Origin of the sequence: Vibrio sp. 1F253 (assembly GCF_041439295.1) — a bacterium.
GTDB classification, from domain to species: domain Bacteria; phylum Pseudomonadota; class Gammaproteobacteria; order Enterobacterales; family Vibrionaceae; genus Vibrio; species Vibrio tasmaniensis_A.
The window spans coordinates 1-57,671 of the sequence record NZ_JBGONU010000022.1; the positions used below are offsets into that span (position 1 = coordinate 1).

The 57,671-nt window shown below is 44.7% G+C and carries 52 protein-coding genes (1 of these 52 running past the window's edge); 29 read left to right on the plus strand and 23 right to left on the minus strand.

Annotation, left to right across the window (positions count from 1 at the left end; all coding sequences use genetic code 11):
* Nucleotides 1–61 precede the first annotated feature (61 nt).
* The 3 genes from ACED28_RS12565 (at nt 62) to gltS (ending at nt 2,511) form a co-directional block, all read left to right on the plus strand.
* On the plus strand, nt 62–424 hold the full coding sequence (locus ACED28_RS12565) for an SGNH hydrolase domain-containing protein (RefSeq protein WP_371709972.1): 363 nt from the start codon (nt 62–64) through the stop codon (nt 422–424).
* A gap of 187 nt (nt 425–611) precedes the next feature.
* The gene (locus ACED28_RS12570; RefSeq protein WP_009846095.1) at nt 612–968 is read left to right on the plus strand and encodes a YibL family ribosome-associated protein; all 357 of its coding nucleotides are present in this window, start codon (nt 612–614) and stop codon (nt 966–968) included.
* A 316-nt stretch (nt 969–1,284) separates the two neighbouring features.
* Complete coding sequence (gene gltS / locus ACED28_RS12575; protein WP_017060972.1) at nt 1,285–2,511, plus strand: sodium/glutamate symporter; 1,227 nt, start codon at nt 1,285–1,287, stop codon at nt 2,509–2,511.
* 202 nt (nt 2,512–2,713) lie between these two features.
* Here gltS and norW read toward each other — a convergent pair whose 3' ends face one another.
* The 4 genes from norW to ACED28_RS12595 all read right to left on the minus strand — a co-directional run bounded on the left by norW (nt 2,714) and on the right by ACED28_RS12595 (nt 7,527).
* Complete coding sequence (norW, locus tag ACED28_RS12580; RefSeq protein ID WP_371709973.1) at nt 2,714–3,883, minus strand: NADH:flavorubredoxin reductase NorW; 1,170 nt, start codon at nt 3,881–3,883, stop codon at nt 2,714–2,716.
* A gap of 1 nt (nt 3,884) precedes the next feature.
* Nucleotides 3,885–5,384, minus strand: a complete 1,500-nt coding sequence (gene norV / locus ACED28_RS12585) for an anaerobic nitric oxide reductase flavorubredoxin (protein WP_059018002.1) — start codon at nt 5,382–5,384, stop codon at nt 3,885–3,887.
* A gap of 328 nt (nt 5,385–5,712) precedes the next feature.
* Nucleotides 5,713–6,369 (minus strand): NAD(P)H-dependent oxidoreductase, encoded by a 657-nt coding sequence (locus tag ACED28_RS12590; protein ID WP_017061511.1) that lies wholly within the window; start codon nt 6,367–6,369, stop codon nt 5,713–5,715.
* 291 nt (nt 6,370–6,660) lie between these two features.
* Nucleotides 6,661–7,527 (minus strand): glycerol kinase, encoded by an 867-nt coding sequence (locus ACED28_RS12595; protein ID WP_371709974.1) that lies wholly within the window; start codon nt 7,525–7,527, stop codon nt 6,661–6,663.
* 135 nt (nt 7,528–7,662) lie between these two features.
* Between ACED28_RS12595 and ACED28_RS12600 the strand changes: the two genes are divergently transcribed.
* Complete coding sequence (locus ACED28_RS12600) at nt 7,663–7,857, plus strand: hypothetical protein (protein WP_371709975.1); 195 nt, start codon at nt 7,663–7,665, stop codon at nt 7,855–7,857.
* Between the two features lie 46 nt (nt 7,858–7,903).
* Here ACED28_RS12600 and nagB read toward each other — a convergent pair whose 3' ends face one another.
* The gene (gene nagB, locus ACED28_RS12605; protein ID WP_012601215.1) at nt 7,904–8,704 is read right to left on the minus strand and encodes a glucosamine-6-phosphate deaminase; all 801 of its coding nucleotides are present in this window, start codon (nt 8,702–8,704) and stop codon (nt 7,904–7,906) included.
* A gap of 469 nt (nt 8,705–9,173) precedes the next feature.
* Nucleotides 9,174–9,527, minus strand: coding sequence for a DUF413 domain-containing protein (locus tag ACED28_RS12610; RefSeq protein WP_012601214.1), 354 nt, complete (start codon nt 9,525–9,527; stop codon nt 9,174–9,176).
* A gap of 156 nt (nt 9,528–9,683) precedes the next feature.
* Here ACED28_RS12610 and ACED28_RS12615 point away from each other — a divergent pair, with 156 nt between their 5' ends.
* A complete protein-coding gene (locus tag ACED28_RS12615; protein ID WP_029225450.1) occupies nt 9,684–10,574 on the plus strand; it encodes a LysR family transcriptional regulator in 891 nt (296 codons plus the stop codon).
* 178 nt (nt 10,575–10,752) lie between these two features.
* Here the strand turns inward: ACED28_RS12615 and ACED28_RS12620 are convergent, their stop codons facing one another.
* Nucleotides 10,753–10,956, minus strand: a complete 204-nt coding sequence (locus ACED28_RS12620) for a hypothetical protein (protein WP_012601212.1) — start codon at nt 10,954–10,956, stop codon at nt 10,753–10,755.
* Between the two features lie 236 nt (nt 10,957–11,192).
* Here ACED28_RS12620 and ACED28_RS12625 point away from each other — a divergent pair, with 236 nt between their 5' ends.
* From ACED28_RS12625 to ACED28_RS12635, 3 genes are all read left to right on the plus strand, one after another.
* Nucleotides 11,193–12,641, plus strand: coding sequence for an AlkA N-terminal domain-containing protein (locus tag ACED28_RS12625; RefSeq protein WP_371709976.1), 1,449 nt, complete (start codon nt 11,193–11,195; stop codon nt 12,639–12,641).
* Between the two features lie 82 nt (nt 12,642–12,723).
* On the plus strand, nt 12,724–13,206 hold the full coding sequence (locus ACED28_RS12630) for a methylated-DNA--[protein]-cysteine S-methyltransferase (RefSeq protein WP_371709977.1): 483 nt from the start codon (nt 12,724–12,726) through the stop codon (nt 13,204–13,206).
* Nucleotides 13,207–13,404: 198 nt separating this feature from the next.
* A complete protein-coding gene (locus ACED28_RS12635) occupies nt 13,405–13,794 on the plus strand; it encodes a hypothetical protein (protein ID WP_102248811.1) in 390 nt (129 codons plus the stop codon).
* Here ACED28_RS12635 and nhaD read toward each other — a convergent pair.
* Nucleotides 13,791–15,230, minus strand: a complete 1,440-nt coding sequence (gene nhaD / locus ACED28_RS12640; protein WP_371709978.1) for a sodium:proton antiporter NhaD — start codon at nt 15,228–15,230, stop codon at nt 13,791–13,793. The two genes, ACED28_RS12635 and nhaD, sit on opposite strands and share 4 nt — an antisense overlap.
* Before the next feature lie 426 nt (nt 15,231–15,656).
* Between nhaD and ACED28_RS12645 the strand changes: the two genes are divergently transcribed.
* From ACED28_RS12645 to ACED28_RS12660, 4 genes are all read left to right on the plus strand, one after another.
* Nucleotides 15,657–16,394, plus strand: a complete 738-nt coding sequence (locus ACED28_RS12645) for a nucleoside recognition domain-containing protein (RefSeq protein ID WP_009846112.1) — start codon at nt 15,657–15,659, stop codon at nt 16,392–16,394.
* The gene (locus ACED28_RS12650) at nt 16,394–16,861 is read left to right on the plus strand and encodes a YjiG family protein (protein WP_004737023.1); all 468 of its coding nucleotides are present in this window, start codon (nt 16,394–16,396) and stop codon (nt 16,859–16,861) included. The genes ACED28_RS12645 and ACED28_RS12650 overlap by 1 nt, the downstream gene beginning before the upstream one ends.
* Before the next feature lie 646 nt (nt 16,862–17,507).
* Nucleotides 17,508–17,894 (plus strand): MAPEG family protein, encoded by a 387-nt coding sequence (locus ACED28_RS12655; RefSeq protein ID WP_009846114.1) that lies wholly within the window; start codon nt 17,508–17,510, stop codon nt 17,892–17,894.
* 8 nt (nt 17,895–17,902) lie between these two features.
* Entirely contained in the window at nt 17,903–18,433 is a 531-nt protein-coding gene (locus tag ACED28_RS12660) for a hypothetical protein (protein ID WP_009846115.1), read from the plus strand.
* A gap of 67 nt (nt 18,434–18,500) precedes the next feature.
* Here ACED28_RS12660 and ACED28_RS12665 read toward each other — a convergent pair whose 3' ends face one another.
* Both ACED28_RS12665 and ACED28_RS12670 read right to left on the minus strand, forming a co-directional pair.
* Entirely contained in the window at nt 18,501–19,136 is a 636-nt protein-coding gene (locus ACED28_RS12665) for an START domain-containing protein (RefSeq protein WP_371709979.1), read from the minus strand.
* Nucleotides 19,137–19,380: 244 nt separating this feature from the next.
* Nucleotides 19,381–19,857, minus strand: coding sequence for a YHS domain-containing (seleno)protein (locus ACED28_RS12670; protein ID WP_009846117.1), 477 nt, complete (start codon nt 19,855–19,857; stop codon nt 19,381–19,383).
* Between the two features lie 110 nt (nt 19,858–19,967).
* Here ACED28_RS12670 and ACED28_RS12675 point away from each other — a divergent pair, with 110 nt between their 5' ends.
* The gene (locus ACED28_RS12675; RefSeq protein ID WP_012601206.1) at nt 19,968–20,807 is read left to right on the plus strand and encodes an AraC family transcriptional regulator; all 840 of its coding nucleotides are present in this window, start codon (nt 19,968–19,970) and stop codon (nt 20,805–20,807) included.
* Between the two features lie 158 nt (nt 20,808–20,965).
* On the opposite strand, the gene ACED28_RS12680 is transcribed toward ACED28_RS12675, so the two are convergent.
* Both ACED28_RS12680 and ACED28_RS12685 read right to left on the minus strand, forming a co-directional pair.
* On the minus strand, nt 20,966–22,006 hold the full coding sequence (locus tag ACED28_RS12680; protein ID WP_371709980.1) for an acyltransferase: 1,041 nt from the start codon (nt 22,004–22,006) through the stop codon (nt 20,966–20,968).
* Between the two features lie 123 nt (nt 22,007–22,129).
* Nucleotides 22,130–23,086 (minus strand): AEC family transporter, encoded by a 957-nt coding sequence (locus ACED28_RS12685; protein ID WP_009846120.1) that lies wholly within the window; start codon nt 23,084–23,086, stop codon nt 22,130–22,132.
* Nucleotides 23,087–23,248: 162 nt separating this feature from the next.
* On the opposite strand from ACED28_RS12685, the gene ACED28_RS12690 reads away from it, so the two are divergent.
* Both ACED28_RS12690 and ACED28_RS12695 read left to right on the plus strand, forming a co-directional pair.
* Nucleotides 23,249–23,842 carry a TetR/AcrR family transcriptional regulator gene (locus ACED28_RS12690; protein ID WP_004732750.1) on the plus strand — a complete coding sequence of 198 codons (594 nt, stop codon included), beginning with the start codon at nt 23,249–23,251 and terminating at the stop codon, nt 23,840–23,842.
* Nucleotides 23,843–24,081: 239 nt separating this feature from the next.
* On the plus strand, nt 24,082–24,930 hold the full coding sequence (locus tag ACED28_RS12695; protein WP_371707002.1) for an alpha/beta hydrolase: 849 nt from the start codon (nt 24,082–24,084) through the stop codon (nt 24,928–24,930).
* 137 nt (nt 24,931–25,067) lie between these two features.
* On the opposite strand, the gene ACED28_RS12700 is transcribed toward ACED28_RS12695, so the two are convergent.
* Nucleotides 25,068–27,602 (minus strand): glycosyl hydrolase family 18 protein, encoded by a 2,535-nt coding sequence (locus ACED28_RS12700; RefSeq protein ID WP_371709981.1) that lies wholly within the window; start codon nt 27,600–27,602, stop codon nt 25,068–25,070.
* 400 nt (nt 27,603–28,002) lie between these two features.
* Nucleotides 28,003–28,467: a DUF2850 domain-containing protein gene (locus ACED28_RS12705; RefSeq protein WP_065679371.1), complete on the minus strand. Its 465-nt coding sequence runs from the start codon at nt 28,465–28,467 to the stop codon at nt 28,003–28,005.
* A gap of 383 nt (nt 28,468–28,850) precedes the next feature.
* On the opposite strand from ACED28_RS12705, the gene ACED28_RS12710 reads away from it, so the two are divergent.
* A complete protein-coding gene (locus ACED28_RS12710; protein ID WP_009846125.1) occupies nt 28,851–29,132 on the plus strand; it encodes a pyrimidine/purine nucleoside phosphorylase in 282 nt (93 codons plus the stop codon).
* A gap of 200 nt (nt 29,133–29,332) precedes the next feature.
* Here ACED28_RS12710 and ACED28_RS12715 read toward each other — a convergent pair whose 3' ends face one another.
* Nucleotides 29,333–30,205, minus strand: a complete 873-nt coding sequence (locus ACED28_RS12715) for a pirin family protein (protein WP_371709982.1) — start codon at nt 30,203–30,205, stop codon at nt 29,333–29,335.
* 158 nt (nt 30,206–30,363) lie between these two features.
* Here ACED28_RS12715 and ACED28_RS12720 point away from each other — a divergent pair, with 158 nt between their 5' ends.
* Nucleotides 30,364–30,645 (plus strand): hypothetical protein, encoded by a 282-nt coding sequence (locus ACED28_RS12720; RefSeq protein ID WP_009846127.1) that lies wholly within the window; start codon nt 30,364–30,366, stop codon nt 30,643–30,645.
* Here ACED28_RS12720 and ACED28_RS12725 read toward each other — a convergent pair.
* On the minus strand, nt 30,642–31,832 hold the full coding sequence (locus ACED28_RS12725; RefSeq protein WP_032499235.1) for a GGDEF domain-containing protein: 1,191 nt from the start codon (nt 31,830–31,832) through the stop codon (nt 30,642–30,644). The genes ACED28_RS12720 and ACED28_RS12725 overlap by 4 nt on opposite strands.
* A 334-nt stretch (nt 31,833–32,166) precedes the next feature.
* Between ACED28_RS12725 and ACED28_RS12730 the strand changes: the two genes are divergently transcribed.
* The 7 genes from ACED28_RS12730 to manA all read left to right on the plus strand — a co-directional run bounded on the left by ACED28_RS12730 (nt 32,167) and on the right by manA (nt 42,424).
* The gene (locus ACED28_RS12730) at nt 32,167–32,505 is read left to right on the plus strand and encodes a DUF1840 domain-containing protein (RefSeq protein WP_139683568.1); all 339 of its coding nucleotides are present in this window, start codon (nt 32,167–32,169) and stop codon (nt 32,503–32,505) included.
* Between the two features lie 113 nt (nt 32,506–32,618).
* The gene (locus tag ACED28_RS12735) at nt 32,619–35,534 is read left to right on the plus strand and encodes an alkaline phosphatase family protein (RefSeq protein ID WP_371709983.1); all 2,916 of its coding nucleotides are present in this window, start codon (nt 32,619–32,621) and stop codon (nt 35,532–35,534) included.
* A 366-nt stretch (nt 35,535–35,900) separates the two neighbouring features.
* On the plus strand, nt 35,901–37,295 hold the full coding sequence (gene uhpT, locus ACED28_RS12740; RefSeq protein WP_009846131.1) for a hexose-6-phosphate:phosphate antiporter: 1,395 nt from the start codon (nt 35,901–35,903) through the stop codon (nt 37,293–37,295).
* Between the two features lie 202 nt (nt 37,296–37,497).
* Complete coding sequence (gene uhpA / locus ACED28_RS12745; protein ID WP_371709984.1) at nt 37,498–38,106, plus strand: transcriptional regulator UhpA; 609 nt, start codon at nt 37,498–37,500, stop codon at nt 38,104–38,106.
* Nucleotides 38,106–39,602, plus strand: coding sequence for a signal transduction histidine-protein kinase/phosphatase UhpB (gene uhpB, locus ACED28_RS12750; RefSeq protein WP_032499231.1), 1,497 nt, complete (start codon nt 38,106–38,108; stop codon nt 39,600–39,602). The genes uhpA and uhpB overlap by 1 nt, the downstream gene beginning before the upstream one ends.
* 8 nt (nt 39,603–39,610) lie before the next feature.
* Nucleotides 39,611–40,951 carry an MFS transporter gene (locus tag ACED28_RS12755; RefSeq protein ID WP_017097783.1) on the plus strand — a complete coding sequence of 447 codons (1,341 nt, stop codon included), beginning with the start codon at nt 39,611–39,613 and terminating at the stop codon, nt 40,949–40,951.
* Nucleotides 40,952–41,218: 267 nt separating this feature from the next.
* Nucleotides 41,219–42,424: a mannose-6-phosphate isomerase, class I gene (gene manA, locus ACED28_RS12760; RefSeq protein ID WP_371709985.1), complete on the plus strand. Its 1,206-nt coding sequence runs from the start codon at nt 41,219–41,221 to the stop codon at nt 42,422–42,424.
* 11 nt (nt 42,425–42,435) lie between these two features.
* Here manA and ACED28_RS12765 read toward each other — a convergent pair whose 3' ends face one another.
* The 4 genes from ACED28_RS12765 to ACED28_RS12780 all read right to left on the minus strand — a co-directional run bounded on the left by ACED28_RS12765 (nt 42,436) and on the right by ACED28_RS12780 (nt 46,216).
* Nucleotides 42,436–42,945, minus strand: a complete 510-nt coding sequence (locus ACED28_RS12765) for a GNAT family N-acetyltransferase (protein WP_371709986.1) — start codon at nt 42,943–42,945, stop codon at nt 42,436–42,438.
* Between the two features lie 96 nt (nt 42,946–43,041).
* Nucleotides 43,042–43,299: a YdcH family protein gene (locus ACED28_RS12770; RefSeq protein WP_009846137.1), complete on the minus strand. Its 258-nt coding sequence runs from the start codon at nt 43,297–43,299 to the stop codon at nt 43,042–43,044.
* 467 nt (nt 43,300–43,766) lie between these two features.
* Nucleotides 43,767–44,756 carry a rhodanese-related sulfurtransferase gene (locus ACED28_RS12775; protein WP_135381938.1) on the minus strand — a complete coding sequence of 330 codons (990 nt, stop codon included), beginning with the start codon at nt 44,754–44,756 and terminating at the stop codon, nt 43,767–43,769.
* Nucleotides 44,757–45,067: 311 nt separating this feature from the next.
* Nucleotides 45,068–46,216: a PLP-dependent aminotransferase family protein gene (locus tag ACED28_RS12780; RefSeq protein WP_371709987.1), complete on the minus strand. Its 1,149-nt coding sequence runs from the start codon at nt 46,214–46,216 to the stop codon at nt 45,068–45,070.
* A gap of 115 nt (nt 46,217–46,331) precedes the next feature.
* Here ACED28_RS12780 and ACED28_RS12785 point away from each other — a divergent pair, with 115 nt between their 5' ends.
* A complete protein-coding gene (locus tag ACED28_RS12785) occupies nt 46,332–47,201 on the plus strand; it encodes a GyrI-like domain-containing protein (RefSeq protein WP_371709988.1) in 870 nt (289 codons plus the stop codon).
* Nucleotides 47,202–47,224: 23 nt separating this feature from the next.
* Nucleotides 47,225–47,467, plus strand: a complete 243-nt coding sequence (locus ACED28_RS12790) for a hypothetical protein (protein ID WP_012601190.1) — start codon at nt 47,225–47,227, stop codon at nt 47,465–47,467.
* Between the two features lie 140 nt (nt 47,468–47,607).
* Here ACED28_RS12790 and ACED28_RS12795 read toward each other — a convergent pair whose 3' ends face one another.
* The 3 genes from ACED28_RS12795 to ACED28_RS12805 form a co-directional block, all read right to left on the minus strand.
* Nucleotides 47,608–50,463 carry an FAD-binding and (Fe-S)-binding domain-containing protein gene (locus ACED28_RS12795; protein ID WP_371709989.1) on the minus strand — a complete coding sequence of 952 codons (2,856 nt, stop codon included), beginning with the start codon at nt 50,461–50,463 and terminating at the stop codon, nt 47,608–47,610.
* Between the two features lie 429 nt (nt 50,464–50,892).
* Nucleotides 50,893–52,032, minus strand: a complete 1,140-nt coding sequence (lldD, locus tag ACED28_RS12800; protein ID WP_017083007.1) for an FMN-dependent L-lactate dehydrogenase LldD — start codon at nt 52,030–52,032, stop codon at nt 50,893–50,895.
* A 248-nt stretch (nt 52,033–52,280) separates the two neighbouring features.
* Nucleotides 52,281–53,987: an L-lactate permease gene (locus tag ACED28_RS12805; protein WP_371709990.1), complete on the minus strand. Its 1,707-nt coding sequence runs from the start codon at nt 53,985–53,987 to the stop codon at nt 52,281–52,283.
* A 247-nt stretch (nt 53,988–54,234) separates the two neighbouring features.
* Between ACED28_RS12805 and ACED28_RS12810 the strand changes: the two genes are divergently transcribed.
* The 3 genes from ACED28_RS12810 to ACED28_RS12820 form a co-directional block, all read left to right on the plus strand.
* Complete coding sequence (locus tag ACED28_RS12810) at nt 54,235–55,152, plus strand: LysR family transcriptional regulator (protein ID WP_017061562.1); 918 nt, start codon at nt 54,235–54,237, stop codon at nt 55,150–55,152.
* A gap of 11 nt (nt 55,153–55,163) precedes the next feature.
* Nucleotides 55,164–57,224: a prolyl oligopeptidase family protein gene (locus ACED28_RS12815; RefSeq protein ID WP_371709991.1), complete on the plus strand. Its 2,061-nt coding sequence runs from the start codon at nt 55,164–55,166 to the stop codon at nt 57,222–57,224.
* A gap of 374 nt (nt 57,225–57,598) precedes the next feature.
* On the plus strand, nt 57,599–57,671 hold the start of the coding sequence (locus ACED28_RS12820) for a carbohydrate porin (protein WP_371709992.1). It continues 1,268 nt past the right edge of the window; the window shows 73 of its 1,341 coding nt (coding positions 1–73); the start codon lies at nt 57,599–57,601; its stop codon lies off the right edge, out of view.

A 57,671-nucleotide genomic window follows, 5' to 3' on the forward strand; every position in this document is an offset into this window, starting at 1 on the left:
CTCATTAGTGATTGTACTCACTTAACTCAGTGTCCAAAACTGCTGGTGCGGATCAAAGACCATGTGCGAGCTTAGTCAATCTAACCCTGTTTATTTGGTCAAGCCAATCCCTGAGCTTAAGAAAGATGTACCTAAAACTATGTATAAGTATTCGATTTTAAATCAATCTGATATTTCGGTTTCTATTCCTCTTGAAGAGTACCGACAAAGAACCGCATTGATTACGAAATCTTATGAAAAAATCAGCCAAAACTGTCGAGTTACTCTTATAGACCCTGAACCGATATTTTGTGATGATCAGCAGTGCCTAGGGGATATCAACAATCACCCAACATACGTTGATGACGATCACCTGAATGAATTTGGTGCTGGCCAACTTATTCCTCAATTTCGCGAAAAAATATGGGGTCAATCAGCTCCGTAGGAAATGCTCATTCGCCCTTATTGTTTACACGAAAGAATAAGGGCGTTTCTGTGTTTGGAGCTATTGTGTTGGTCTTAAATGATTCGTTTAGGTAGCGATGTTTAAGATAAATTTCGGTTCAAGTGAACCATTGTGCTATACTCCGCGCCCCAATCCGAATTGGCTTGTTAAATCTTAGGAAATTATTATGAGTGTTAAAAACGAACTTCAACAAATTAACAACCGTCTAGACAAGTGTCGCAACAAGTTAGCGGCTGCTAAAACTCGTAATGATCGTCCTGTTGTTCGTCAATTTGAAGATGAGATTAAGAAGCTAACCAAGAAAATCGCTCAGCTGAAACATAAAGAAAGCTACGATGTAAACCAAGAGCGTAAGTCTCTGGTTGATATGCCATTTAAGCGTGAGATTACTAAGGCTGAACAAGCGGATATGGGTAAACTTAAAAAGTCTGTTAAAGGATTAGTAATTGTTCACCCAATGACCAAGATCGGTAAAGAGCTTCGCATTGAAGTTATGACGGGTTACGCACCGAAAAAATTCTAATTACCAGTGATGGTGATGAAAGAGGAGCTAGCAATAGCTCCTTTTTGCTTTTTTAGGTATTAAAAAAGCAGAGTCAGCGGCATAGATACTCACGCCGTTTTCAACTTTTAGGAGGTGATTGTTGTCACAAATCCGTTTATCTCCTATAAAAGTTAACGTGCTACTAACATGGCACTAAGCGATCGCAGTAATGTGTTCGCTTTTCGAATCCCCACTTTCTCTCCAGTTTGTATAAATATAGGTAGAGCTGCACAAATAATTACAGATAAAACTAGACTCATTAGGGAAGATGAGAACGTAAAAAAATAGAGGTTATATGAATCAATTAATTTCAATTGGACCATTAGAATCCTTCCTAATCGCGATTAGTGTTTTGTTTCTAGGTCATTTCGTCAATGCAAAGCTTCCGATTCTCAAAAAGTACAACATTCCAGAGCCCATTGTCGGCGGCTTGATTGTCGCTTTTGCTATTACAGCCCTGCACTTTAACGGCCTTGATCTTGAGTTTTCCTTGCCCTTGCAGAACACGTTTATGTTGATGTTCTTTGCAACGGTCGGTCTTGCGGCGAACTACACACAGCTGATAAAAGGTGGTGCTAAGGTATTCCTATTCTTAGGGGTAGCGTCGGTTTACATCATTATCCAAAACGGTGTAGGCGTAACCTTAGCAACGGCACTAGGCCTTGAACCCTTGATGGGTTTGATTGCTGGCTCTATCACCCTTTCGGGTGGTCACGGCACAGGCGCGGCTTGGTCTCAAACTTTTGCAGACACGTTTGGCATTGCCAATACGCTAGAAATCGCGATGGCTTCAGCGACCTTTGGTTTGATCATCGGTGGTATTATCGGTAGCCCAGTGGCGCAAAAGCTGATTGATAAAAACCAGCTTGAATCTGAGTACGGCACTGGCACGCAAACGCATGAACGCTTCCCTGAACTTGTTACTTACAACGAGTATGAAGAAGACAAAGTGACGGCGAAGAAGGTGATTGAAGTGTTGTTCATCCTTCTTATCTGTATCACGGGTGCGAAGTACCTAGAGCAGTGGGTGGCGACTTTTGAAATTTCTTGGTTGATGATTCCTGACTTCGTTTACGCGTTGTTTATCGGTGTGTTCATCACTAACGTGTTTGAAGTGACTAAGCTGCATAAGACTGACAGCGAAACGGTCGATATTCTTGGTACGGTGTCATTGTCACTGTTCCTAGCAATGGCGCTAATGAGCCTTAAGCTTTGGAACATCTTTGACCTTGCGATTCCGTTCTTGGTTATCCTTGCGGTTCAGGCGGTTGTACTGGGTATTTTCTCTTACTTTGTGACGTTTAAAGTAATGGGTTCTAACTACGACGCAGCGGTTATGGCAGGTGGTCACTGTGGTTTCGGCCTAGGTGCAACACCAACAGCGGTAATGAACATGGGCTCTTTGGTGAACCGTTTTGGTCCATCGCCACAAGCCTTCATGGTGGTGCCAATTGTTGGTGCCTTCTTTATCGATATCGTTAACCTGATTATCCTTCAAGGTTACATCTCGTTTATCGGTTAATGTTCGATTTTGCTTAAACGCGATGAGCTCATCGCACTAAGATGAACACAAGAAAGCCAGTCTGTTGACTGGCTTTTTTATTGCTTGCTTATACTCGAGTTGCTCTAGTATAAGCATCAAATTTTCCCGAATTTGATGTGCATTTTTGTGTTGAATACAGCCGAACATATGTAATGAGTCGACTGCTTTTACACCTTTGTACTTATGATGGTGAACTGATTTGCAACTCCTTTAGTAAAGGAAATGCAGCCTTGATGTGCTCTCCCGTGACAATGAATCCAACCAACTGGTTATCTTCATTGAAGCCTTTGGCGACAATGCCTTTAGGATCGAATCGAGTTTCCCAGCTCTGAACTGTGTGAATATCGCGCCCTGCCAGCTGAATCGGGTAACTCGGTGTTTTCACCTTGGTGATCATATGAGGCAAGCTGAGCTTTGCTTCGCCCACTTTGATGTCGCCTTTATCCATAGTCAGCTGCTTCGCCAACACGTTTGCCGACAAGATTGCTGGCTGCAGATAAGCCATCACACGCCCTTCAATTTCAGCGCAATCACCAATCGCATACACATTGTTGACACTGGTTTTCAGGGTGTCATCGACCACAATGCCTCTGTTGACGTCTATTCCCGCTTGCGTGGCTAAAGCCGTATTTGGCCATAACCCTGCTGCGGCAATCACGATATCTGCTCGTATTAATCGAGAGGCGGTAGTTTGTAGCCTGACTCCATCGTGGAGGTAAGTCGCTCGAAAAATCGCAGAGTCGGTTTCGACGGTAACCCCTGCTTTTGCCAGCTCCCGTTCCAACTCAAGTGAAACGAAAGGCGGCACAAGGCTGTTCAATAGATAACTTGCGGGTTCGATAATCGTGACATCTTTGCCCGCAGCTTGAAGGTCGAATGCGAGCTCTACCCCAATCAAGCCTCCACCAATCAAAGTGATACGTTGAGCTTCATCGATCTGAGCTTTGTGTTTCTCGAACTCTTCCAAGCTATTTAACGTAATGGTCGCGTTGCGTTTAAGCCCTTCCGCTGTTGGTATGAAAGGCGTTGCGCCCGTTGCTAATACCAACTTCGAATAGTGGATGGTTTGCCCGTCAACATGAACACACTGCTGCTTGGTATCGATTTCACTGACGAAAGCCTTGGTTTTGATGACCACGTTGTACTGCTCAGCCAATTGCTGAGCGTTATTAACGGCTAACGCTTGTGGTGTTTGAGCCTGGCTGAATACGTGTGAAAGATTCGGCTTACTGTACTCAGCTCCTGCATCTGCCGTGATCATGGTAATCGCGACATCTTGGTCAATTTTACGTACCATCTTTATGGTTTGTAGGGCGGCGAAACCACCGCCCACAATCACAATGTTCGACATGTTACTTCTCCACAAACACTTCTTTACCTAAATGGCATTCAGGGCAAAGGAAATCATCTGGTACTTGTGCCCATGGTGTTCCTGGTTCAACGCCTTGGTAGGGTTCACCCAGTTGTGGGTCGTACACCCATTCACACACAGTACAGCGCCAGCAAGTGCAATCTGCGCTATGTACAGGCTTATCTTGCGCTTCTTCTGACTTCTGCTCTGCCGTGTCTTTTAGCTCTGTTGGGGTGCTTGTCGGTGCTGATTCAATACGTTGAACGTTGCGCTCAACTTGTTTAGGCTCACTAACCTCGTCCGCATCGGTGCGCCAAACCTCGGCCAGTGTCATCCCGTAATCGATACATTGACGAAGTGCGTCTGTATCTGGTTTCCAGTGGATGTGTTGAGGTGCGCTCACCTCGAAGTTGGCTTCACGTAAGCGAGCATCGATGCGTTTTACTGCGCCGCCAGTCCAACCTGAAGAACCAAATGCTGCGGCTCTTTTTCCTGCAAAGCGCAGGCCGTGTATTTCTTCAAGTAGCGCGGCGATTTGCGGCATCATCACGTTGTTCATGGTCGATGACCCAACAAGCACACCCTTTGAGCGGAAGACATTGGCAAGGATGTCATTCTTGTCGTGCTTAGAAATATTGAACACCTTGATTGCCGTTTCTGGGCTGCCTTTTCGGATACCCTTAGCGATAGCATCAGCCATCATGCGAGTGTTGTTTGACATGGTGTCGTAGACAATCGTGATACGATCTTCTTTATAGGCTTTCGACCATTCGTAATATTGCTCAATGATTTGAGTCGCGTTGTCGCGCCAAATACAGCCGTGAGAGGTTGCAATGACATCGATCGGCACGCCTAAGCTCAGCACTTCTTCAATCTTCGCTTTTACTAGAGGTGCAAACGGCGTCAGGATGTTCGAGAAGTAACGCAGACACTGTTCATGCAACTCAACTTGGTCTAGCTGGTCATTGAATAGGTTTTCGTCGCAGTAGTGTTGGCCGAAAGCGTCGTTACTAAACAGGACTTCATCACCGGTTAAGTAAGTCGCCATTGAGTCTGGCCAGTGCAGCATTTTCATCTCAACGAAGATAAGTTGCTTTCCGTTACCGACATCAAGGGTGTCACCGGTTTTGACGGTTCTGAAATTCCAGTCTGGTTGGTGGTGGTGACCAACAATGGAGGTCACTCCAGCTTCAGTACAATAAACCGGCGTGTTGGGAATTTTAGCAAGCAGCGCAGAGAGAGCGCCTGAGTGGTCTTCTTCAGCGTGCTGGCAAATGATGTAGTCGATCTCATTGATATCGATTTCCATCTCTAGGTTTGCAAGGAATTGCTCAGTAAAGCGATGATCGACAGTATCGACAAGCACTGTCTTCTCTTCACGGATCAGGTATGAGTTATAGCTCGTGCCTTTGTTCATGTGGTATTCCTTACCGTGGAAGTGCTCGGTTTCCCAGTCGTGGACGCCGACCCAATGAACATTTGATTTAACGTGAATAGTCATAATGATAATACCTTATTGAAATATCTAAGGCTCTCATTGCACTAGTCGTGCCATGTTTTTAAGTGTTTGTTTTTATGTTGTTTGTTTGGTTTTTAATCGCCATAATGTGTCTTTATGATATTGTATTTTTTGTAGTCAAAATAAACACAGTGTGTCTTTATGACTAAGTGGTTGGTAATTGGTAGTTGCTTGGATAAATAACAGATACAAAAAAGGCCAGACGAGAGTCTGGCCAAATAAGGCAGTGTGATTTAACTGTAAAGCTATTAGCTTTATTAAAATTAACTAGACCTATTAGTGCTTTGAAGCCACTAATAAATACGAGCTATTAGAGCGTAGTAACCACTTCATCAAGCGCTAGGCGCGCTTTTGGTTTGCCGTAGTTGTAGTCTTCGCCGTCTTTGTGGTAGCCGATAGCTAGCGCTACATCAACAACGTGACCTTCTAGTTCGTCAGCAAACTCTTCGCTGATCATAGCTGCATCTACACCTTCCATAGGTGTTGAAGCGATACCTAGACGAGCTAGTGTGTGCAGTGTGTTACCTAGTGCGATGTAAACTTGAGACTTAGTCCAGTTGCCGTTGAAACCTGTTTCGTCTGTGTTCATTTCTGCGAATGCGTATGCACCTAGGAATTGCTCGTACATTTCAGCTGGTAGGTGACCAGAGCTTACTTCTGTATCAGCACGCTTCGCGAATTTCTCTTTAGTGTACTTAGGATCGTGAGCAAACAGGATCGTGTGTGATGCTTCTTTCGCATGTGGTTGGTTAAACTGGAACATGTTTTCGAAAGTATTGTGGAAGCGTTGTTTTGCTGCGTCACTCTCAATGATGATGAATTTCCAAGGCTGAGAGTTGATAGAAGAAGCTGACAAGCGAAGTGCTTCTTTGATTACTTCCATGTCTTCCGCAGAGATGCGTTTTTCTGCATCGTATTTTTTAGCTGTGTAACGAGTGTTTAAATCAGTAATGATTGGATGAGTCATGTTGAATCCTAATATCTATCAATAATAAATGTTGTAGGGTTTTATGTTCAGTCACGTCAACAATAAACGGATAACGAATTTAAACGAATCTCTATAGATTGAACGTCTAAATAGTTATCGAACATGCCCCAATAAATCGAGTATCTGCGGTAGCTCAAGTCGATGGGTGTAAGATAATAGAAGAATGACTCGGGAAAAATAGCGAACATATCAAATCACTATGGTTAATAATGTCCATAATGATTCGATAAATGTGATCTTAATGGAGGTGGAATCTCTAGATTCAGTAGTTTAGTAAGCCTTGATACCATATTGGCGCAATAATGGCGGAAGTACGCTGTCTAGGTTGGGGATTTCTTCTGGCGTGATTTCGATTAAACCAAAACCATGCTCTTCATAGACTTTTCTCGTCGTTTCACGTTTATCTTCGGCGATGGGTGCAGAATCGGTTCCCCAGAACTGGATGTATACTTTGCCACTTGGTAGATAAAAATCGCTGATCACTTCTTTTGATATCGGAAGCGGACGCTCGTACGCATGAACCACTCCTGCCATATAAAGCCAGTTATCGATGATCAGCTCTCCCTTTGATCGAACATAATGCCCATCTAAGCTTCGGTGCTTCGCCTCGAATTTCTGACGAAAACTGGAGAATGACACATCGGTTGAGTGGCTTTCAGCATCATGCCCCAGGAATTCAACAACAGACTGCTTTAAACGTTTATTGCGAACCAGTGAGTCGTGCCATACCACGAATAAGTTTTGAGTCGCTTTGTCTTCCCTTTGTTCACCTCCGGCTTTTAGGCCTGTAGAGGTAACATGCCAGCCGTCTTCTTCTTTTGTTATCCAACCAAGCTCGTTGAGCAGTAAGTTGATTTTCTTTGCGCTGAGTTGAAAGGCGCTACCAAGCTGGGTGGCGGTGAGAGTTTTCCCTGAGAATGACTCCAAATCGATAAGCAGTTTCTCTGGCCAGACAATAAAGACACCAAACTTCTTGTGTTCGACATATTCCCCACCAAAGCTTTCTCCCCGCTCAGTGAGAATCCAACGCTCTTGTGAACGCACAATATAGCCCGCTGTTTTTAGATCGCTAAATAAAGCTTTAGCTTCTATGCCTTTTTGTTTAGCGAGTGCGGATGTGGAAATTTTGTCTGACATAGTCTTTTCTCAAATAGCGGAGTGATCAGCTGATGGGTGTTGGAGATATATATGATGCGATAGCGTTGGTAAATACCATATCACATCTATCAATGCTAACTGCAGTTCAGTGGTCTATGTTTTTAGTAGAAAGCCATGTCTGGTTTTGATTTTGTGGGAGGTGGGGCTTTAGTTGCATCTAAACAGCTTGCACTAAATACCTTATCGCTTGGTAACCGGATAGCTAGGCGAGATCTGCAAAATATTTATGACGGTATAGAGTTATTCCGCGTATCAAAAAGAAAAATAGCAGGCACAGAAAAGCCACATTTAAGTGGCTTTTCTACTTAAGGCAGCTTTCTATTACAAGACGCCTTTCTCATTCAAGAACTAAGAATTATAGGTCTTTAATGTTCTCAGCTTCTAACTCAGAGAAGTACTTAACTGTTTTCACTTTAAGTTCTTGAGTTGCCGGCTCGTCACAAACAATCACTGATTTAGGGTGAAGTTGCAGAGCTGATACCGTCCATAGGTGGTTAACAGAACCTTCAACCGCTGCTTCTAGAGCAAGCGCTTTGTTGTGGCCTGTTACTAGGACCATGATTTCTTCAGAATCAAGTAGAGTACCAACACCGATTGTTAGTGCGTACTTAGGAACTTGGTTGATGTCGCCATCGAAGAAACGAGAGTTCGCGATACGAGTGTCTTCAGTCAACGTTTTGATACGAGTTCGTGAAGATAGAGAAGAAGCTGGCTCGTTGAAAGCGATGTGACCGTCGTTGCCTACGCCACCCATGAATAGGTTGATTTTGCCGTAAGACTTGATTTTGTCTTCGTAACGTTTGCACTCAACTTCGTTGTTTTCCGCGTTGCCATCTAGAAGGTTAATGTTCTCTTCTTGAATGTCGATGTGGTTGAAGAAGTTAGTGTACATGAATGTACGGTATGATTCTGGGTGATCAGCAGGGATGCCAATGTACTCATCCATGTTAAATGTAACTACGTTTTTGAAGCTAACTTCACCAGCTTTATGTAGCTCGATAAGTGCTTTGTAAGTAGCTAGTGGCGTACCACCAGTTGGTAGACCAAGTACAAAAGGACGCTCTGCAGTTGGTTTAAAATCGTTAATGCGTTTAACGATGTGTGCTGCTGCCCATTTACCTACTTGTGCTGCTTGATTTAACGGGATAAGTCTCATTAATTTGCCCCTAGATATTAGAATTTATAGTGTTCTTAAACATTAATTCGCATTATAAAATAAGTTATCAACTTGCGCTATTGTTTTAGGTCAAGTTTTTGCTTTTTCGTCATATCTGTGATTATAACACTCAAAATTGCACAATTATTGTATGGATATTTGGTGAAGTTAAACAAGATTAATACGTTTGTCACATACCGAGATATTGATTTTATGCAGAGCCAAGTGTCAAAAGAAAAAGGTAGGCTGAGGAGTGATGAATTCAATTGGGATTAAGATCCATAGAACGGATTGAAATTGTGTGGCTATCACGCTATCGATATGAATTTTATATAAATATTGGTGTTTTTGTGTAGGTTAGCTACACTTGATTATGACGAAGAAGGAGCATGTTTGTTTTAAGTTCCCGTTAATCCGAGGTGAACAAAAAAAAGCTCAAAGTGATGAGGTATCACTTTGAGCAGTTTTACTAATCTTCTAACACTAACTCTCTTTCGTATTCTTCCCGAGAAACTTCGCTGCGTTTGCAGCCGTTTAGGGTATGAAAGCGACGGCGTCCACGAGCCAGTTGAATGTACTTCAACCAAACACGCTCTAACTTGGACTTCGCCTTATGAGGGTGAGACAACACTTTGATGAAGTGTTTTTCTTCTGAGTTGCTTGGCGAAAGTTCGCCAGTCTCAAGTGCAAACATGGTGTCACCAAACAAGGTTAGGATTTCCTCTTCTGAAAGAGTAAAATCACCCGACTTAGCAAACCCTCGTGGGAATTTAATGGTGTCATAAAAACGTTTTTTTCCGTGTCGGAATTCGGTCTCAGACATATCAGCCTCAGTAATGTGGTTAGATAGAAATTAGTGTTTATTGCTCACGCGAAAATATTGTTAAAAGGCTAAAATAGGAAGCAAAACGTTTTTGCCTTTACGATAAACAATCCTAGATCGGCTAGTTAGCAGATTTATTACAGAGATGTATTTTTGATGGATGTGAAAGTATTTAGAACCTTTCTTGAGGTTGCAAGGGTGCGACATTTTGGGCGCGCAGCTGAAAACTTGTATTTAACACAAGCGGCAGTAAGTGCACGGATCAAACAGCTTGAAGGCTACTTTGATACTCAGCTCTTCATTCGTGACCGCAATAACATCAAGCTGACCTCTTCTGGTGAGCGTTTGATTGGTTATGCTGAAGTGATGGTATCCACCTTACAACAAGCCAAATTTGAGCTGTCGTTAGAAAGTGGAAAAGCGTTGCAGTTAACACTGGGTGGCACACCGAATATCTGGGATGCGTATCTACAAAACTGCTTAAGTGTGGTGACCGACTCTTTCGGTGGCTACGGCTTTATGGCCGAGGTGATGGGGCGCGAGCAACTGAACCGTAATTTGTTAGAACGAACCTTAGATATGGCTTTCGCTTTTGATCAGATCAAAGCGGAAGAGCTGAACTGTAAAAAAGTCGCTGATTTGGTTTTGGTGTTGGTATCAACACAACAAGATGATCTGGAATCTGTATTCCAACATAAATACGTTTATGTCGATTGGGGAACGCGTTTCGGTTCTGAACATGCCGAGCGTCACCCTAAAGTTCCAGCACCGTATCTACGTACCTCTACAGCACGTATTGCGCTCGATTTTATTTTAGAGAAAGGTGGCAGTGCGTATTTACCTGTTTCTATGGTTGAACCTTTTATCGAGTCGGGTCAATTGCACAAGGTCAAAGGGGTTGAAGACTGGTATCGCCCAATTTACCTGAGCTACCGTAAAAGCAGTACTTCGGTTGATGCTATTATTCAGGTTGAGAAGTTGGTTAATGAAATTGACCCTTCGACTGCCTACACGTTGCAACAAGCCGCTGAACAAACACCAGAGTAACAGCTGTTTCTGTAACCAATATGCTTTGTTGATTAAATAAAAATGGCTCCTAACTAGTTATATAGTTGGGAGCCATTTTTGTTTTTAAACCAGAAATGTACTTCTTTTCGGAACTAGAGATCGTTTCTAATTCCATAAATATCGTTTAAGCCTGGTATGTGTAGCCTTTTTTAAAGGCCTATAGGTTCATTAGATTCTCGATAGACTCTTCAAGAGAGTGTGACATGTAAGAATGGATTTGATTGCCATCCGTTGCGTCAATCTCAATCTTAGAAATCCCCTTATCCGCTTCGTCTTCAAGAAAGCTGAGAGACTGCTCGACTGATTGACTGGTGAGAACCTGTTGGTTTGATAAAACAATACGACACGTGTGAAGAACCATAGCCTTTTCCTTTTTATATTCGACAGATCTCTGCATCTTAGTGTGCTAAGTACCTATCGTTGACGTTGTGAGAAGAGTTTCTTCTCAAGGTTAAATTTAGTCGAATTGCGTAAAAAGAAAACCCTTTTTTGTGATTTATCTAACCTTCAGTTCCGAAAGTGGCTAGCGACAATGACAGTTCACGGTAAACTTTTAGGTATCGGAGTAAAAATTATGGCAAATGGGAAGAGCACAGCATGTCGAGAAGTATTCATCACAACAGTACGTTAACGAGTGAGCAGTGTCATTTAGCTCGATACGCGCGAGATGCTCGCTTTGATGGGATGTTTTTTACGGCGGTAAAAACAACCGGAATTTTTTGTCGTCCGATTTGCCCAGCAAGCCCGCCCAAAGAAGAAAATGTCGAGTATTTTTCTCATCAAGCTCAAGCCTTGAAGGCTGGGTATCGCCCATGCTTACGTTGCCGGCCAGACAGCGCGCCTTTTTCTCCGGCTTGGAAAGGTGTTGAAACGACTTTCTTGCGTGCTTTACAGTTGATTGAACATGGTGCGCTGAACTCAGGGTCAATCGTCGACCTTGCCACTCGATTAGGTATTTCAGACCGCTATTTACGAACCTTATTCGATAATTACATCGGCGTATCACCAAAGCAATATAGCCTTTATAGCCAATTGATGTTTGCCAAGCAGTTACTTCACACCAGTAGCATGAGCATTACCGATGTCGGCTTTGCGAGTGGCTTTAATAGCACGCGCCGCTTCAATGATGCCTTTCAAAAAGAGCTGCAGCTCTCGCCAAGTCAAATCCGAAGAGCTAAGCCAAGTAACAATCTAAGTAATCATATCCAACTCAGTTTCCATGGCCCGTTGGACTGGGATCATTTGCTGGGCTTTTATCGACGACGAATGATCGAAGGCTTAGAAGAGGTGGGCGACGGTTATTACCAACGCACAGTGAACGTGAACGGCTCGAAGGGCTGGTTCAAGGCCACTTTAGCCAAAGAGAGCAGCTTGGATATTGAGTTTGAGTTGGATGATATGAGCCAATTAAGAAGTTTGATCGCCAATATTCGACGTATGTTCGACCTTGATGTTGATATCAGCAAAGTTGAAGATTTCTTTAGCACCATTGATCCCAACTTGGTGGCTAAGAGTGGTATTCGTATCCCTGGTGTGTGGAGTGCTTGGGAAGCCGGAGTAAGAGCGATTCTCGGGCAGCAAGTCTCGGTAACAGCGGCCATTGGTCAGCTTAACTTGTTGGTGCGAGAGCTCTCTGGTTCATATCAGGTTTCTGATTTACAAGAGCAAGCTAATTCACAAGATTGCTCTGACTTACAACAAATAGCTGATGCATCAGAGAAAGCGTATTTCCCTACACCTAAACAAATAGCTGATGCTGATGTGAGCTTTCTAAGAATGCCTGGAAGTCGTAAGGAAACCTTAAAGCGTTTTGCCCAATACATGGTCGATAACGAAGCTGAGCATCCTTCTAAGTGGATTGATCTCAAAGGTATTGGTCCTTGGACGATTCAATATGCGCTGCTGCGCGGGCTCAGTGAACCTAACCACTTGCTAGTAGGCGATTTGGTGGTGAAGAAATTCATCGAGCATCGCCCTACCATTAATACAGAGAGTGTTTCGCCTTGGGGAAGTTACGCCACGTTCCATTGTTGGAATCAGTCTTAAACGATGTTTCAAGTGGAATAGAGATACCTCTCTGATATAGAAGCAATGAATAAACATCGGAATTACCAAGCTAGGAGAGATTATGACTAACCGTTTTACTTACTACGAGAGCCCTCTGGGCACCGTGACTTTACAGGCGAGCGATGAGGGGCTGTTAGGCCTTTGGTTTGAAACTCACACTACCAAGCCTGAACAGTTAGGTGTTCAAGATGATAGATTTCCGATCTTTGCGTTGGCTATCAAACAGCTCAATCGTTATTTTGCTGGTGAAGCTATCCAGTTTTCTGTGCCTATCGCAGCCAAGGGCACTCCGTTTCAGCAGTCGGTTTGGCAAGCGCTGATGACCATTCCTTATGGAGAAACATGGAGCTATGCTCAATTAGCTGATGCGATTGGTAACCCAAAAGCGGTGCGTGCAGTGGGTTTGGCGAATGGCAAAAATCCGGTGTCTGTGATTGTGCCGTGTCATCGTGTGATAGGTAAAAATGGAAAGCTGACGGGTTATGCGGGTGGCGTAGAACGTAAACAACGCTTGTTAGTAATTGAGGGAAGAAAACAAACTTAGAAAGCTACTTAGCTAGCGACTTGAAACTCTGTTCTGTCGGTTAAGGTTGAAGGTTTGTACGACTGAGGAGGAATATTAAGAGGCCTCAAGCGTGACTCTGCAATAAAAACGTGACTTTGCAATAAATTCGCCACTTTCTGGAAAATAATGATTTGGTTGCATATTATTTAGCCATGTTTTTTAGGCAAGGATGCCCAAATGAATAACCATCATTTTCTGATAATAGCTTTCACTAGTGTGTTATTGCTGACCGGTTGTTTAACTGATACTAGTCGCCCCTTTGAAGTACCGCAGCTTGTTTTGTTCAAAGGGATGTATGAGAACGCGGACGATAACAGCTATCTACTTTTTGAGTCAGGACAAATGACCTATCAAACAATCGGTAACACGGTCACTAGAACTTATCGTATTGAAAATGATTTGATTAACATCGAGTTGAATTCAGGAAATAGCCGAGTGGATTCTGGGCTGATGATGCGTATTCAACAAGAAGGAGCAGTGTTAACCTGCAACCAGTGTCCAGCAGTGCAGTTAAGCAACGTCTGGACACGTGTTGAAAAGCCTTTAGTTGATTCCCCTTTAGACTAGAACATATCACCGTTCAGCCATAGGTGAGCGGCGATACTGACCCCATAACCAATCATGATTACTGGCATCCATTTTAAGTGGCCAAAAAAAGTGTACTTACCATGTGCAGCCCCCATTAATGCCACACCAGCGGCACTACCAATAGACAATAAGCTGCCGCCAACGCCCGCGGTTAGGGTGATCAGTAGCCAGTTGCCCATCGACATTTGGGGTTCCATGGATAACACGGCAAACATCACCGGAATGTTATCGACAATAGCCGATAAGATCCCCACCATGACGTTGGCCCAAATTGGATCCCACTGGCTATACATCACGCCCGAAGCTAATTCCAAGTAACCAAGTAGACTCAAGCCACCGACACACATTACCACGCCGTAGAAGAACAAAAGCGTGTCCCATTCGGCATGAGACACTCTTCGAAATACATCGAACGGCACAACAGAACCGAGTCGCTTCAGGGCGCCTTCATCGTTATTGGCGATCGCCACCGCTTTTTTCTTCGCGAGTGAGTTGGGTAAAGTCTTACGTAAGTAATAACCAAAGAACTGCAGATAGGCGAGTCCCATCATCATGCCCATTACTGGAGGGAAGTGGAGTACGGCATGGAAAGCAACCGCGGTCACTATTGTCATGATGAACAAGAATACGATGCGCCTCGCACCACGTTTTAATTCAACGTGTTGATGGACTGTGTCGGGTTGAGTGGTAGGTACAAAGTAAGACATGATCAACGCAGGGACGAGGTAATTCATCACCGAAGGAATAAACAAAGGAATAAACTCACTAAAACTCACATAACCAGCCTGCCACACCATGAGCGTTGTGATGTCTCCGAATGGACTGAATGCGCCGCCAGCATTGGCGGCTATCACGATATTCACGCAGGCTAGGTTGACGAATTTAGGGTTAGAACCTGCCACTTTAAGAACCACAGCGCACATCAATAGAGCTGTCGTGAGGTTGTCGGCGATAGGTGAGATAAAGAAGGCCAGAATACCGGTTATCCAGAACAAAGAGCGAAAGTTAAAGCCTTTGCCTACCATCCACGCTTGCAGCGCATCAAACAGTCTCCTCTCTTCCATGGCGCTAATGTATGTCATGGCGACGAGTAGAAAGAGTAATAGCTCGGCATATTCCAGCAGGTTGTGTTCGAGCGCTTGTTTGGCGACTTCAACAAGGTTGTGTTCTTGGTAAGTGAAACCAATGATTATCCAGATCAGGCCTGCAGCAAGCAAAACGGGTTTGGACTTTCGGAGCTTTAGGTATTCTTCCATCATCACCACGATGTAGGCGACAACGAAAATGGTCAGCGACAAGTAGCCAGCGAACGAGCTAGTTAGCTTGAGCGGTTCTCCTAACTGAGAAGTGGCAGCGCCTGCTACCGTGGAAAAAAATAACAAAGAGAGAACAGCAGAAAGCTGGATACCTAACATGGATTACGCTCCGAAGTTAATAAGTTATTAACACGGGTAAAAGCGTAGACCTAAATAACCATGTGCAGTGTGATAGATATCTTAATAATTCAATAGATTATATAGAAAACAGTAGATTGGGTGAAAACGTGAGATCACGATGAAAGATTTCTTTGAGCTTTCTATTCGAAGCCTGATTATTGTGGCGATTATGTGCGTTTTTGGTTGCGGTGTTGAAGCTAGGTTTGTTTAGTTTTGTATGAGAAATATTCTAATTTTTTTAGCGTATACCTCTACTTTAAAATTTGAATCACAGTTTTATATGTTGCTTTGGTTCTTCTATTTAAACCGATGCACTATTTGATTTTGGTCATTAACCTTTTGCTCATTAGTTTGCACTATCCATACGTGTTCTGTTCCACATAAACGAGATGTATAGAGGTCCTTATGACTAATCCAACCAAAACCGATCGTAAAGTCACGATCGGCAGCTATATCGCACTCGCGTTCGCGATTGTGTTCTTTTCAGGCTTAATGCAGTCCAATGAATGGTATGGAGTGCTCGATTTTACGACGCTCAACGGTTCATTTGGTAAGGTCGCTTACGATGTGAGTGAGTCGGCTGATGGTATCCAAGCGGCAACGACGTCACTGCGTGGTAAAGGCGGTAGTGGTGCGCGCGACGGTTTCATTTTTGCATTGACACTTATTCCGACCGTGATGTTTGCATTGGGCATGATTAACGTACTTGAGCACTACGGTGCACTGGACGCGGCTCGTAAACTACTAACTCCACTACTTCGTCCTTTAATGGGCATTCCAGGTAACTCAGGCTTGGCACTGATTGCTTCTCTGCAAAGTACCGATGCGGGTGCTGCGATGACACGTCAGCTCAAAGATGAAGGGCATTTGACTAAGCGTGAAACCGATGTGTTCACCATGTTCCAGTTTACTGCGGGTGCGGCGATCGTTAACTTTTTCTCTTCAGGTGCGGTGTTGTTCACTCTAACGGCGATGGATGGTTCTTTGGCAGTGACATCGTCAATAGGTCTTGCTGTTGCGGTGATGTTTATCTTCAAGTTTGTTGGTGCGAACTTATTCCGCCTTTACCTCAATATTACTGAAGGTAAAGAAGACAAAACAAAATCAGACAAAGAACAAAAACTGGAAGAGGAAGTAGCATAATGAGCGAAGTTAAAGCAAAGAAACCAATGGTTACTGATATTTTCGTTGAAGGTGCTAAGAAAGGCTGGGTTATTGCTACAACCTCTACAGTACCTAATGTTCTGATGGCGTTTGTGATTATTAAGGCGTTGCAGATTACTGGTGCACTGGATCTGATGGGTAGTGTGTTTGCACCTATCATGGCGGTATTTGGTTTACCGGGCGAAGCGGCAGCAGTATTGATTGGCGCGTGGATGTCGATGGGTGGTGCAGTCGGTGTGGTTATCACGCTGTTTGACCAAGGCATTCTGAACGGCAACCATATTGCTATTTTGGCGCCAGCTATCTACTTGATGGGTTCTCAGGTGCAATATATGGGACGCATCATGGGACCAATTGGTACTGAAGGTCGTTATATCCCTGTGATGATCGCGATTTCAGTATTGAATGCGTTTGGTGCTATGTTTTTGATGAACATTATTTTGTAACGTGGCTTTGAACGGTTAGCTACTATTTGAACGATCAGTTACTAATAGCTTTTCGACGTTGAAAAAAGAAACCCCGTTTGGTTTTCACCAAACGGGGTTTATTCTTTTTCGTAGCCATCCTGCTACTGACGTTGTTACTTATTTTTTAATAAGGTCACGTATGCTCCTTGCATCGTTCCTTGATTTGGCTAAATCCTTTAACCTATCCAATCCATCGCCTTCCTAGCGGTGTCCATGCTAACTCATCATCCTGACAAGTGACTCTATCCTAGAGTAAAACTTCCTTGCTGATCACTCATCCTAAGCCATCAAATCTTCATCCTGAAGATACCTAATCCGTTAGGCTTTTCCTGTTCCTGCCAACTCCCTGTCGACATGAGTATTAAACACTTTGGAGGCTTTATTCGCAATTAGCCTTAGGAAATAAATATCCTCGTTAACTAAAATAAATATGCGTGGATTCATATAAAACAAGGGGTTGGGTTTGTAATTTTACTTTTTTCTGCGAAGCTTGACTGTGATCTCTTACGTTCGGTGTGAGAGATCTCTTACAAATTTTCGGGCGCGAATATCATTCGTTGTCGAACTCATCCGTCGATAGGTGAGCGAAATACGCTCAACAAACTCAAAGTAATAGGAAAATATAATGGTTACAGCACTTTACGCAGCCTTGCTGACGGTCGTAATGATTTGGTTGGCGATAGAAGTCATTAAGCAAAGACGAATCAATCTGGTTGCTCATGCAGATGGCGGTGTTGAGTCGCTACAGATAGCACGTTCCGCACAAAGTAATGCAATGGATTACATCCCAATTACGGTTATTTTGATGGGCTTTTTGGAGATGAATGGTGCCAGTGTGTGGCTTATTCATGCCATTGGTGTTGCATTTATTCTGGGGCGTGTGATTCATGCAAAAGGTATTCTGGCAAAAAACTTAAAGGGTAGAAAAGTGGGCATGGTGTTGACGCTTATCTGCATGATCTCTTTGATTGTCCTAAACTTAGCTTACCTACCTTTTGATAAAATGTTCTAGGGAGCATTATGGCATTGCGCCTTCCTCCTGCTTGGGCGATTGTCCTTGCAGGTCTCATACTGAACGTCATGGCTATTGTCATGTCGAGCTTGGTGCTCGACAAAATTGAAGCGGAAAAATCGGAATACAACGATCGTAAATACGGCAATGTGTACTCAATACAACTGGCCTGGAATACGATCGAAACCTTAGAGCGCAAGCGTGAAGCCATTCTGATCCACCTAGATAAACCCTCAACAGAAACCGCTCAACCTGCCACCATCCTCGATGAAGCGCTGCGCGGCCAACTCCGGAGTTGGGTGAGTGAGGAGGTGCCAGCCATCTCGTTGGCTAATTTACCCAAGCTTATGATGCTGATAAACAGTGCTCAAGAAGCCCAACGAGCACGAATTGATGACTACTATTTGGATAATCTGACCTTGGTTGAATTAATCCAAAGGCTCGATGAAAAAATGGCTTTCTACAAGAATATCGCCCTGTTTCTTCAGGTGTTTGGTTTAGCACTTATCTTAGCTCGCGACCTCGCTAGAAGGCCTTAGTATTTATCTATTTACTTACTTACTTATTTACTTCGCCACCTAGTTATCTACCCATCGACTGGTATCGCTAGCGAGATTCACTTGGCAGGTTAGGGTGCTGCTGGCCTTGGTACTTCTGTAATTGTTCTTTTAGTCCTTTAAACGTGCTCAGTGCACTATCAATCGATAATTTGTTCATTAACCAATTTGGCAGGATGCCACCTGCGTTCGCGTAAGCGGTATAGGTGATATAGGTATTACCATTTGTCAGCGGTTGCAGGGTCCATAAGGCATCTACATCATAAATTCGAATGTACCCCGACTCTTTCGTCAAATAATCAGACGCATCCTTGATCGACAAGACAAACTGCCCATCCTCGATGCTGTATTTTGAGTAGGTCACCATATCGCGATCTCTGGCAGGCCAAGGCGCTTTGAACTGGGTATAGACGATATTTTCATCCTCAGATATCTGCATCAAAACACGACTTTCCGATACGTTATCTATCCAGTTTGGCACGTTCGCGCTGTCTTCCAATAACAGCAAAAAACCAGAATAAGTGGTGGGCGTTTGCATTTGTGCTCGTATTTCTACCAAGCCTTCAGTGTGAGGTCTCTTATCAATGATGATGCCATCTTCACTTTTTACGAACTGCCATGGAGCAGCGTAAGTCAGTGTTGATAAAGCATAGAGTCCGATTGCTAAAATCCTAAGTAATATCATTATTCTTCCATGAAAAGAAAAGCTTATCTTTAGGAGTATAGAATAAAAATGGTTTTGATTCGTGCTGAAATCGCACTGATTTATCTCTGATTTGAGCGTTACATCGCTGTTATCTTGGTGTTATCAATAATTGGCTGCTTATTTGTATTTGAGCCGTGAAAATCAAAACGGAAGCGTTCGGTCGCTTCCGTTTTGTTAGTGGGCAAAGGATAAACGTTGAAGGCTAGAACCTAGCTCTTAGAACTTAAAGCTTGTAGGCTTCCACGGTTTTTATAGTGGTCCAATTGCTGTTGGCGTCTTGGATGAATTCTTGCGTATTCTCCAGCCAACGCTTTTGAACTGACTTATCTAAGTTTAAGTACAGCTTCCCACCTTCTACTTTCCAAGCTAGTGGGTCCGTTTCAAATTTCTTACCCATTGCCACACCAAAGGCACAATAGCCACCATATTGAGGTGCATAAGCCGATGGGTTAGATCGGAATTCATCTCGGTTTTCACTGCTCACAAAGTTATAAATCGCATTCTTATAAGTCGCTGTGAATTCAGATGTGCCTTTAACTGGCCCCTCATTGGCAAAGTAAGCAACAGGGTCATAACCTTTAATGGCGAGATCATTGTTGTCGACACTCATATCAAGGTCTGCTGCCATTAACGAAAAGCTGGTTCCTAGTAACGCGGCCAATAGAGTGATTTTTTGACTGGTCGATTTCATGTGTGACATATCAAGTTCCTTGTCAGTGTTGGTTATCTTGTTTGAAATAATTTAGCCCACTCGTCCGGTCTATAGAGGGACAAAAGAACTAAAAACTAAGCGAATCGTTCGGAGGGTGCATGGATCTGCTGTCACAATTAATGGAACACTTCTCGATACGCACTGGCGTTTTCTATTCTGGAAACCTGTGTGGGGTGTCGTCATTTAACGCGCAACAAGGCAAAGAAGGGCACCTTCACGTATTGAGAGCGGGGGAGTTGACCTTATCTGGTGCTCATATGGAATGCAGGCAGCTTTCTCAGCCCTGTATTATTTATCTGCCGAATAGCACACCACATGTAATTGAAGGTGTGGGAGAAGGTGCTGAGCTTGTGTGTGCGAACGTGGAGTATCGTTCAGGGCAGATGAATCCTTTATTATCGGCTCTGCCCGACATGATAGTGATTCCGTTTGAAGATGCACCGAACTTAATGCCTGTGATTGAGGTGCTGTTTCGAGAGTCGGGGCAAGCATCTTCAGGACAACAATCGTCAGGGCAGCAATACCTAATGGACAAGTTGAGTGATGCGTTGATGGCGTTGATTTTTCGTCATCTCATTGAACAGCAAAAAATCGATAGCGGCGTTTTCTCTGCTCTTGCACACCCAAGGCTTGCTGCTGTGGTGACGGCTATTCACCGGTTGCCTGCTCGCCACTTTTCGGTTGCAGAAATGGCGTCATTGGCCGCGATGTCTCGAACTCAGTTTATAGAAGCGTTCAAGCGTGAGGTGGGTGAAACGCCGGGAGATTACGTGCAAAAGTGGCGTGTTTCCGTTGCTCAATCTCTGTTACTGCAAAATAAGCCCATCAACTGGGTTGCCGATGAAGTCGGTTACAACAGTTATTCAGGTTTCTCACGCGCATTTCAGCATGTATCGGGTGTGTCGCCACGTCAGTGGTTAAAAGAGAGTAACGCATAAGAGGGAAAGGGATCTTGAAGTTTAAAGTTGCCAGTGAAAGCGAGTTAGTGCTTTCACTGGCAAGACGAACCTCATTGCATAAAAGAATGTTGCATCAAGGCAAATTACAGACTGAGAGGGGTCACTAGGCCTGTAATACGTCGTTGGCTAGATGAGCACTAACGAAGTAACCAGTGGCGCAGTGGCGTTTTTTCTATACCAGCGATCAATATAAAGCTCAGGGTAAAGGTGCCGAAGAACACGGTGATGTCTTTAGCTAGCTCAGTGATGCCCAATACTCCGCAGACATTGAACAGTAAAATAATGATCAGCAGATGGCAAACGTAAATACCCAGCATACGATTCGAGATAGCGCGAACCCATGCGTAATCGCCGATGTTTGGATTAACTAAAAGCCACATGAACACACCAATCCCCCACAAAGCTGTACCAAACAAGAAATCGTGAATATTAAAGGCGATATCAAATTGGGTTAGCCATGCCGCTTCGGCAAAGTGGATGACCATGCCTAACGCCAATAACCCTAACGCTTTGGCTGAGGACACTTTCCATTGATGCTGACGAATGAGGAAACCTAAGGTCACCATTAACGTGCTGAAGAACGGACCGTTACGCGTGAAGAAAGGGGCACTAAGGTCGGTTAAGCTTGTGTAGCTGCCCGCCAATACACCATAGACGTAAAGCAGAATGGCCACCGGTAGTAGAAGCTTATCGACTTTCATCTCTACCATTAAGGCGATGATCAAAACCGCGCACACAAGGGCGGGAATGAACCATAAATGTACCAACCCACCCTCTAAGAAAGAGTTGAGTGGGGTATTCATTAAGAAACCCCAATAGCCTTCACGTTCGCCTAGATAGCCAAACTCTTCTACTTTCGCGAGATTGAATGGCATCACTAAGCAAATGATGCTCCATGCCAACCAAACTTTGAGTAGTGGTTTGGAGTAGTTGATGAAGGCTGTCCAAGGTGATGCTGTGAGCTTAGGTTGAATCAGATAGCCTGAAATAAGGAAGAACAGAGGCACGGCAAAACGAGCGGTTTGGTTGAGCACATAACCGATCCAAGGCACTTCATCTATTTGCCAATAAGTGAGTGCCATTTGGCCGTGCAAACCAATGATCGCCAAGATAGCAATCACTCTGCCTAACTCGATACTGGCGATGTGTTGTGAAGGCGTATGTTGAACGGAAGACATATCAGATCTCTCAGTAAAATTTTTACGAAATCTAGCAGCCTTTATGCCCAACCAGTTAGTCCTAAATCAAGGCTTATGACCTTTGTTTCAAGGCTTGTGTCGGTTTTTTGAAGCTTGTCGCAGCTATATTAAATCCATTGCAGTGAGTGCAAATATACCTAGTGTACAAGTGATAAGAGAAACAACAGTAGTAAGAGCGATGATGTTAGCCGCGAGTGTTGAGTTTCCTCCCATCGCACGCGCCATAACATAGCTTGCCGCTGCCGTTGGTGCTGCGCTCATCAAGAAGATAAGTCCGAGATCGAGCCCTTCAAACCCTAAGTACCAGCCAGCCAGTGTAGTCAGTAAAGGTGACGCGATTAACTTGTAACTAGAGGCGAACCACGTAGACAACTTTTCTTGTTTAAGCGAACTAATATCTAGAGAACCACCAGTACAAAGTAGAGCCAAAGGCAAAGTCATGTTGGCAAAGTATTGCCCAGCATCAGTCACCATTTTTGGAATGGGAATTGAAAGTGCATAGAAGACGACTGCTAAGAAAATAGCGATGATTAACGGGTTTTTGGTGATGGACTTGGCGATCACTTTAATGGCTTTAGCGCCGGTGTCTTTGCCTTTGGGTGTCAGTGCTATCACGGCTTGAATATTATACAGCACGGTCAGAGATGCGACATAGATAGCAGCCAATGCCACGCCTTGGTTGCCATAAATATTAGCCACGTAGGCGAGGCCGATGATCGCGGTATTAGCGCGGAATCCACCCTGGATGATCACACCTTGATCTTTAGAGCTTTTGAATACCAACTTGGTTGAGAAAATCGTGAACAAGAAAAAGACAAAGTTAGCGATGACGCCAAAAGCAACTAACGCGCTACTGGCTGAAAAATTGTGATTTGATTGAACAATACTAAGAAATAGCATCGCGGGTAGGGTGACTTGAAATACCACCTTGGACGCGACATCAATGAAATTATCATTGATCAAGCCAATTCGCTTGAGCATCACACCAAGAAACAGCATTAAACAGATAGGGCCTGTTACCGACGCCGAAAACGCAAACTGTTCCCAAAGTGTGTTCATTGTTTTTCCTTTAGTTAGTCGATTTCAATTTCCCTTGAATACTGTCGCATTTTTCCACAGTTTCTGACATCAGAGAAAACAAAATAAGTGTTTTGCAAATAAAAATTGCAAAAAAGAACGAACGTGCTAAAAATAAAGCATGAGATTTATTATTGGTGAATAATGAGCAAGGGAAAGATAACCAAAGAGTATATTTTGAGCCATGCATTTGCACTTGCGAGTGAGAATGGGCTTGAGAGTTTGACGATTGGCGAGTTAGCCAAGCAGTGTGGCATGTCTAAGAGTGGATTGTTTGCGCACTTCAACTCTAAAGAAAACCTGCAACTCTCTGTACTCGAGTACTCCAACGCCATATTCACTGAGAGAGTCATCATTCCGGCGAGAGAGTTGGGCGACGGTGATATTGAAGCCAAGCTTAAACAACTGCTCGATAACTGGCTGGGTTGGAATCATTCATTCCAAGGCAGCTGTATGTTTATTGATGCTTGGAAAGATGCAGGCAGCGAAACGTCTGTGATTCAGAAGGCACTACAGAAAACCATTTCAGTGTGGATTGATTACTTGACGATTCAGGTAGCAAAAGCGGTTGAGAGCAAACAGTTCAGGGCCGATTTAGATCCAAAACAGGCAACCTTTGAGTTATATGGCCTTTATTTGAGTGCGAACTTGTTCTACTCGTTACGAGGTCAACAAGCGAGCCACACCCATTTTTGGAGTGGTGTAGAACGCTTGGTAGCCAGTTGGAAAGCGGTTTAATACATACAGCAGGTTAACTCGTAAGCCACTTAGCTCGCAAATCATGAAGTTCGAAAATCATGGAATTCGCAAAGCATGTGACCTTGCTTAGTTAAGGTTTGCAAAAGATTTTAAGAGAAGTGGCGGCAAGCAGTCATAAATAGCGTTTTCGCCATTTTTTATACTAACAAATAGCACGGTCGTTCGATTTTAGGGCCGAGCTCGATCCGCCAACAATGATGGCGATACAAGGAACGGTCATGAGTGACAAAATCTATTTCAATACATCGAACAAATTTAGCTTCAAGCGTAGCTTGATTGGCGCTACAACCAATCTGCACTACATTTTAGCGCCAAGTCATGCGAAGAAAACGGCACGTAAGCTGCTGCTCACTCCAATGCGTACTGAGCAGAAAAATGCCGATCCGCAAGGGCTGGTCAAGAGTGAAATCAATGGTCGTGATGGTGTTTTAAAAACCTACTCTTTGGGTACCGGTCCAGTTTGGGTGTTAACTCATGGTTGGTCAGGCACCGCGAGTCAGTTCTTTCCTTTAATGGAACATATCGCAGCTAAAGGTTTTACGGCTCTAGCTTACGATCATCCTGCTCATGGTGGCAGTGATGGGGTACATGGTCATATCCCTGCGTTTGTGAACGGTCTTGAAGCCATTCTCGATTCAGTGGGAGAGGTAGCAGGTTTGGTCGGTCATAGCATGGGTACCGCTTCTGCATTGGAATGTAAGCACGTTAAATTGGAAAACAAGCCGTTATTGCTGATTGCACCTGTACTGGATTATCTAGAAAACCTATTTGGCAGTGTTGCTCGTTCTGGTTACTCAATGAAACTGTTTGAGGCGGTAGTCGGAGAAGTAGAAGAGCAGTTTAACTACCCAATTCAGTCTGTGGATCCCTATGGAAAGCTAGCGCTTCGTGAGTCTCAGACGATCATTGTTCATGATGAGCAAGACAAGTTTACTAAGTTTGATGTCTCTCAGCGTGCAGCTAATGAAATGGATCGTGTCACCTTAATCGCGACTCAAGGTCAAGGCCACGGACGAGTGATGAAGTGCCCGCAAGTGTTCGAGAGCTTTGATAACTTGATTGGCTAAGCTTAACGAGCGCAAGTCAGTAGAACGCCAGTTAAGAAAACAAATAATAAAAAGGCCAACCAGATATTCTCTGGTTGGCCTTTGATTTAGGGATTTAGTTGATGCTTAGTCAGTATTTAACTAAGCACTATTTTTAGTTAGCAGCTTGCTGGACCGATCTCTTTCCACACGCCCCATTGGCCTGTCGTTGTTGGATCTTCACCTGTTGTCCACCACTTCGCTTCCCAAACTTTACCGCCTTGAGTCACTTGATCACCGCCATTGTAGACCGCGCCTGAATCCCAAGCGTTAGTACACGTACCGCCGCCTGTGGTTTTCTTCAGGACTTTCACTGAAGTAGCCGCGACTGATGTATCTGTACCATCACTCACTGTCACAGAGAAGTTCAGTACCGTGTCTTGCGTGTATTCCGCCGCGACAAAGCTTACTGAAGCGCCTTGAACAGTAGCATCAATACCTGCAGGTACATCCCACGTGAAGGACAGCGTGTCTTGGTCTGCATCGCTCGAAGCTGAAGCATCAACCACGACTACATCACCCGAATTCACTTCAGTTGGAGCCGTAACCACAGCTACTGGAGCGGTATTAACTGGACCTGTGTCTTTAGGGTTTACCGTTACCACAACGGTGTCGGTGGACGTTGCGCCTTCGTTGTCTGTTACGGTTAGGCTGAATGTCAGAGTCTCTTGTTGTGTGACTTCCACTACATCGAAACTCGCAACAGCCGCATTCGCGCTGGCCAGAGTTACCGCCGTTCCGCTTACTTGTGACCAAGCGTAGCTCGCAATTGTACCGTCGCTGTCTTTTGAAGCGCTGCCATCTAGAGAAACAGAAGCAGGGCCTTCAACCGATTGATCTGCGCCCGCTGCTGCGGTTGGTTTACGGTTTACAGGGTCAGTAGTTCCACCTGCTAGACCTTCATGCATCGCATTTAGGATATCGCCGTTATCCGCATCAATTTCCCAAGAGAATAGACCCGCAAGGCCAAGGCTACGAACGTATGCGCCTTTTGCTTTCACTGAGCGGTCATCATCAAATGTGATCAACTTGCCTGAAGTACGGTTCCAAACGTAAGGCGCATCTGCCATTTCGTCGTAGCCATATTCAAAGCCGTTGATGCCTTGGTTGTTTGCACCAAGCATGTTCGCTTTTATGCCTTTGTAGTCAATAACGCCATCTTCCCATACGCCTTGCGCAGAGCTGCCGGTTAGTTTGCCATTACCCACGCCTGTCATTGGATCGCTAGGATCTGAAAGTGATGACGGTAATACGCCCTCCCAACCACGACCGTACATTGCTGTACCAACCACAAGTTTGTTCGCTGGAACGCCTTGCGCAAGAAGCAATTGGATGCCGTTGTCTGTAGTGTAGGCTGGGCCTGTGTACTGTTCGCCATTTTCATCTAGCCCTGTACCATCACATTGACCCGGGCGCATGAAGTTACCGCAGTTCAGTGCTGTTTGGTGGCCTAACACGTTGTTCCAACCGCCGTAGAAGTCGTAAGTCATTGCGAAGATGTAATCCATGTATTGGATTGCTTCACCATAGTTCACGTCTTCGATCTTGTCGTGACCGACACCAATCGCAGAAGTTAGCTCGTAAGTACGACCGTTTTCCGCTTCTAGTTGATCAAGCATAGTGCGAAGTTCTGCCATCAGTGCAATGTAAGCTGGGCCATCATTCACAGGGTCACCAAGGTCTGGCGCCGCACCGCCTCCACCAGGGAACTCCCAGTCGATATCTACACCATCGTAGAATTTCCACGTGTTAAGGAATTTCTTAACCGATGCAATGAAGGTGTCTCGGTTAGCTTTAGTTGTGAAGTCGAAGAATGGGTCAGACAGCGTCCAACCACCAATCGATGGAATGATCTTCAAATCAGGGTTACGCTGTTTTAGCGCCATCATCATCGCGTAGTTACCCTTGATAGGTGAGCTGTATTCATGACCCGCTTGCGGGAAACTCTTTTGGAAAGCCGCCCAAGGGTCGTGAATCACCACTTCGTAATCGTTAACGCCCTGACATGCTGTCATGAGTGCGTTGTAACTGTTGCCGCCCACTGATTTTACTGATTCGTTAGGACCACAAATTGGGATGAAGCCATAAAGGATATGGGTCAAATTGTCAGCAGGTAGGTTATCGACTGTGTAATCACGGCCATAGATGCCCCACTCAACAAAGTAAGTACCGACTACCGTGTTTGGGTCTGTGTTGTATGACTTGTTGTTTGGATCCACATTCATCGCAAGTGGTGCTAGGTGTGATCCATCGGTATCGGCAATCGTGATTTTAGCGGGTGCGCTTTTGCTACAACCTGTTTCGTCACACGCTTCGATTTCCATATCGAATAAGCCGCCTTGGCCGTATTCGAATGAAGCCGTGGTTTGGCTGCCAGTGATTGGGCCTGTGGCTACTTTAACGCCATCAAAGTAGATGTTGTACGTGTTTCCTGACGTTCCGCTCCATTGGTTGAACTTAACGTCGACTTTTGCTTTATCGTGATATTTAACCATCTGGTTGTAGCCAGAGGTGGTTTCCATCGCGAGTTCAATTTTAGAAAACTGTAGGTTGTTGGAACCGTACATATCAATGCTAGGTGCTGTTGGCGCGGCCAATGCTGTACCAGATAGCGCTAGAGCAATACTCGCAGCACAGGTGTTTATACGAATCATACTATTTCTCTCATTCCTTGAAGGTTTAGAACCAAGTGGTCCTAGAATCGGCTCCCGTCAGTTTTGAAGGAGCTTCCCCGTCAGTATTCGAGAGAGTTTTAATTTCATGACTGAAAATAAATCCGTTTTCGATGGACAACTAAAAAATTGTATCTTGTTACAATTCTGTTGCTTAATGAATGAGAGGCTGAGTCCATGTTTTATAAAATAAACCGCACTCAGAAGGAAAGTCTCATAAGTGAAATTACACGACATGAAGTTATGAAAAAGTGCGGTAAGCTATTATTAAATATCGCAAACTGAAGCGGCATCACAATCTTAAGCTCGTCATACCGGTGCTTGTAAGGGGCAGGTAGTATTGATGTAAGAGGGGTTACTAAACAAAGCGCTGTTGAAAGTATTATTTTTTGAATTGTTCAGCTAATACTGAGCGTCGTTGCTGCATGAGTCCTTGAGTCTCACCCGCTACAGTATCTTCATACCCTTCTTTTATGAATTGTTTGGATGGTGTGTTCGGCACTAGCCGCTTTAAACGAGGTGAATTGTAGGTACCGCTAATGGTATAAATCGTTGGGCCTGAACCTGTATTGATCGTGACATCGTTACCATCAAAATCAAACGAGGTACTGATGAAACGATAGTTCATCATCACACCATCATCGGAAAGTGTAAGAATATCTGTTTTGTAAGGTGGAGCACCAATCTCGATCCATGTGCCATGGACGTTACTTGGGCTTACAGATTTTTGGTAGGCTTGGTAGCCAAAATAGCCGACGGAGAGGGCAATCATAAAGCCAGCCATTAAGAAGGCGTAGAGTAACGAATTGGCCAATATATCGCTGCTTTTCGTGGTATTTTTAGCCATTATCTCTTCATTTTAGTTACTCATACTGGTGATGATTCTATAAAATAAAACGATAGGTTGCAAAGGTTCTTATAAGAGTTAGAAGCAGGATCGAATGTTCTTTTGAATCAAACTGCCTCAGTGATTTTTTACCCACACATTCAGTCTTCATGCTTTGTTAAGGAATATTTACTTAGAATGATTAGGTTGTATACCCAATGTCACGCCTAAAATGATTTCATCTCGAACGAAATTTAACTTCGAAAGGTCAACAGATCCTAAGCTATATTCATTTATTTCTTGTAGGACAGTCTCGAATTGGTTAAAACAATTAGCACCTAAATTTACGCATAGGCTTATTCGTTGAGCCTAGTAATGCAATTTTGAGATAACAAGGAAGTACAATGATTAAAGAAAATACATACTTTGAAGGCGGTGTTAAGTCGTTAGCGTTTAACCAGTCTGGTGCTGATGTGAGTGTTGGTGTGATGGCCGCTGGTGAATACACATTCGGTACTGCAGCTCCGGAAAAGATGACTGTTGTTAAAGGTGCTTTAATTGTAAAGCGTGTTGGCGATGACGATTGGACTACATTCCAATCTGGTGAGTCTTTTGACGTTGCGGGTGACTCTTCATTCGATTTACAGGTTAAAGAAGCGACAGCTTACCTGTGTGAATACTTGTAGGAAGGCCTGAGTTCGTTCATCTCTGGCTTAATAGAAAAAACCACGCTCTAGGAGCGTGGTTAAATAAGTGATAATAACCGGCAGTGGATAGTGTCACTTGTTTTTACAGTCATCAAATGGATGACCAAATTGTTGTTCGTTGCAAAATCTCTTCAATCTTTAACTTCAATTCAAAGCTAAAAGCGCAAAGACGTCGTCAATTAGTAAGTCTCAAAAACGCCATTGTTGTAGTCCTGAATCGTCTGTTCAATTTCTTCCATCGAGTTCATGACAAACGGACCATAGTGCACAACAGGTTCATTAATCGGCTCACCAGAAAAAATCAGTACACCTGAATCTTCTAAACTACTCAAAGACAGCAAGTCAGCTTTAGTGAGTAACGCAAGTTGACCTTGGTTGATGACTTTATCACCGATCTTAATACTGCCTCGGTACACGTAAGTCATGGCATTGTGATTAACATCTATCCCTAATGTTATTTTTTGCCCAGAATGAGATCGCCAATCCGCTACGCTTAACGGCACACCTGTTTGTTGCAGTGGGCCTTGCGTTCGTAAAGCCTCTATATCATGGTCAGCTAGGTTATGCAGTTCGAATACACCAGCAATAACTCTCAATAAACCATTTTGTTCACTTTGATGCTCCGCGATGCTTTCATTTTGGAAGTCGTGATATTGCGCTGGTTGCATTTTGTGTGTTGCAGGCTGGTTTATCCAAATCTGAAATCCATGAAGTACACCTTCTTCCATCATTGGCATTTCGCTGTGAATCACACCACGACCCGCGGCCATCCACTGTGCACCACCGCTGCGAAGCTCTCCAACATTCCCCATGTGATCTTTGTGCTGGAAGTGACCTTGCAGCATGTAAGTGAGCGTTTCTATCCCACGGTGAGGATGTGGAGGAAAGCCGCCAACATAATCTTTGCTTTCATCCGACTTAAGTTCATCAATCATTAAAAATGGAGAGAAACGCGTGTTATTGAAACCAGCAAGTCTTTGTATTTTTACGCCATCACCATCGGAGGTAGCGTGTGCTGCAATCACATGATCTACTGCTCTTACACTCGTCATTTTGAAATCCTCATAAACTTGAATAGCTGTAGTTTATGTAATTTGATTTAAAAAGAAGATGGCACAGTGTTGAGTGACTTATTCGAAAATTTTGAACAGGTAAGAATATGAAATTATGTCTATACTTGAATAGAGAGCAGACCGCCAAGGAGGCCGCTATGGCAGTACAGCAAAAACATGGCGAAAGGCAAGGTCGGATGGGCTTTGATAACGATTTTACAACGGAGCAAGGTCAGCGTTTTACAGAGGTTGCGAATAAAGCGGTTAAGCGCCGTGTTAGAAAGCACCAAGCAGATGGGCCTTTTATACACTCGGCCAAGCAAGCCGCTTTTAAAACCGTTGCTAAATCTAAGAACGAAAACCGAAATTTAGTACGACAAGTCGTATGGATTATTGTTATTGGCTTAGTGAGTTTATGGGCCATGTATATGGCAGGCTAGCGTGGACGCGTTTTTAATAACGTAACATTGTTCCCTTCGACCTTCGCTTCAAGACAACCTTCAAGCTCAGATGATTCCGATTCTGAGAAGGCGAGGTTCGTTGGTAGCTCTTCTATCAAGGTTGATACGGGATTATCGTGATAATAAGCGTATCGATTTTTTCCTGAATGTTTGGCAACATACATCGCTTTATCAGCACATCTCGTCAGCTCATGTAATTCTTGAGCATCTTGCGGGTACAACGAAACCCCAACACTGAGTGTCAATTCCTTGATTCTCTCGTTTGTCTGGCAACCACTTTCGAATAGCCCACAAATCCGGTCTAAAATACCGTCTAGATCTTTGCGAGTTGGTACATCGTAGAGCATCAAAACAAACTCATCTCCAGCAAAGCGCGCAATCGAATAATCGTATTCATGACTTACCCTGTCTCTGGTTCGGATGTTGTTGCTCAAACGATTCGCAAAATGCTGCAAAACACTGTCTCCGACGTCGTGCCCGTAGCTATCATTAATGCCTTTAAAGTCATCTATGTCCAAAAAAACTAATGCAGTCAGTGAGCGTTCACTATCCACTGTCGCAAGTTTTTCTGTCGCCCAGCGTTCAAAGCTCCAACGGTTTGCCAAGCCTGTTAGTTGATCTCTATAGGCCAGATCTTCAATCCCCTCTTTATATAGGCGTTGAATATAACTGACGGCTTTTGTGTAGTAATAAGCTGATGTGTGACATACCAAGCTCATTGTAAATAAGCTAAGAATAAATCGGTGTGAGCTGCTAAAAGGTAAAGAAAAGCTGCTAGGCATCGCTGTAATCAAGGTGCTGATAAATACACAAAATGAGGTACTGAATATAATGCCAATTCTAAAATCGTTTATGAAAATAACGGCAGCCAAAATCGGGTAGAGCCAAAGTGTCCGCTCGGGAATGGCGTGACTGTACAAGAATAGGATGACTCCTTGAACGAGCAGAACACCACTTAGAATCAATTCTGAATACTCAGCGGCAGTGACTTTTTTTACGTAAAATGCATTGGAGATAGCAATAAGTGCAAAACACAGTTCGAAAATTGACAGCGTGTAATGCTGACCTTGGAAGTAAGCCCAAGTGTAGAATGTGAATAACGCAGCGGCAGCCAGTGAAAAGGAGTGGACAATTTTTTGCTTGCGAGTGGATCGTATGTCCGCCATTTCTTCTAGGTGTCTGCCGACGAGCCTTTTCATGTGATTTGTGCCAAAAATTTTGATAATTGATGTTAATAGTAGATGAAATAAAACTCATAGCAGAGTGTTAGTGACCTTTTTAGTGTGACTACTATCAAGGTTTCATATTTAAATGATGAGTGATTCACAATAAATAGTGATGCGAGTCACTAACGGTGCAGATGTATCCGAGAGTGAAACAATCAAGGTTCTAGTTGCAGGAAGTTACTTGGCTATTATCTACTTGCTTTCCAATACGTGACTCAACATAGTTTGTAGATAGCTAATGTTTATAGATACCTAAATTTGATAGAGGCTCATAATGTTAATTACCTTTAGTTGCAAAGCTCATGCTAGCGTCACGATGTTTGGTGAAGTCGGTCTTCAGTTCATTAAGATGCTTGGACATAGTGGCACTATCCCAGGAGCAATTGATGCATCAGAGGTTTCTCAAGCGTTAAGCAATTTGCGTGCTGCGATCGCCGCTGAGCAGAGCAAGCTGGTAGAGCAAGAAAATGCCGATGATGACAGTGAAGAAGCAGTTGTTGAAGCGCCTGTTAATATCGGTAGCCGAGCTTTCCCGTTAGTTGAACTATTGAAAGCGGCCATTAAAGACGAATGCGAAGTGATGTGGGAAGACGGCAGCGGTAAGCGATTGTAAGAGTATTCGAGCTCTTCGAATCAGAAAACAAACGTTTTCATAGGTTGACTAATAAATGCAAACTGAAACAATAAGTCGCATTTATAGAAGTGTGTTGATCTAAAGGGAATTTGATGAGCTCTTATTCTCACGTTCGCAGTTACGCCAGTTTATTCAGTGTCTTATCGTTGGCGTTTGCATCAGCTCCGAGTGCCGCTGATATGTCAACAACGCCCGTCATTGGTGGCGTGTTTAGCTCCAGTGAAGTGTTGAAAAATCAGGTGCTTTCAAGCCTAAGTTATTCTGCCAAACTCACTCGTGATGCAGCTCTTTTCACCATTGGTGGCGTTACATTAGATGCGTATATTCTCGCTCTCCCTTTAGATGTCAAAACCAAAGCCAGAGTCGTTGCTCAGTTATCTAACCCGACGTACTCAATTCCTTTGGGTTATTTTCTCTATAGTTATTACGACCGCTATTCAGGCTTGGGCAGTGAAGATGTGTTCAAATCTTACTTGTCGACGGTTTATGATAAGCAGGCGCTAAAGGGCTTTGAACATAGCCTTTATCATGTTGGAGATAAGCCAACCTCAGAGCATCACGAGCCAGATACCTCGACTGAAGCAACGGGACATCATGAAGGTATTCGTATCGATGAACAGTTCATTGCCAACATGGTGATTATCTACGATGCGTTATTCGAAATTGGTGTTTGGCAGGATATGGACACGCTCCCTGCGAATTACACATACTTAACCAATAGCCCTGAAGATCTAGCGATCATCGCTCAGATTCAACCGATCATCGTTGATTTGATCGGTAAAGCGGCATTGGGAATGGATGACGGCGACATGAAGTCTGCAATGTTGGCGATTGCAGAAGATGGTAAACCAGAAAACGCTGATAAGCCGAATAACAAAGCACAAGCTCTTACCATCACGCTTATTGATTTTGTGCGCTTAAACTTGCTGAAAGCCTACCGACAGTTTGTGTTTAAAGAAGAACGCGCAGCAGCGCTAGATGATTGGATGCAGCAAGCGTTCAGTGACCAGCCTGATGCGCTCATTCAGTTCTTAGATTCCCAACAGCACAAACGTTTTGCAGTTCAAGTGACGGTCGATGGTTTACAGCAAGGATTGATCGAAGGTTTGGTCGATGATAATGCGCCTTTCATTTCAGTGGCTTACCAAAATCATAAAAACCGAGCGCAATACAAACCTCAGCTAGAAAAGGTCATTGAGCCAGAACATCAACAACAGGTGAGGTTCATGGAAGTTCTGTCTGAACAAACCTACCGTGATCCGAATTATCTTCCGTTCTTCAAAAATCTCTATCAAGAGCATCGAGACAATATTAGCCGAGTGGGTATCTCTTCAACTCCCACAATCAGTGTACGTAACCTACCTATCATTAAAACGGGCGCGAAAGTATCGGGGCAAGGTGGTACGGGTATCCCTAATTTCCACTTTGTTGACCGAGAGATCGACCGAGCTTATTACTTCTTCGGCAATGATGCCCTGCAGTTGGATGTGTTGATGGCGAACAACAAGGTGCAGACCATGTTTGATCGCCTTGATTACCTTAAAACGCTGAACTGCAACGCCCAATTCGATTGGAATGCTCATACCACTTATGATGGGTTAGTGAACCTAGGCTTGGGTGAGTCACTGCGTGATTATGGTGAGAAACGTTGTGTGAAAGAGCTTCAAGAACGTTCAGAAGTCGAAGTGGTTTTGCAAGAAAAGCGTCAAGCCTTGATAGAAGATATTGAAGCGTACCAGTCTATATCTAGCTTTGATTTTTTCACTAAGTTTTCAAAGAGAACTCAGGTTAAACAGTCGATCACTCAGTTTGCCGAGTTAGATGGAAAAGGGATGCCAGACTACACCTTGGTTTATAACCCATGGCCGGATCACTTCGCACACTTTACCGGTCCTTTTAGTGACGAAATTCTGATGCCGACTGGAGAGCTCAACCGACTGGACTATTGGATTCGCCAGATTGAAGCGACCTACCGCAGTGCAGGCGTTTACGATAAAACGCTATGGGGCATGGCCGGGGATCATGGTTTAACGCCGGTGTTCTACGCGCTCAATCCCGAAAAGCAGGTGTTTGAAGGCTTACAAGCAGAGCTAGAGTATCCAATTGTGGTTAAGAAAATATCTTCAGACGAGGGGGAAGGGCCTAAAATCACCAATGCTCTAAGCTATCCAAGCTCGAAAGAATTGGATGTGGTGGTCGCCTCTACTGCTGGTGGTAACTTTATGATGGACTTCTTTAATTCGGCTAAAGGGTGGCAGGTTCAGCCGGTTTACCAAGAACTCACGCAGTGGTCTCCGATTGCAGCGCCAGCTGGTCAGAATATCGACATCATTAATCAGATAGCGCAACGCTTGCCTGAAAGTCTTGAGTATATGGTCGTAAGAGAAAGCACATGTGATCAACAACGTTGCGCTGTTCGTGTGATTGGCAATCGTGATTTAAAACGGGTCGATGAATTGATCACACGTGAAGGTGACAAGCTTTTCTATGAGTCATTGGAAGATAACCGAGCGCCGATTTTGCTCAATACGCAAAGGTTAAATCCATACCTAGCATCACCAAGCGAAGCTGATTTTTCACAGTACTCTCTATTAGTAGAAAAATGTATTAATCGAGCGGTTAAGGCGGATGTGACAACGTGGTGTAGCAGTGCTGAGTGGACTTCATTGACGCAACCAACGCCTCGACCAGATTCAGTGAATCAACTGGCTAATATTTACCTTGAAGATAGGGCTGGCACGGTTAACTTGTTCCCTAAAGCGGGAATTGGTTACAACACTAAGGTGCCGGGTCGTCATGCTGGTGAGGATTACTTAGAGAAAGATGCCTTCATCGGATTCTGGGGAGCGCCAATTGGCGATAACTCTCAGCAACTGAAAATCGAAGCTAATGGCTCTTTGGCTCCAACGCTGTTTGAGTATTTGACCGGAGAACCTGTGATCGAAGGTGAGAACGGTTGGGGTTTTCCGTCGTTGCTGAATAAGTTGGATGTGTCTAAGAATAATTAAACTCTATTATTTATCGTTTAGGTTACGATACCGTAAAGCGAATCTAATGTGGCTTTTATTAGCCACTTTAGACTTCAATCAACTGCTCAATACAATCGATGTTTAGTTTGCTTGGGGCTCCTATTAAATACCTTAACTAACGACTCCTTTCCAATACCTCTTCACGACATAACACATTTTAAATAAAGTGATGCTGTTCACGCTTTCTTGACTCCCAATTCTGAACTAAGAATTTTTCCTAGTTATTCTAAGACCCTCTCTCATGCGGTCGCTTTTTAGACTCCTTATTATTTCATCATCGAATTGCAAAGAGTGCATGGTCAGTAATGTTCCGTGCAGACCTCATCAATAATAAGAGAGTTCACAATGTTAAAGTTCCTAGATCAGGTTAGAAAACCGACGCTGGATCTTCCGGTCGAAACTAGAAGAAAAATGTGGTTTAAACCATTCCTACAATCGTACCTAGTCGTATTCATTGGCTATTTGACCATGTATTTAATCCGTAAGAACTTCAATGTCGCGCAAAACGACATGATTTCTACTTATGGATTATCAATGACCGATCTAGGTCTTATTGGTCTTGGTTTTTCAATTACTTATGGTATTGGTAAAACGGTTGTTTCCTACTACGCGGATGGCAAAAACACCAAGCAGTTCCTGCCATTCATGCTTATCCTATCTGGTCTTGCCATGTTGGGCTTTAGCTTCAGCTTGGGTGGCGGCAGCGCTAGCTTATTCATGATGGTTGCCTTCTACGCATTGAGTGGTTTCTTTCAAAGTACCGGTGGTCCTTCAAGTTATTCGACTATTACTAAATGGACGCCTCGTAATAAGCGTGGGTCGTATTTAGGTCTTTGGAACATGTCACACAACGTAGGTGGTGCAGGTGCTGCTGGTGTAGCGCTGTTTGGCGCTAACTACTTTTTTGATGGCAACGTAATTGGTATGTTCGTGTTCCCATCGATCATCGCGATTGTGGTTGGTTTTATTGGGATGCGTTTTGGTAACGACTCTCCAGAAGCATACGGTTTAGGTACAGTTGAAGAGTTGTTTGACGAAGAAATCAGCGAAGAAGATACTATTGCTGAAGAAAATCAAATGACTAAGAAAGAGATCTTTGTTGAATATATCCTTAAAAACAAAGTGATCTGGTTACTCTGCTTCGCGAATATCTTTTTGTACATTGTTCGTATCGGTATCGATCAATGGTCTACCGTTTATGCGTATCAAGAGTTAGGTCTATCAAAAGAAACGGCTATTTCAGGCTTTACTCTGTTTGAAGTTGGCGCTCTGGTCGGTACATTAATGTGGGGTTATTTATCAGACCTTGCTAACGGACGTCGTGCTTTAGTTGCTTGTGTATCGCTTGGACTGATTATTGTATCTCTAGAGTTTTATCAGCATGCAACGAGCGAGTTCATGTACCTAGCATCACTATTCGTACTTGGCTTCCTAGTATTCGGTCCTCAGCTGTTGATTGGTGTTGCTGCGGTAGGCTTTGTTCCTAAGAAAGCAATCAGTGTGGCTGATGGCGTGAAAGGCACATTTGCTTACCTAATTGGTGACAGTTTTGCCAAACTTGGCCTAGGCATGATTGCAGACGGAACGCCTATTTTCGGCTTAACAGGTTGGAAAGGGACATTTGCAGCACTCGATACTTCTGCTGCCATTTGTATTGTTTTACTGCTGTTCGTTGCTATTGCGGAAGAGAAGAAGATTCGTCACGCGAAGAAGATGCACCTAGCGGCTCAAAACGCGTAGCTTGTCTGAGTACTTGTTCTCGCGCATTTGTTGTCGCAAAGAGAGTTTCGGGTAGATAGTTTCACGTGATTTATTGGTTTAAAGCACGTGAGATCATACCAATCGTTAGTTCGATTCAGTATCATCTCTACCAATAAACTTAATTTTAGATAGCTCCTGTTGGGGCTATTTTTCTTTCTCACTCTTAATTTTGGTTAATATCATGATTAATGTTGCGCTTGTTGATGACCACGTCATTGTTCGATCTGGCTTCGCTCAATTACTCAGTCTTGAAACTGATATAACGGTCGTGGGGGAGTTTAACTCTGCGGCAGAAGCGCGCCTCGGACTGCCAAGTTGTCACCCTGATATCGTTATCTTGGATATTTCAATGCAAGATGAAAGTGGCCTGAGCTTATTGGAAGAGATTCCATCTGGCATTGCTAGTATTATGTTGAGCGTACATGACTCTCCGGCGATGGTTGAAAAGTCATTAGAGTTAGGAGCTAAAGGTTATCTCAGTAAACGCTGTAGCCCTGATGAGTTAATTCAGGCCGTACACACGAGCGCAAATGGCGGCTGCTACCTTACGCCAGATATCGCCATAAAACTTGCGACACCAATGAAGAATAAAGCCTCGTTAAATCAGCTCACCCGCAGGGAAAGCGAAGTGTGCCAGTTATTGGCGACAGGGCTCGACGTGAAATCTATTGCTGTCGAGTTAGGGGTTAGCCATAAAACGGTACATGTGCACCGTGCCAATGCCATGGACAAACTCAATGTTAAGAACAACGTTGAGTTAGCTAAATTGTTCGCTCAAGACCAGTACTAATGCGTTCTTATCTAGCCACCTCCTTATGCGGGGTTTTTATGGCTGGCTGTGCATGGTTCTGTTTATGGGTTATTGCCTTCTATTTCATTAATGACCCTGAGTTAGCCATTCTGCTTTTCCCATTCTCACTCCGGTTAGGAATGACGCTGCACACTCGCACTCACTATTGGCCTGCTATCTATATTGCAGAGTGGGGGCTCGCGATTGCCCTAGCTCTCCTACTTGATGAACCTCAATGGCTGACGATACTAATCGCCAGTGGACTAAGTATTCCAGCCACTCTAATTGCCAAACGTTATTATTCTGGTGACCTGAATCGTCACTTGTTGGTGATGGCGAGCTTAATCATGGTCACAGCACTCATCAATGTTGCCGCGGTCAGTTCTCATGTTCCGGCTGTTTACATGGTGTGGTTGGTGAGCACCACAGGTGGTTTGATGTTAGTGCCGATGTGTTATCTGGTATGGAATTACCTATTCCAAAACAAGTGGGCGCCACTGAGCTCTTACTTAATCAACAATGTCATTGAGTTCAAAATCCGTCACATCGCTTTATACAGCCTCTTGTTGGTCGTCAGTATTTTGATACAAACCAGTTTGCCAGATGAGCTAAGGCGCTTCGCCCCGTTCTGTATGGCTATCCCTATTATCTTGCTCGCCGTTCGTTATGGATGGCAAGGCGCCTTGCTCGCTACCCTGCTAAATAGCGTCGCGTTGATTGCAGCCCACAGTGGCACGTCCAAACTCGAAATTACTGATTTACTCTTGTCTCTTTCCGCTCAGACCATCACAGGTATTTTGCTTGGTTTAGCTGTTCAAAAACAAAAAGATCTCAACTCGAAATTACGCAGTGAGCTCTCTAGGAATCAAAACCTTTCCCGTCAGCTAATCACGGCTGAAGAATCGGTTCGTCGTGATATTGCCCGTGAGTTACATGATGAGATAGGCCAGAACATCACGGCAATTCGGACTCAAGCGAGCATTATCAAACGTGTCGATGCGGCTGAAATGAGCGTTCGCTGTGCTGGTACGATTGAATCATTGTCGTTGAATGTTTATGACACCACTAAGCGTTTGCTAACAAAGCTAAGACCAAAAATGTTGGACGACCTTGACCTGAAGGACTCCGTTGAACAGCTCATACGGGAAATGGAGTTTTCAGATCACGGCGTTGATATCCAGCTAAATTGGCACGGTGACTACTCATGTTTGAGTGACACGCTCAAGGTTACTCTCTTCCGACTGTGCCAAGAGTCTTTAAACAATGCCCACAAATATGCTGAAGCAAGTGAAATTAGAATAGAACTGATTCTAGATGATCAAGCTTATCTTCGAATTACAGACAATGGTGTTGGTTTTACAGCGCAGGATCTTCTCAAAGGAATGGGTGTTCGTGGTATGCAAGAGCGTGTTCAGGCGCTCGGTGGCAAGATGGCAATCAACGCTAATGACTCTTCTTCGGGTACTAATATCAGCGTTACATTACCTAAAGTGTGAGAACGAATATGTTTGGATTTCTGCGCTCAACAACGTCAAAAAGTCATACTCTAAGCGATGATGAGGTCAATCAGCGTTATCGTTATTGGCGTCTTCACATCATGATAGGAATGTATGTCGGCTATGCAGGTTTTTACTTCACTCGTAAAACCTTTAATTATGCCGCGCCAGCCATGATCACCGATCTTGGCTTAGACAAAGGCGATATCGGCTTGATTGGCACGCTCTTTTATCTTTCTTACGGCTTAGCTAAGTTTATTTCAGGCACCATATCGGATCGGTCGAACCCGCGTTACTTCATGGGGCTCGGCCTAATCGCGACAGGCTTGATCAATATCGCGTTTGGTTTTTCTAGTTCGTTGGCGGCTTTTATATCGCTTTGGGTGCTTAATGCATGGTTCCAAGGCTGGGGCTGGCCATCGTGTTCCAAGTTATTGACGACCTGGTATTCTCGCTCCGAAAGAGGCTTTCGCTGGGCTATATGGAATACAGCACACAACGTTGGTGGGGCATTGATTCCTATTCTCGTCGGCTATCTAACTCTCCAATACAGTTGGCGATCTGGGTTCATATGGCCGGGTGTGATTGGTGTTTTTATTGGTCTTATCGTCTGTTTGCGCTTACGTGATAAGCCCACGACCATGGGGCTTCCGACGGTAGGGAAGTGGCGCAATGACCATCTAGAATTGGCGCAAGAGAGCCATGGGCAAGGGTTAAGCTATCGAGAGATCCTGAAAGCCTATGTGTTCAGCAATAAGTACATTTGGCTGCTCGCCTTTAGCTATGTGTTGGTTTACATCGTAAGAACGGCAGTTAACGACTGGGGCAATTTATATCTCACCGAAGAGCACGATTATAGTTTGATAAACGCCAACGCTGCGTTGTCTCTGTTTGAGATTGGCGGTTTCGTTGGTTCACTTGTTGCTGGATGGGGATCGGATAGGCTGTTTGGTGGTAACCGTGGTCCCATGAATATCCTGTTCGCGATTGGTATCTTCCTCTCGGTATCCGCTTTATGGCTTATGCCTCTAACCAACTTTGTGTTTCAAGCGGCTGGGCTGTTTTGTGTAGGCTTTTTTGTGTTTGGCCCTCAAATGCTAATAGGTATGGCTGCCGCGGAATGCTCACATAAAGACTCCGCAGGAGCTGCGACAGGCTTTGTTGGCTTATTTGCCTATATGGGTGCAGCACTTTCTGGCTACCCATTAGCGCTCGTTCTAGAAACTTATGGTTGGAGTGGGTTCTTCATTACCATCTCGACTTGTGCGGCCGTTATTGGCTTGCTGCTACTGCCTTTCCTACAAGCCCAATCGCCTCAGAAAAGTGCAGAGGTTCGCTCTGGCTTTTAAGGGATTTCTTCGTAAATAAGATAGCTGCTAATGGTCCTCTGGTTATTATGCAGCTACCCTATCTTCAGCGTTTTTTATACGTAGCATTCAAATGTGACTCTTTTCACGCTTTTCATGGTTCTCACCTGTTTCTAAGAATTTTTCCTATTGCGTCTAAGACCTCATCTCATGTGGGTTCTAGCTGCTCTCTGTAGTCTTTCTAATTATTTACGTTATTAGAAATTAGCTCTCTGAATTGTGTTCAAAGGGCTCACTACGGAAAACGCCATGTCACTCAGCCACTTCTCAGAATACTCATTTTTCCCAATGGAAAACACCATCCAAAATTATGCATGGGGGAGTATTTCTTCGATACGTGAACTGTTTGGCTTTAAGAATGAGTCACAAGAGCCGCAAGCGGAAGTTTGGATGGGAGCGCATCCAAAAGGTTGCTCAATGGTTAAGCTTGACCAACATTTGGTGCCTCTCTCTGAGCTGATTAACAAGAATAAACCCGCTTATTTATCTACTGATATTGCGCAGGAGTTCGGTGAACTGCCGTTCTTGTTTAAGATCTTGGCAGCGGAAAAAGCGCTATCGGTCCAGGTCCACCCAAACAAGCACCAAGCCGAGTTAGGCTTTGCGAGAGAGGAGCAAGCAGGAATCCCTCTGACTGCAGGGCATCGTAATTACAAAGACTCTAACCATAAACCTGAATTGGTTTACGCGATCACTGAATACCAAGCGATGAATGGCTTTCGAGAATTTAACGAAATATTAGGTTTGTTCAGAAGATTAGACTCTAGCGTGCTCGCTGGCTTGATTGAAGAGTTTGGGACCCACCTTGACTCTCTAGGTTTAGAAGCGTTTTTCCGTGATCTATTAACGCTTAATGACCAATGTAAACATCAAGCACTAGAGCAACTTCTGACTTACGCAGAGGCTCACCAAGATCAAACAGAATTTGCATTGATCATTGAACTTAGCCATCAGTACCCGAACGATATCGGTCTGTTTTGTGTTCTGCTGCTTAACTTGATCACACTAAAGCCAGGTGAAGCGATGTATTTGAATGCGAACACTCCGCACGCTTATATTAAAGGTACCGGGCTTGAGATTATGGCAAATTCAGACAACGTGCTACGAGCAGGTTTAACGCCAAAACACATTGATGTCGCTGAGTTAGTCGCCTGCACAAAATTCATGCCAATTCCGTTCGAAGGCTTGTTGTTAGAGCCATCAAAACTGGGTAAATGTGATTGTTATGATATCCCGGTCAGTGACTTCAATTTCAATATCTTTCATCGTCCTCATCAAGAAGAAGTTATCACAAGTGGCGCTGAAATTTTAATGGCAATAGATGATGACCTAGTGCTAATGAGTCAGAAAGGCGAGCACTTAACCCTCACCAAAGGGCAATCGGTATTTATCCCAGCTTATATTGGCCATTACGAATTGAGCAGCAAAGGGCGAGTGGCGAGAGCGTTTAATTAGCGAAGTCGCTTCTAGTTTAAATAGAGAGTCATCCCCACGAAATTAGTATCACTATCATCAACAATTTGGTAGCCAAGCGCCTGATAAAAACTGATGGCGCGGGTGTTACTTCTAAAGCTCGACAGAGTGACTTGGTTTCGTTGCTCTTGATGGGCTTTTTCGTGGATGCGTGACATGACTTTTTTACCAAGAGACTGATCTTGGTATTGATGGGAAATGATCAGAAGGTGAACATGGTATGCGTTGTCATAAGGCTTAAAACACACAAGTCCAACCCTTTGTTTTCCTAGGTATACCCAATGAAACCAAGAGGGATTGTACTCGTTTAAAAGTCGTTGACGTTGGAAGTCGTCATCCCATCCGAAAACGCTATCAACGTGGATGAAAAGCCCTTGCTTAACACACGCAAACAGTTCTTCGAATTCGAGATTTGAAACGAGCTGGAATTGTATGTTCTCTTCTTCTATTGTCACTCTGCTCACTTCCTTATCAAACGCTTTCGAATAAGCAAACAGTAACATAATTGAAGAAGCCGAATTAGCTTAGATTTGCGCTGTTATGAAACCAAAAAGCCATGCGTAGTGCATGGCTTAGAATAAAGTATCGGATTGATTTTTCTATACGATCTTAAGCGCGTGATGGCGCGTGAGCTGTTTGTGTAGCGAGTCTTTTAGCTCCATGCGTTCTACTTTGAGGTTGTGCATGCTGTCGTCATCGATAGGGCTGCCAGAGATTTCTAGCTGACGGATGTCGTAGTCGAGTTGGTGGTATTTCTGCATGTCTGCTTTGAATTTTTCGTCGTCGTGGTTGAGCTGAACAATGTCTAATTTAAGATCTGGGAAATCTAAGATAAAGGCATGGTTTTCATTGAGCATTGGCACTTCCTCTCTAGTCGGATTTTTAGGGCGTGTTGATCTTTCGAGCTTGTTTTTGCGGCGAATTGCTGGGTATTTCTACAAGGCAGAGGCTTTGATGTGTAGCTAGCCTACATGAGAGGCCGATAACGTAGTAGAAATAACCAGCAAACGCTGCCCGAAGGGTTCGGCTAAAAGCGTTTTACTCTTTGTTAAGGGAGATTTGCTTAGAATGACTAGGCTACTTCTCCCTCGCCGCGATTAAAACGCTTTTATCTCGAACAAAATCCAACCGCGGAAGGTCAACACGCCCTGACAGTATAGAAGCAATTTATCGAAAGAAATGTGGTTCAAAACACAAAGCCGTAAAGCGATCAAAAAAGGGCACAAACTCGAGGAATCATCTTCGAACTTGCGCCCTTTTTTGTGTATATAGCTAACTATTTATAGTTATATGTTTGGAACTATGCGTGTTGAAAGTAGAAAGCTTACTTCGCTTTCTTACCAGAGCGTTGCTGCTCTTTGTGTGCAAGCTTCTCTTTCTTACGTTGATCGATAAGGTGAGCAGCATCGCCGCCTACGTGGGTTTCGCCACGAGCATTCGACAATTGAACTTGTTTTTCACGTTCGCGGAAACGGGCTTTCTGCTCGTCGCTGTGCTTATCAATACACTTAGGGCAGCTTACGCCTTTCTCGAAGTGCTCAGATGCTTTGTCTTCGTCTGTGATTGGCAGGCGACAAGCGTTACACACGTCGTAGCCGCTCTTCTCTAGCTGGTGGTTAACTGCAACACGACCATCAAATACGTAGCAGTCGCCTTCCCACATGCTCTCTTCTTCTGGTACTTCTTCTAGGTACTTAAGAATGCCGCCTTCAAGGTGGTAAACCTCATCAAAGCCTTGCTCTTTCATGTAGGCTGTTGATTTTTCGCAACGAATACCGCCAGTACAGAACATCGCGACTTTCTTGTGCTTCTTAGGATCAAGATTTTCTTCAACGTACTGAGGGAATTCACGGAAGGTTTCTGTGTTTGGGTTTACAGCATTTTTGAATGTGCCGATGTCCACTTCGTAGTCGTTACGGGTATCAACCAGAATTACATCAGGATCAGAAATCAGAGCGTTCCACTCGTTTGGTTTCACGTAAGTGCCGACAACGTGGCGTGGGTCGATACCCTCAACGCCCATGGTTACGATCTCTTTCTTGAGCTTAACCTTGGTGCGGTTGAATGGTTGTTCTTCGTTGAACGACTCTTTGTAAACAACATCAGCCAAACGAGAATCTTGTTTGAACCATTTAAGAAGAGCGTCGATAGATTCGCGCTTACCTGCAACGGTACCGTTGATACCTTCACTCGCAAGTAGCAAAGTACCGCGGATTTGGTTGGCTTCTAACACGTCAGTGAGTGGCTGGCGAATTTCTTGGTAATCATCAAGTGCTACGAATTTATACAGAGCACATACAACATATTGAGACATGGTTTTTCCTTTCTGCGAGCTGGAACGTAAATCCAGAGCGTTGCCTTTTATGATACAGACTGAGTTTGATTTACTCAGGTTTGCCCATATTGGCTTATTAAAATCCGCCGCAGTATAACCAAGCCAAGGAAGGACAAAAACCAACCAAAAGTAGGGCTATTTATCATTTCAATTTGTATGGTTTATGGACTAAGAAATGCAATGAAACTGTTTTATCAGGTTCGAATTACGACGCGTATTCCCAAACCCAAAAGGCCCTGCTGTAAAAATACAGCAGGGCCTGGTATCTAGTCCGTTTACTTAATCAGCGATTACGCTTGGTTCAGTACTTCCGCTAAGCGTTTCACAGCTTCCGTCAATTCTTCTGGGTTGGCGTTAGTGAAGTTTAGGCGCAGTGCGGCTTTTGCTTCATCGGCCTTTGGATAAAATACTGGGCTTGGTACAACCGCCACACCATTCGATAATAGAGTTTTAGCCAGTTCAAAGGTGTCGCACTCTGGGATTTCTACCCAAATGAACATCCCGCCATCTACGGCTTTTAACACGCAATCTGCAGGCAGTTGTTTTTCGAGCTCTGAAAACAGAACCTCATAACGAGACTTGTATAGCGTGCGAATGTTTTCCATATGCACGCCAAAGTCTTCATGTTTTAGAAGGCCAACAAGCAGCGCTTGCATGGGTACACTTGAGTGCAAGTCTGCGCCTTGCTTCACTTTGATCAGTGGCTCAAGGTAGCTGCGTTTGCCTGTTACCGCGCCAATACGTAGACCTGGCGATGCAATCTTAGAGAATGAACGAAGAACGATAGAGTTATCAGGGCAGAATGAAGAAACCAATGGCAGTTCCGTACCAGTGAAACGTAGCTCACGGTATGGTGCATCTTCAATGAATGCCACGTTGTATTTGATGCACAGTTCAGCGACTTTTTGACGAGTTTCTGTTGCCCAGCACACACCTGTTGGGTTGTGGAAATCAGGCACGGCATAGAACATCTTCGGTGATTGCTGTGCAAAGCACGTTTCCAGTTCGTCTAGGTTCGGGCCAAATTCAGTTTGAGACACGGTCGCAATGTTTGCTTGAACTAAGCCAAACACTTGCATCGCACCCAAGTAGCTTGGCGCTTCCATCACAACCACATCATTCGGATCAACATACGCTCGTGCAATCAAATCCAAACCTTGCTGAGAACCGGTACAGATCATTGCTGTGTGAGTCTCTGGCAATTGGTAGCTTTGCGTAAGGTGATCAAGCAACGGGCCGTAACCCGCAGTCGAGCCGTATTGGAAAACTTCAGGCATGTTCGCTAAGTTTTCTAGCGTTGGCTTCATTAAATCGATAGGGAATGTTTTCTCGTCCGGTAAACCACCGGCCAATGAGATGACATTTGGATCGCTTGCGGCTGCGAGGATCTCTCGAATGTATGAAGATTGAATCTGTTGTAATGACTGTGCGATTTCCATGTGTTGTGTCTCGTCGTTTTTCGTTTTTATTCTATCGCTTGATATTACACGGCAATTGTAAAAACAAGCGTGTCCGTTTATGCTCTTAAACATGTCCATTTATGCTATTTAAACGATGTCACGACAACACTTATCCCGAATCAATGATGTTTTGTTCCATATTCATCAAGACATCAGCCAACCTCTGTCGGCAAAAGCGCTCTCCGAGATTGCGGCTTATTCAGAACAACACTTCCACCGCACCTTCAAAAGCGTGGTTGGGGAGTCGTTACATCAGTACATTCGACGCACTCGAATGGAGTATGCAGCCAATCAATTGATGTTCGATACCAGCTCGTCTGTGGTTGAGATCGCCCATAAATGTGGCTTTAGTTCGGTGTCATCTTTCAGCCGAGCATTCAAAGCGACCTTTAACATGTCACCGGGAGAATGGCGTAAACACGACTTACAGATAGCAGAAAAACCCTATTTGAAAGATCCCGAAGTAGCGGCGGGTTATTTGAACGTGGCGCAGAGAGTGTTACCCGAACCTAAGATCGTTGAAACACCAGAGCGCATGGCGGCTTATGTTCGACATACGGGTTATAACCGTTCCATTCGCAACGCGTGGCTGATATTGAAAGCGTGGGCGAACTCAGAACAGCGCGACTTTTCGAGCCAATTTGGTTTGCATCACTCAAACCCTGCTTGGGTTGAAATGGACCAGTGCCGCTATGTGGCGTGTATCGCGATTGATGAGCCGATTAAGTATCGCAGTGTCGTGAACCAGATGGTGATTCCGGGTGGTTTACACGCGGTATTTCGACTGAATGGCCGTTATGGTGAACTGCTACCACAGATCAGTATGGTATTAGAAAAATGGTTACCAGCTTCTGGTTTCAAACAGCGCTCGACTCCCGCGTATGTGCATTATCATCGGAACCATTTTCTCAACAGTGATGAAGTGTTTGAGCTTGATTTCTATCTCCCTGTGAGTTTTTATTAGTAACCCCATTTTGAGGAAAAATTATGTATCTCGTTTTGTATTGCCACAATATCGGTATGACCGATTTTTCATTCTTTGAAACAGAAGATTTTGACAAAGAAGAGGGCTATATCGTGCGAGGCAAATGGCCGAATGAGAAAGCGTTTCGTGATTACTTAACCAAAGAGTTTGGTGACATGAGCGAATTCCAAGTGATCGACTTAATCGCCAAAGGCGCAGAAGCAGAACATTACTCGCCAGAAGAGTTGATGCGCCTAGCTTTGTAATATCTAGTTTAATAACGGTTAGCTCATCAGCATCCAGTTAAGTAGCATCTTTCGAACAAACGAATAAAGAAATGGCAGCCTGATTGGGCTGCCATTTTCGTTTTAGGTTAAAGCTAATACCTTTTACATCGTGAATGATGCTACTGCGCCACTTCATCAACCAAGTACAAGATTGACTGATACGGAATGCCACTGTGATGTGACAAACCGATCTCACAGGTTCGGCTGTTGCTGAATCCACGAGTACAGTTGCTCGGCACTTGTTCTTTGAGTGGGTGTACCGCTGCTTCATTCAGCTCTGGAGTGGTAAAACCTTTATCACCCGCCCAACCACAGCATTGAATATGCTCAGGAACGATGACCTCTTCGGTACAGGCTTTGGCAAGGCTCAACATCGCGCCTTCCAAACCCATTCGACGAGAACTACACGTCACATGCAGCATCACGGTTTCTTGCAGCGGCTCAAGTGTCAGGTGCTCAAGCAAGTATTGGTTCACAAACCCTGTCGGCTCTAATACCTCTAACGGTTTGGTGAACTGTTCAATACTACGTTTAGCACATGGGCTGGTATCCATTAAGACTGGGTATTCACCCTGACGACTGGCTTGCCACAACACTTCTTCGAGTTGTTGCGCTTTAGAGTGGGCTAAATCGGTCATCCCTTTGCTGTCGTAAGGCATACCACAACATTGGTCGTCTAGCTTCTTCGGAAGAATAACCTCAAATCCGGCTTTGTTAAGCAAAGACATAGTCACTTCAATTAGAGGACGTTGATCGCCCGCATCGCTTTGTTGACCCATGGTTCGACTCGCACACGAAGGGAGGTAAACCACCTTCTTATGATTGCTTGAGGATTCTGCCGTCACTGGTGATGAGACTAGCGAGTGACTATTGGATTGCGGCATCTCAGGCATCCAAACAGGCGTCGCACCTTTAGTTATTGAGCGCAAGCCGTTGGTTAGCTTGCCGACGGTATTTGCGCCTAATACTTTACTCGCCACTTGGTTGGTTTTGAGGCCGGCCTTAGTCAGTTTAGTGGTGGTCGAGAAATGATCCGCTGTCCATTTGGCGATTGGTGTAAATTTCTCGTACTTGGCAATACGAAGCTTCTTAATCAAATCACCGGTGTTGATTCCCACTGGGCAACGTTCGGCACACAGGCCAGTTGCGGCGCAGGTATCGATACCTTGGTATTCGAAGGTTTTCTCTAGCTCACTTGCTTCTATCTCTTCACCTGCAGCACGGCGGCGTTGTAACTCGCGGTACAGCACGATACGTTGGCGTGGCGATAGAGTTAAGGTACGAGACGGACAAACAGGCTCACAGAAGCCACATTCAATACAGCGGTCGACAAGGTCGTCAGCAGCAGGCATTGGCTTCAAATTGGTGATGTGTGAATTTGGATTGTCGTTAATAATAACGCCGGGGTTGAGCAGTCTTTCTGGATCAAACAAGGCTTTGATTCGTTGCATCAAGGCGTAGCCATCTTTGCCCCATTCCAATTCGACATAAGGCGCCATATTACGGCCAGTGCCATGTTCTGCTTTCAGTGAACCTTGGTATTTCACCGCGACTAGTTCGGCAACGTCATCCATGAAACCGCCGTAGCGATCGATTTCTGTTTGGCTATCAAAGCCTTGCGTAAACACAAAATGCAGGTTGCCTTCGAGGGCATGGCCGAAAATAATCGCTTCGCTGTAGTCGTATTTATCGAACAGCTCTTGCAGCTCTCGAATACCATTAGCAAGGTTTTCGACAGGGAAAGCCACGTCTTCAATGATAACGGTCGTACCGACTTCACGCACTGCGCCAACTGCTGGGAACATGCCTTTTCGGATGCCCCAAAGAGTCGCGACTGTCTTTGGATCGGAAGTGAAAGGCACCGATTCAACAATCGTGTACTCAGTCAATGCGTCCAAAATTGATTTACATTGTAAATCTAAGTCCTGCTGGGAGCTGGCGTGTGATTCAACCAAAATTGCCGCGGCTTCTAAATCCAAGTTCGGCATGAATGCAGGCATACCCGGTTTATCGGCCACTGAACGCAGCGCTCTGCCGTCCATTAACTCAACCGCAGCAACCGGAGTTTTTGATAGCGTAGTAACGGCTTTACTGGCTTGTTCGATGTCGGCAAATACCAACAGAGCAGAGGCTTTGTTTGGGTGTTCGATAACCGTGTTGTAGGTAATCTCAGCAATGAAACCTAGCGTGCCTTCTGAGCCAATCATCAGGTGTTTGATGATCTCAATTGGGTCGTGGTAATCGACCAAAGCATTGAGCGCGTAGCCAGTGGTGTTTTTGAGGCGGTATTTGTGGCGGATTCTGTCTGCAAGTTCTTGGTTTGAAGCTGTCTGTTGATGTAATTCGACAATGCCTTCAAACAGATCTTTATGTGATAGCTTGAATGCTTCAACACTTGCGTTATCTGCCGTATCAAGCAGGGAGCCATCACTCAATACGATTTTCATGCTCTCAACGGTGCGATACGAGTTTTGCGCAGTACCACAACACATGCCGCTGGCGTTATTCGCCGCGATACCACCGATTTTACAGGTATTGATTGAAGCTGGATCTGGGCCGATTTTACGTTGGAAAGGGGCAAGGTATTTGTTGGCATCGGCGCCAATCACACCCGGTTGAAGGATGATCTGATTACCGTTATCTACGATTTCGTGGCCACGCCAGTCATCGGTCAGTGTGATGAGTACCGAGTCTGAAACGGCTTGCCCTGAAAGGCTGGTGCCAGCGGCGCGAAAGGTAAAATGAATACCGAGTTCGCGACAGCTTTGAATGGTGAATATCACTTCGTCTAAGTTCTTGAGCCTTAGAACCATTTTCGGCACCAAGCGATAAAAACTCGCATCGGTGCCGTAAGCCAAGCGCTTTGCCTCTTGCGTGACAATGCGTTCCGTTTCTATTTTTTGAGCCAGTATCGCTTCAAGCTGCTGATAAGCTTGTGCGTCTATTACTCGCTCATGGGATGTGGTTGTCTCCATCTTTGCTTCCTTGTGCTTCTTATTTGGCACTGATCAGGGCGTGTTGACCTTTCGTGGTTAAATTTTGTTCGAGATAAAAGCGTTTTAATCGCGGCGAGGGGGAAGTAGCCTAGTCACTCTAAGCAAATCCCCCTCAACAAAGAGTAAAACGCTTTTAGCTGAACCCTTCGGGCAGCGTTTGCTGGCCATTTCTACTACGTTATCGGCTTCTCATGTAGGCTAGCTACACATCGGCGCCTCAGCCTTGTATAAATACCCAGCAACTCGCTGCAAAAATCAGCTCGAAAGATCAACACGCCCTAGCTTTTTATTTTATTTTCCAGTGCTTAAACGGTGTCACAACGGCAGTGTAATTGCTGTGACACCGATTGAACTTCAGTCTAAGTAGACCAAAGCATTAGTCCGAATCCGAACCTAAATCGCTGAGGTTTAATCTAGCCCCACCAGAGAATCACGAGTTAAGTCTTTGATTGTCTTGGCGCCAGTTAGAGTCATCGCAACGCGCATCTCTTTGTCGTAAAGGTCGAGTAGGTTCTCAACACCTGCTTGTCCCTGCGCTGCTAACGCGTAGACGAAAGAGCGACCAAGCAAGGTGCAGTCTGCGCCCATCGCCATCATGCGAACTACATCTAAGCCAGTACGAATGCCAGAGTCGACCAGAATCTTGGTGTCGCCTTTCACCGCATCTGCAATCGCAGGCAGTGCTTTAGCACTTGATAGAACACCATCAAGCTGACGACCACCGTGGTTTGAAACTACGATACCGTCTGCGCCAAATCTCACGGCGTCTTTTGCATCTTCTTCATCAAGAATGCCTTTGATGACCATCGGGCCGTCCCAGAAATCACGGATCCACTCTAGGTCTTTCCATGAAATCGACGGGTCGAAGTTGTCACCCAACCAACCGATGTAGTCTTCCAGTTTGGTTGGAGAACCTCGGTAAGTAGATATATTGCCAAGATCGTGTGGTTTACCCAACAGACCAACATCAACGGCCCAACTAGGATGACGCATCGATTGGAATACACGACGAATTGCTGCATTTGGGCCGCTCATTCCTGAGTGCATGTCACGGTAACGAGCGCCAGGTACAGGCATATCCACCGTGAAGACCAGTGTTGTTACGCCTGCCGCTTTGGCACGTTCCAATACGTTCTTCATGAAGCCACGATCTTTTAGCACGTAAAGTTGGAACCACATTGGGCGCTCAATCTTAGGTGCGACTTCTTCGATCGGGCATACCGATACGGTCGACATCGTAAAAGGGATGCCTTTATTGTCTGCGGCTTTTGCAGCTTGTACTTCGCCACGTCGTGCGTACATGCCTGTTAGGCCAACCGGAGCTAAGGCAATCGGCATCGCTAGCTTTTCGCCAAACAGCTCAGTTTCCAAATTCAGGTCTGACATGTCATTGAGGACACGCTGCTTGAGCGCGATCTCTGCAAGATCGGCCGTGTTGCGGCGTAGGGTATGTTCTCCGTAAGAACCGCCGTCAATGTAGTGGAAAAGAAACGGTGGTAATTTCGCTTTTGCTGCGGCGCGGTAATCAGTCGATGCGGATATGATCATAATTTCAGTCCTAAATTCTTGGGATGTTGCCCTTCTATGAGAGCTTGGCTTGGGCTGCTTTAATTCTTGAGAGTCAGTGTTCGTTTGTTCTCTAACGGTGAAACAGAGAAGCAATAAAATGGCGTTAATACCCGAGGGTGTTGATGTGTTCTAGTATCCATTCCGAAACTCATCAACTGTCTTATTAGACGGTGTTGCAGTCGGGGAATTGAGTATTAACGCCAAGTGCTTTTGTAACGACTTATGGTTTACATAAGTGCGTCTGTCATTTTGAAGCCGTAGATAACCACTAGGCCGATGATTCCTGTCATCACCAAGTAGTAGAACGTTGGGATGATAGTCTTACGTAGTGTTGCGCCTTCGCGTCCTAGCAAGCCTACGGTCGCCGATGCGGCTACCACGTTGTGAATTGCAATCATGTTACCTGCTGCAGCACCAACGGCTTGCAGAGCAACAACCACAGCACTAGAGATAGACAGAGTTTGTGCTACTTCGAATTGGAACTGGCTGAACATCATGTTTGAAACGGTGTTCGAACCTGCAATGAAGGCACCTAACGCACCAACCGTGGCACTTAACGCTGGGAATGCGCCGCCGACTAGGTCAGCTGCAAAGTTGGCAGTGGTTACTGGCATACTTGCTAAATCAGCACCGTTCACGCCAGAGTTAATGAAGATACGAACCATTGGGATGGTGAACACCAACACAAAGCCTGCACCAATCAGAGTCTTGCTCGACTCACCAAAAGCTTTAGCCAGTGGTGTTGCGCTGCGTGATTGCATTAGAACAGCAACCAGTGCGACGAAGACCAAGATACCGCCAGGTAGATACAGAGGTTGAATCGCTGTGCTTACGCCTGTCTCACCAAGGATGTTGCTGAAAGAAAGGCTAACGCTCTTAAGCAGGCCTTTGAACTCAGGGCTCACACGGCTAGCAACTAGAGTGACAGCGAGCAGCACGTAAGGTGCCCATGCCATCGCCATGCTCATTTTCTTATGACCTTGCTTACTGTTTGAATGAGTGTCATCTAGATCGATTTTCAAAGAGCCTAGCCATTCTGCTGGCCACTTATCTTCGCTTTCGAAATCCCATTTTGATTTAGGGACTAGGAAGCCACGTTTTGCTGCTGTTACAACAATAGCAAGGCCAACCAAACCACCAATCAGTGATGGGAACTCAGCTCCGAGGAAAACCCCCGTTAGTGCGTAAGGAATGGTGAAAGCGGCACCTGCGAACAGTGCGAATGGCAGGATATCAAGACCTTCAGTCCAGCTTTTGTTCTTACCGAAGAAGCGTGTCAGCATCATCGCCATCAATACAGGAATCATCACACCAACGCAGGCGTGGATGATTGCAACACTTGATGTGATCTGTTGGAGGTAAGCATCCCATGTTGAACCATTGGCAATCAGGCTTTCACCGATGTTGTGCGTATCCAAACCTTTGTTTACGCCAACAATGATAGGTGTACCAACCGCGCCGAACGATACCGGTGTAGATTGGATCATCATGCCCATCAGTACCGCAGCCAGCGCTGGGAAGCCGATAGCAACCAATAGTGGTGCAGCGATGGCAGCCGGTGTGCCGAAGCCGGATGCACCCTCAATGAATGAACCAAAACACCAAGCGATGATGATCGCTTGCACACGACGGTCTGCTGATATGTCAGTAAAGCCGTTGCGGATGGTGGTGATAGCTCCGGTGTGTTTCAAAGTGTTTAATAAGAAGATGGCGCCAAACACAATCCAGAGAACCGACACGGTAATGCCGAAGCCTTGGAATACCGAAGCCAGCACGCGAGTGCTAGACATATCCCATGCGAATAGGGCGATAGCAACGGTTAATGCAAATGCCACTGGCATCGCTTTTTTTGCAGGCCAGTTAAGGCCAACCAGCAGAATCGCTGCAACAACTATTGGCGAAAAGGCCAATAAAGCTAGTAGATTTTCACTCATGGGTACTTCCTCGTACTTGTTTTCAAACGTTCATGTTTGAAGTGAATAACACGTCATTAGTTTTGTAGGTGTAATCTGAATCTCATGGATTCAATTGTTGTAATTAGAGTCGCTTTATTTGTAACCGATGTGATTGCAAAAGCTGTTTTTGTAATTGTTTTGTTAATTTGGCGTGAATTTACCCCTTTATTTTTTATTGATATAGGGAAATAATGAAAATAATTAATTCCAAAATTGGCATAATCAAATGCGAGCAGACGATTTGATCCTGTTTTCACAGGTAGTAGAGCTGGGTAGTTTTAGTAAGGTGGCAGAACAAAATAACCTTACAAATTCGGTAGTTAGTAAGAGAATTGCGCGTTTGGAAGAAGAGATAGGCGTGCAGCTATTATATCGAACCACGCGTAAATTGACGCTGACCGAGGCGGGTAAGGCAATGTTACACGGAGCCAAAAATGTGAAGCAGGCGGCTCAAGAGGCTATGGACGCAGTTTCAGGCTTTGGTGAAAATGTCAGTGGTCATATCAAAATGTCAGTGCCTACTATCTCCGGAGATTTGATTCTCGCAGACGCTGTTGCCGAGTTTTGTAATATGCACCCAGGTTTAACGGTCGATATGTCTCTTAACAATCGATTTGTTGATTTGGTTGAGGATGGTCTCGACTTGGTCATTCGAACCGGTTACTTGGAAGACTCAAGCTTAATTGCCCGTCATATCTTGGACTCACAATGGGTGGTATGTGCCTCGCCGTCTTATATCGCTAAGAACGGTAAGCCGATGCAGCCCAAGGATTTGGTTGAGCACAATTGTTTGCAATACGCTTATCAAACAACGGGTGCCAGTGAGTGGCAATTTCTGCATAGTAAAGATGGCTTTACTGATAATGATAAATACATAGTGCGCGTCTCGGGCTCTTTTTCTACCGATAATGCGACGGCATTAAGAAAGGCGGCGTTGGGCGGTCATGGGGTCGCGTACGTGCCACGTTGTCTGGTTTATCACGACATTCGTAACGGCCAGCTGGTGGATATCTTCCCTGACTTAGTCGGTAAAAAGCTGGGTATTTATGCGGTGTACCCGTTCACTCGCCAGCCGCCGAACAAGATTAAGTTATTGATTGAACACATCAGAACGCGTTATCTGACGATTTCACATTATTTTTAATAAGGATCACGATGAGCTATTTAAAAGAGTATCAATATCCAGTCACCAACAAACAGATCGTCAGCGATGACTATTTTGGTCAGATAATCGAAGACCCATATCGCTGGTTAGAAGACGACAGAAGTGACGAAACCGCGCAGTGGGTGGCGAGCCAAAATGAGGTCACGTTCGATTACCTTGCTCAAATTCCGTATCGCGATGACCTGCGAGAGCGATTAGCGAAAGCGCAAGACTACAAAAAGAGCTCACAGCCGTTTGTGCGAGGTGATTACACCTATTTCTATAAGAATGATGGGCTGCAGAATCACAGTATTCTTTATCGTCAGAAAGAAGGTCAGTCGATTGAAGTCTTCTTAGACCCGAATACCTTCTCGGAAGATGGCACCACATCACTGGGCTCGGTGTCGTTCTCAAAAGACTGCAGCTTGGTGGCGTACAGCATTTCTGAGGGCGGCAGTGACTGGCGCAAGATCTTTGTGATTGATACCGAGACTAAACAGCAGCTCGAAACGGAAATCACAGACGCTAAATTTACCGGTATTTCTTGGTTGGGTAATCGCGGCTTTTATTACTCTAGTTACGATAAGCCAGACGGCAGCCAGCTTTCAGCACGTACCGAACAGCACAAACTTTACTTCCATGAGTTGGGTACCGAACAAGCTAGCGACAAAGTGATTTTTGGTGAAGATAGCGCTGAACAACACCGTTATGTGTCGGGTTACACCACCGAAGATGACCGTTACTTGATCATTCTAGGGCGAGAGTCGACATCGGGTAACAGACTGTTCTATATCGATTTAAACTCACCAGAACAACAGCTGAATACGCTGATTGATCATGTGGATAGCGACACTTATCTCATCGATAACCAAGATGAGACCTTCATTCTATACACCAATCTTGATGCGCCTAATGGCAAGGTGGTGAGCTTTGATACTCGCGATGGGAAATGGCTCGAAATCATCCCTGAAAAGGCACAGCCATTGGATATCAGCACGGGCGGTGGCTACTTGTTTGCTCACTACATGGTGGATGTGGTGTCTAAGATTGAGCAGTTGGATTACCAAGGTAACCTAGTTCGTGAAATTCATTTGCCTGGGCTGGGAACGGCCAGTGGCTTGGGTGGTAAAAAAGAGCAATCTCAGCTTTATTACACCTTTACCAACTATGTTACGCCGCCAACGATTTTCTCTTTTGATGTTGAATCTGGAAGCTCTGAAATCTACCAACGCTCTGAGTCTCCGTTTGAGTCGGATCAATTTGAGTCTAAACAAGTCTTCTATACCTCGAAGGATGACACCAAGGTTCCGATGCTTATCTCTTATAAGAAGGGATTAGTGTTAGATGGCAATAATCCAACCATGTTGTACGCCTATGGTGGCTTTAACGTGAGCCTAACGCCTTCTTTCTCGGGCACGGTGGGCAGTTGGCTAGAACTGGGTGGCGTATATGCGGTGCCAAACCTGCGTGGCGGTGGTGAGTATGGTAAGGCGTGGCACAAAGCCGGAACTCAGCAGAAAAAGCAGAATGTCTTTGACGACTTCATTGCTGCTGCCGAGTTTTTAATTGAAGAAAACTACACCAGTAGCGATAAGTTGGCGATTCGCGGCGGTTCTAACGGAGGCTTGCTGGTAGGCGCTTGTATGACACAAAGATCAGAGCTGTTCCAAGTGGCTCTGCCTGCGGTTGGTGTTCTGGATATGTTGCGTTACCACACCTTCACGTCTGGCGAAGGTTGGGCGTACGACTATGGCACATCCGCGCAAAACAAAGAGATGTTCGAATACCTGCTTGGTTATTCTCCGGTTCATAATGTGGTGCGCGGCACGGACTATCCTGCGACATTGGTGACGACCGCTGATCACGATGATCGCGTGGTACCGGCTCACTCTTATAAGTTCATCTCAGAGCTGCAAGATAAGCATGAGGGCGGTGCGCCCGTGATGATTCGTATCGATGTTAATGCGGGCCATGGTGCTGGAATGCCGCTGAGTAAAGCGATCGATCTCACTGCTGATATCTACGCATTTACCCTGTTCAATATGGGAATAGAGTCCCTAGATTCAATTTAAAAAGTACTTAATTTTAGATAACTGGGTATTTGACTCAATCCAAAAAGCCTCAAAATCTGCCTTAGATTTTGAGGCTTTTCATATTTACGAAAACCAATCAAAATTTCACCATATTTTCCTCGCTCCACCACACTATTTTCCGTGATAGCCCCCGCCATTACTGATGAAATGAAAGCGATTTCAAGCTGTATTGTTACGAATTTTTACGTCTATCTATCTGATTATAAATAAATAACCATTTCTGGTGATAACTCTAAAAGTTTCATGGTATTTAGGCTGGTTTATCAGTGTGAACAGCAACTAACTTTTCAACGCTTTCATTGCTTAATATTTCCCTGTTCGATGAAAACTCAAAAAAATAATAGGGAATTACAATGCAAAAATTTAAGCTTTTGCCAATAACGGTCGCAGTGGCGGCTTCGCTTGCTTCACTCTCTTCTTTTGCTG

Bases quoted from the DNA above. Each gene is read 5' to 3' on its own strand.
- ACED28_RS12775 (WP_135381938.1), bottom strand. From the start codon at position 44,756: ATGTCTCAATATGTTGTATGTGCTCTGTATAAATTCGTAGCACTTGAT.
- ACED28_RS12715 (WP_371709982.1), bottom strand. From the start codon at position 30,205: ATGACGAGTGTAAGAGCAGTAGATCATGTGATTGCAGCACACGCTACC.
- ACED28_RS12590 (WP_017061511.1), bottom strand. From the start codon at position 6,369: ATGACTCATCCAATCATTACTGATTTAAACACTCGTTACACAGCTAAA.
- ACED28_RS12690 (WP_004732750.1), top strand. From the start codon at position 23,249: ATGAGCAAGGGAAAGATAACCAAAGAGTATATTTTGAGCCATGCATTT.
- ACED28_RS12680 (WP_371709980.1), bottom strand. From the start codon at position 22,006: ATGTCTTCCGTTCAACATACGCCTTCACAACACATCGCCAGTATCGAG.
- ACED28_RS12755 (WP_017097783.1), top strand. From the start codon at position 39,611: ATGTTTGGATTTCTGCGCTCAACAACGTCAAAAAGTCATACTCTAAGC.
- gltS (WP_017060972.1), top strand. From the start codon at position 1,285: ATGAATCAATTAATTTCAATTGGACCATTAGAATCCTTCCTAATCGCG.
- ACED28_RS12795 (WP_371709989.1), bottom strand. From the start codon at position 50,463: ATGGAGACAACCACATCCCATGAGCGAGTAATAGACGCACAAGCTTAT.
- ACED28_RS12685 (WP_009846120.1), bottom strand. From the start codon at position 23,086: ATGAACACACTTTGGGAACAGTTTGCGTTTTCGGCGTCGGTAACAGGC.
- ACED28_RS12660 (WP_009846115.1), top strand. From the start codon at position 17,903: ATGGCATTGCGCCTTCCTCCTGCTTGGGCGATTGTCCTTGCAGGTCTC.
- ACED28_RS12725 (WP_032499235.1), bottom strand. From the start codon at position 31,832: ATGGCGGACATACGATCCACTCGCAAGCAAAAAATTGTCCACTCCTTT.
- ACED28_RS12765 (WP_371709986.1), bottom strand. From the start codon at position 42,945: ATGTTACTGTTTGCTTATTCGAAAGCGTTTGATAAGGAAGTGAGCAGA.
- ACED28_RS12600 (WP_371709975.1), top strand. From the start codon at position 7,663: ATGTCTGGTTTTGATTTTGTGGGAGGTGGGGCTTTAGTTGCATCTAAA.
- ACED28_RS12710 (WP_009846125.1), top strand. From the start codon at position 28,851: ATGATTAAAGAAAATACATACTTTGAAGGCGGTGTTAAGTCGTTAGCG.
- ACED28_RS12810 (WP_017061562.1), top strand. From the start codon at position 54,235: ATGCGAGCAGACGATTTGATCCTGTTTTCACAGGTAGTAGAGCTGGGT.
- ACED28_RS12655 (WP_009846114.1), top strand. From the start codon at position 17,508: ATGGTTACAGCACTTTACGCAGCCTTGCTGACGGTCGTAATGATTTGG.
- nagB (WP_012601215.1), bottom strand. From the start codon at position 8,704: ATGAGACTTATCCCGTTAAATCAAGCAGCACAAGTAGGTAAATGGGCA.
- uhpA (WP_371709984.1), top strand. From the start codon at position 37,498: ATGATTAATGTTGCGCTTGTTGATGACCACGTCATTGTTCGATCTGGC.
- ACED28_RS12565 (WP_371709972.1), top strand. From the start codon at position 62: ATGTGCGAGCTTAGTCAATCTAACCCTGTTTATTTGGTCAAGCCAATC.
- norW (WP_371709973.1), bottom strand. From the start codon at position 3,883: ATGTCGAACATTGTGATTGTGGGCGGTGGTTTCGCCGCCCTACAAACC.
- ACED28_RS12670 (WP_009846117.1), bottom strand. From the start codon at position 19,857: ATGTCACACATGAAATCGACCAGTCAAAAAATCACTCTATTGGCCGCG.
- ACED28_RS12675 (WP_012601206.1), top strand. From the start codon at position 19,968: ATGGATCTGCTGTCACAATTAATGGAACACTTCTCGATACGCACTGGC.
- ACED28_RS12805 (WP_371709990.1), bottom strand. From the start codon at position 53,987: ATGAGTGAAAATCTACTAGCTTTATTGGCCTTTTCGCCAATAGTTGTT.
- ACED28_RS12700 (WP_371709981.1), bottom strand. From the start codon at position 27,602: ATGATTCGTATAAACACCTGTGCTGCGAGTATTGCTCTAGCGCTATCT.
- norV (WP_059018002.1), bottom strand. From the start codon at position 5,384: ATGACTATTCACGTTAAATCAAATGTTCATTGGGTCGGCGTCCACGAC.
- lldD (WP_017083007.1), bottom strand. From the start codon at position 52,032: ATGATCATATCCGCATCGACTGATTACCGCGCCGCAGCAAAAGCGAAA.
- ACED28_RS12695 (WP_371707002.1), top strand. From the start codon at position 24,082: ATGAGTGACAAAATCTATTTCAATACATCGAACAAATTTAGCTTCAAG.
- ACED28_RS12720 (WP_009846127.1), top strand. From the start codon at position 30,364: ATGGCAGTACAGCAAAAACATGGCGAAAGGCAAGGTCGGATGGGCTTT.
- ACED28_RS12645 (WP_009846112.1), top strand. From the start codon at position 15,657: ATGACTAATCCAACCAAAACCGATCGTAAAGTCACGATCGGCAGCTAT.
- ACED28_RS12790 (WP_012601190.1), top strand. From the start codon at position 47,225: ATGTATCTCGTTTTGTATTGCCACAATATCGGTATGACCGATTTTTCA.
- ACED28_RS12635 (WP_102248811.1), top strand. From the start codon at position 13,405: ATGAATAACCATCATTTTCTGATAATAGCTTTCACTAGTGTGTTATTG.
- ACED28_RS12610 (WP_012601214.1), bottom strand. From the start codon at position 9,527: ATGTCTGAGACCGAATTCCGACACGGAAAAAAACGTTTTTATGACACC.
- manA (WP_371709985.1), top strand. From the start codon at position 41,219: ATGTCACTCAGCCACTTCTCAGAATACTCATTTTTCCCAATGGAAAAC.
- ACED28_RS12770 (WP_009846137.1), bottom strand. From the start codon at position 43,299: ATGCTCAATGAAAACCATGCCTTTATCTTAGATTTCCCAGATCTTAAA.
- ACED28_RS12780 (WP_371709987.1), bottom strand. From the start codon at position 46,216: ATGGAAATCGCACAGTCATTACAACAGATTCAATCTTCATACATTCGA.
- ACED28_RS12735 (WP_371709983.1), top strand. From the start codon at position 32,619: ATGAGCTCTTATTCTCACGTTCGCAGTTACGCCAGTTTATTCAGTGTC.
- ACED28_RS12705 (WP_065679371.1), bottom strand. From the start codon at position 28,467: ATGGCTAAAAATACCACGAAAAGCAGCGATATATTGGCCAATTCGTTA.
- ACED28_RS12620 (WP_012601212.1), bottom strand. From the start codon at position 10,956: ATGGTTCTTCACACGTGTCGTATTGTTTTATCAAACCAACAGGTTCTC.
- ACED28_RS12650 (WP_004737023.1), top strand. From the start codon at position 16,394: ATGAGCGAAGTTAAAGCAAAGAAACCAATGGTTACTGATATTTTCGTT.
- ACED28_RS12665 (WP_371709979.1), bottom strand. From the start codon at position 19,136: ATGATATTACTTAGGATTTTAGCAATCGGACTCTATGCTTTATCAACA.
- ACED28_RS12630 (WP_371709977.1), top strand. From the start codon at position 12,724: ATGACTAACCGTTTTACTTACTACGAGAGCCCTCTGGGCACCGTGACT.
- ACED28_RS12730 (WP_139683568.1), top strand. From the start codon at position 32,167: ATGTTAATTACCTTTAGTTGCAAAGCTCATGCTAGCGTCACGATGTTT.
- nhaD (WP_371709978.1), bottom strand. From the start codon at position 15,230: ATGTTAGGTATCCAGCTTTCTGCTGTTCTCTCTTTGTTATTTTTTTCC.
- ACED28_RS12815 (WP_371709991.1), top strand. From the start codon at position 55,164: ATGAGCTATTTAAAAGAGTATCAATATCCAGTCACCAACAAACAGATC.
- ACED28_RS12625 (WP_371709976.1), top strand. From the start codon at position 11,193: ATGTCGAGAAGTATTCATCACAACAGTACGTTAACGAGTGAGCAGTGT.
- ACED28_RS12570 (WP_009846095.1), top strand. From the start codon at position 612: ATGAGTGTTAAAAACGAACTTCAACAAATTAACAACCGTCTAGACAAG.
- uhpB (WP_032499231.1), top strand. From the start codon at position 38,106: ATGCGTTCTTATCTAGCCACCTCCTTATGCGGGGTTTTTATGGCTGGC.
- ACED28_RS12595 (WP_371709974.1), bottom strand. From the start codon at position 7,527: ATGTCAGACAAAATTTCCACATCCGCACTCGCTAAACAAAAAGGCATA.
- ACED28_RS12785 (WP_371709988.1), top strand. From the start codon at position 46,332: ATGTCACGACAACACTTATCCCGAATCAATGATGTTTTGTTCCATATT.
- ACED28_RS12615 (WP_029225450.1), top strand. From the start codon at position 9,684: ATGGATGTGAAAGTATTTAGAACCTTTCTTGAGGTTGCAAGGGTGCGA.
- uhpT (WP_009846131.1), top strand. From the start codon at position 35,901: ATGTTAAAGTTCCTAGATCAGGTTAGAAAACCGACGCTGGATCTTCCG.